This is a genomic window from Thalassolituus sp. ST750PaO-4 (assembly GCF_020320405.1).
In the GTDB taxonomy this organism is placed as follows: domain Bacteria; phylum Pseudomonadota; class Gammaproteobacteria; order Pseudomonadales; family Oceanobacteraceae; genus Venatoribacter; species Venatoribacter alkanivorans.
Genome location: NZ_JABVCB010000013.1, coordinates 676,461 through 734,131 on the forward strand (window position 1 = coordinate 676,461; position 57,671 = coordinate 734,131).

The 57,671-nt window shown below is 51.9% G+C and carries 55 protein-coding genes (2 of these 55 cut by a window edge); 26 read left to right on the forward strand and 29 right to left on the reverse strand.

Going from position 1 to position 57,671, the window contains the following annotated elements; genetic code table 11:
• On the reverse strand, positions 1-609 hold the 5' portion of the coding sequence (locus HUF18_RS18530; RefSeq protein WP_225693350.1) for an ATP-binding protein. Its footprint begins 1,473 nt before the window's first position; only the first 609 of its 2,082 coding nucleotides appear in the window; it begins with the start codon at positions 607-609; its stop codon lies off the left edge, out of view.
• Between the two features lie 407 nt (positions 610-1,016).
• Here HUF18_RS18530 and HUF18_RS18535 point away from each other — a divergent pair, with 407 nt between their 5' ends.
• Complete coding sequence (locus HUF18_RS18535) at positions 1,017-2,903, forward strand: DEAD/DEAH box helicase (RefSeq protein WP_145465983.1); 1,887 nt, start codon at positions 1,017-1,019, stop codon at positions 2,901-2,903.
• A gap of 2 nt (positions 2,904-2,905) precedes the next feature.
• Here the strand turns inward: HUF18_RS18535 and HUF18_RS18540 are convergent, their stop codons facing one another.
• The 8 genes from HUF18_RS18540 to urtA all read right to left on the reverse strand — a co-directional run bounded on the left by HUF18_RS18540 (position 2,906) and on the right by urtA (position 9,731).
• Entirely contained in the window at positions 2,906-3,112 is a 207-nt protein-coding gene (locus tag HUF18_RS18540) for a hypothetical protein (RefSeq protein WP_225693352.1), read from the reverse strand.
• Positions 3,094-3,468 (reverse strand): zinc ribbon domain-containing protein, encoded by a 375-nt coding sequence (locus tag HUF18_RS18545; protein ID WP_145465981.1) that lies wholly within the window; start codon positions 3,466-3,468, stop codon positions 3,094-3,096. Before HUF18_RS18545 ends, HUF18_RS18540 begins: the two co-directional genes overlap by 19 nt.
• A gap of 14 nt (positions 3,469-3,482) precedes the next feature.
• Positions 3,483-4,715: a formamidase gene (gene fmdA / locus HUF18_RS18550; RefSeq protein ID WP_145465980.1), complete on the reverse strand. Its 1,233-nt coding sequence runs from the start codon at positions 4,713-4,715 to the stop codon at positions 3,483-3,485.
• 122 nt (positions 4,716-4,837) lie between these two features.
• A complete protein-coding gene (gene urtE, locus HUF18_RS18555; protein ID WP_145465979.1) occupies positions 4,838-5,527 on the reverse strand; it encodes an urea ABC transporter ATP-binding subunit UrtE in 690 nt (229 codons plus the stop codon).
• A 21-nt stretch (positions 5,528-5,548) separates the two neighbouring features.
• On the reverse strand, positions 5,549-6,313 hold the full coding sequence (gene urtD / locus HUF18_RS18560; protein ID WP_225693354.1) for an urea ABC transporter ATP-binding protein UrtD: 765 nt from the start codon (positions 6,311-6,313) through the stop codon (positions 5,549-5,551).
• Positions 6,297-7,484 carry an urea ABC transporter permease subunit UrtC gene (urtC, locus tag HUF18_RS18565; RefSeq protein ID WP_145465977.1) on the reverse strand — a complete coding sequence of 396 codons (1,188 nt, stop codon included), beginning with the start codon at positions 7,482-7,484 and terminating at the stop codon, positions 6,297-6,299. The genes urtD and urtC overlap by 17 nt, the downstream gene beginning before the upstream one ends.
• Positions 7,485-7,493: 9 nt before the next feature.
• Positions 7,494-8,420 carry an urea ABC transporter permease subunit UrtB gene (gene urtB, locus HUF18_RS18570; RefSeq protein WP_145465976.1) on the reverse strand — a complete coding sequence of 309 codons (927 nt, stop codon included), beginning with the start codon at positions 8,418-8,420 and terminating at the stop codon, positions 7,494-7,496.
• Positions 8,421-8,477: 57 nt separating this feature from the next.
• The gene (gene urtA, locus HUF18_RS18575) at positions 8,478-9,731 is read right to left on the reverse strand and encodes an urea ABC transporter substrate-binding protein (protein ID WP_145465975.1); all 1,254 of its coding nucleotides are present in this window, start codon (positions 9,729-9,731) and stop codon (positions 8,478-8,480) included.
• 303 nt (positions 9,732-10,034) lie between these two features.
• Between urtA and HUF18_RS18580 the strand changes: the two genes are divergently transcribed.
• Together HUF18_RS18580 and HUF18_RS18585 are read left to right on the forward strand one after the other, a co-directional pair.
• Positions 10,035-13,493, forward strand: coding sequence for an ATP-binding protein (locus HUF18_RS18580; protein ID WP_225693356.1), 3,459 nt, complete (start codon positions 10,035-10,037; stop codon positions 13,491-13,493).
• The gene (locus HUF18_RS18585; RefSeq protein ID WP_145465973.1) at positions 13,480-14,391 is read left to right on the forward strand and encodes a response regulator transcription factor; all 912 of its coding nucleotides are present in this window, start codon (positions 13,480-13,482) and stop codon (positions 14,389-14,391) included. The genes HUF18_RS18580 and HUF18_RS18585 overlap by 14 nt, the downstream gene beginning before the upstream one ends.
• Before the next feature lie 28 nt (positions 14,392-14,419).
• Here the strand turns inward: HUF18_RS18585 and HUF18_RS18590 are convergent, their stop codons facing one another.
• Positions 14,420-15,001, reverse strand: coding sequence for a TetR/AcrR family transcriptional regulator (locus tag HUF18_RS18590; RefSeq protein ID WP_225693358.1), 582 nt, complete (start codon positions 14,999-15,001; stop codon positions 14,420-14,422).
• Positions 15,002-15,157: 156 nt separating this feature from the next.
• Here HUF18_RS18590 and HUF18_RS18595 point away from each other — a divergent pair, with 156 nt between their 5' ends.
• Entirely contained in the window at positions 15,158-15,769 is a 612-nt protein-coding gene (locus HUF18_RS18595; RefSeq protein WP_225693360.1) for a glutathione S-transferase family protein, read from the forward strand.
• Positions 15,770-15,827: 58 nt separating this feature from the next.
• Complete coding sequence (locus HUF18_RS18600; RefSeq protein ID WP_225693362.1) at positions 15,828-16,436, forward strand: NADPH-dependent FMN reductase; 609 nt, start codon at positions 15,828-15,830, stop codon at positions 16,434-16,436.
• 50 nt (positions 16,437-16,486) lie between these two features.
• On the opposite strand, the gene HUF18_RS18605 is transcribed toward HUF18_RS18600, so the two are convergent.
• The 8 genes from HUF18_RS18605 to HUF18_RS18640 all read right to left on the reverse strand — a co-directional run bounded on the left by HUF18_RS18605 (position 16,487) and on the right by HUF18_RS18640 (position 21,773).
• Complete coding sequence (locus tag HUF18_RS18605; RefSeq protein WP_225693363.1) at positions 16,487-16,798, reverse strand: DUF3601 domain-containing protein; 312 nt, start codon at positions 16,796-16,798, stop codon at positions 16,487-16,489.
• Positions 16,799-16,845: 47 nt separating this feature from the next.
• Positions 16,846-17,193 (reverse strand): hypothetical protein, encoded by a 348-nt coding sequence (locus tag HUF18_RS18610; protein ID WP_186435737.1) that lies wholly within the window; start codon positions 17,191-17,193, stop codon positions 16,846-16,848.
• Positions 17,194-17,275: 82 nt separating this feature from the next.
• Positions 17,276-17,641 carry a hypothetical protein gene (locus HUF18_RS18615; RefSeq protein ID WP_225693365.1) on the reverse strand — a complete coding sequence of 122 codons (366 nt, stop codon included), beginning with the start codon at positions 17,639-17,641 and terminating at the stop codon, positions 17,276-17,278.
• An 88-nt stretch (positions 17,642-17,729) separates the two neighbouring features.
• Positions 17,730-17,936: a hypothetical protein gene (locus HUF18_RS18620; protein ID WP_145465967.1), complete on the reverse strand. Its 207-nt coding sequence runs from the start codon at positions 17,934-17,936 to the stop codon at positions 17,730-17,732.
• A gap of 106 nt (positions 17,937-18,042) precedes the next feature.
• Complete coding sequence (locus tag HUF18_RS18625; RefSeq protein ID WP_145465965.1) at positions 18,043-18,885, reverse strand: hypothetical protein; 843 nt, start codon at positions 18,883-18,885, stop codon at positions 18,043-18,045.
• 759 nt (positions 18,886-19,644) lie between these two features.
• Complete coding sequence (locus HUF18_RS18630) at positions 19,645-20,193, reverse strand: NADAR family protein (protein WP_225693367.1); 549 nt, start codon at positions 20,191-20,193, stop codon at positions 19,645-19,647.
• A 24-nt stretch (positions 20,194-20,217) separates the two neighbouring features.
• Positions 20,218-21,168 carry an alpha/beta hydrolase family protein gene (locus tag HUF18_RS18635; protein ID WP_225693368.1) on the reverse strand — a complete coding sequence of 317 codons (951 nt, stop codon included), beginning with the start codon at positions 21,166-21,168 and terminating at the stop codon, positions 20,218-20,220.
• Positions 21,165-21,773, reverse strand: coding sequence for a DUF998 domain-containing protein (locus HUF18_RS18640; RefSeq protein ID WP_225693369.1), 609 nt, complete (start codon positions 21,771-21,773; stop codon positions 21,165-21,167). The genes HUF18_RS18635 and HUF18_RS18640 overlap by 4 nt, the downstream gene beginning before the upstream one ends.
• A gap of 386 nt (positions 21,774-22,159) precedes the next feature.
• Between HUF18_RS18640 and HUF18_RS18645 the strand changes: the two genes are divergently transcribed.
• The 3 genes from HUF18_RS18645 (at position 22,160) to HUF18_RS18655 (ending at position 26,503) form a co-directional block, all read left to right on the forward strand.
• Positions 22,160-24,538 carry an ATP-dependent helicase gene (locus HUF18_RS18645; RefSeq protein WP_225693370.1) on the forward strand — a complete coding sequence of 793 codons (2,379 nt, stop codon included), beginning with the start codon at positions 22,160-22,162 and terminating at the stop codon, positions 24,536-24,538.
• Between the two features lie 59 nt (positions 24,539-24,597).
• Positions 24,598-25,833 (forward strand): DUF4124 domain-containing protein, encoded by a 1,236-nt coding sequence (locus tag HUF18_RS18650; protein ID WP_225693371.1) that lies wholly within the window; start codon positions 24,598-24,600, stop codon positions 25,831-25,833.
• 184 nt (positions 25,834-26,017) lie between these two features.
• Positions 26,018-26,503 (forward strand): FKBP-type peptidyl-prolyl cis-trans isomerase, encoded by a 486-nt coding sequence (locus tag HUF18_RS18655; RefSeq protein ID WP_145465959.1) that lies wholly within the window; start codon positions 26,018-26,020, stop codon positions 26,501-26,503.
• Between the two features lie 114 nt (positions 26,504-26,617).
• On the opposite strand, the gene HUF18_RS18660 is transcribed toward HUF18_RS18655, so the two are convergent.
• Both HUF18_RS18660 and leuA read right to left on the reverse strand, forming a co-directional pair.
• Entirely contained in the window at positions 26,618-27,022 is a 405-nt protein-coding gene (locus HUF18_RS18660; RefSeq protein ID WP_145465958.1) for a cyclophilin-like fold protein, read from the reverse strand.
• Between the two features lie 139 nt (positions 27,023-27,161).
• On the reverse strand, positions 27,162-28,847 hold the full coding sequence (gene leuA / locus HUF18_RS18665; RefSeq protein ID WP_225693372.1) for a 2-isopropylmalate synthase: 1,686 nt from the start codon (positions 28,845-28,847) through the stop codon (positions 27,162-27,164).
• Positions 28,848-29,238: 391 nt separating this feature from the next.
• Between leuA and HUF18_RS18670 the strand changes: the two genes are divergently transcribed.
• From HUF18_RS18670 to HUF18_RS18680, 3 genes are all read left to right on the forward strand, one after another.
• Positions 29,239-29,736: an Lrp/AsnC family transcriptional regulator gene (locus tag HUF18_RS18670; protein ID WP_225693373.1), complete on the forward strand. Its 498-nt coding sequence runs from the start codon at positions 29,239-29,241 to the stop codon at positions 29,734-29,736.
• Between the two features lie 28 nt (positions 29,737-29,764).
• A complete protein-coding gene (locus HUF18_RS18675; RefSeq protein WP_225693375.1) occupies positions 29,765-30,649 on the forward strand; it encodes a bile acid:sodium symporter family protein in 885 nt (294 codons plus the stop codon).
• Between the two features lie 61 nt (positions 30,650-30,710).
• Positions 30,711-32,333: a sensor histidine kinase gene (locus HUF18_RS18680; protein WP_145465955.1), complete on the forward strand. Its 1,623-nt coding sequence runs from the start codon at positions 30,711-30,713 to the stop codon at positions 32,331-32,333.
• Between the two features lie 76 nt (positions 32,334-32,409).
• Here HUF18_RS18680 and HUF18_RS18685 read toward each other — a convergent pair whose 3' ends face one another.
• On the reverse strand, positions 32,410-33,321 hold the full coding sequence (locus tag HUF18_RS18685; protein WP_225693377.1) for a LysR substrate-binding domain-containing protein: 912 nt from the start codon (positions 33,319-33,321) through the stop codon (positions 32,410-32,412).
• Positions 33,322-33,453: 132 nt separating this feature from the next.
• On the opposite strand from HUF18_RS18685, the gene HUF18_RS18690 reads away from it, so the two are divergent.
• From HUF18_RS18690 to HUF18_RS18710, 5 genes are all read left to right on the forward strand, one after another.
• The gene (locus tag HUF18_RS18690) at positions 33,454-34,143 is read left to right on the forward strand and encodes a sterol desaturase family protein (RefSeq protein ID WP_225693379.1); all 690 of its coding nucleotides are present in this window, start codon (positions 33,454-33,456) and stop codon (positions 34,141-34,143) included.
• Positions 34,140-34,838 carry a lysoplasmalogenase gene (locus HUF18_RS18695; protein WP_225693381.1) on the forward strand — a complete coding sequence of 233 codons (699 nt, stop codon included), beginning with the start codon at positions 34,140-34,142 and terminating at the stop codon, positions 34,836-34,838. Before HUF18_RS18690 ends, HUF18_RS18695 begins: the two co-directional genes overlap by 4 nt.
• Before the next feature lie 96 nt (positions 34,839-34,934).
• Complete coding sequence (locus HUF18_RS18700) at positions 34,935-35,294, forward strand: translation initiation factor Sui1 (RefSeq protein ID WP_225693383.1); 360 nt, start codon at positions 34,935-34,937, stop codon at positions 35,292-35,294.
• A 1-nt stretch (position 35,295) separates the two neighbouring features.
• Positions 35,296-35,922, forward strand: coding sequence for an NAD(P)H-dependent oxidoreductase (locus tag HUF18_RS18705; protein WP_225693385.1), 627 nt, complete (start codon positions 35,296-35,298; stop codon positions 35,920-35,922).
• Positions 35,915-37,750, forward strand: coding sequence for a monovalent cation:proton antiporter-2 (CPA2) family protein (locus HUF18_RS18710; protein WP_225693387.1), 1,836 nt, complete (start codon positions 35,915-35,917; stop codon positions 37,748-37,750). The genes HUF18_RS18705 and HUF18_RS18710 overlap by 8 nt, the downstream gene beginning before the upstream one ends.
• A 44-nt stretch (positions 37,751-37,794) precedes the next feature.
• On the opposite strand, the gene HUF18_RS18715 is transcribed toward HUF18_RS18710, so the two are convergent.
• The gene (locus HUF18_RS18715; protein ID WP_225693389.1) at positions 37,795-38,190 is read right to left on the reverse strand and encodes an acyl-CoA thioesterase; all 396 of its coding nucleotides are present in this window, start codon (positions 38,188-38,190) and stop codon (positions 37,795-37,797) included.
• A gap of 149 nt (positions 38,191-38,339) precedes the next feature.
• On the opposite strand from HUF18_RS18715, the gene tadA reads away from it, so the two are divergent.
• Together tadA and HUF18_RS18725 are read left to right on the forward strand one after the other, a co-directional pair.
• Positions 38,340-38,855 (forward strand): tRNA adenosine(34) deaminase TadA, encoded by a 516-nt coding sequence (gene tadA / locus HUF18_RS18720; protein ID WP_225693390.1) that lies wholly within the window; start codon positions 38,340-38,342, stop codon positions 38,853-38,855.
• 148 nt (positions 38,856-39,003) lie between these two features.
• Positions 39,004-39,999, forward strand: a complete 996-nt coding sequence (locus HUF18_RS18725; RefSeq protein WP_225693392.1) for an alpha/beta fold hydrolase — start codon at positions 39,004-39,006, stop codon at positions 39,997-39,999.
• A gap of 39 nt (positions 40,000-40,038) precedes the next feature.
• Here the strand turns inward: HUF18_RS18725 and mltF are convergent, their stop codons facing one another.
• A complete protein-coding gene (gene mltF, locus HUF18_RS18730; RefSeq protein ID WP_230330479.1) occupies positions 40,039-41,478 on the reverse strand; it encodes a membrane-bound lytic murein transglycosylase MltF in 1,440 nt (479 codons plus the stop codon).
• 406 nt (positions 41,479-41,884) lie between these two features.
• On the opposite strand from mltF, the gene purL reads away from it, so the two are divergent.
• The 4 genes from purL (at position 41,885) to HUF18_RS18750 (ending at position 49,308) form a co-directional block, all read left to right on the forward strand.
• Complete coding sequence (gene purL, locus HUF18_RS18735) at positions 41,885-45,802, forward strand: phosphoribosylformylglycinamidine synthase (protein WP_225693396.1); 3,918 nt, start codon at positions 41,885-41,887, stop codon at positions 45,800-45,802.
• Positions 45,803-45,928: 126 nt separating this feature from the next.
• A complete protein-coding gene (locus HUF18_RS18740) occupies positions 45,929-46,960 on the forward strand; it encodes a nucleoid-associated protein (RefSeq protein ID WP_225693398.1) in 1,032 nt (343 codons plus the stop codon).
• A 47-nt stretch (positions 46,961-47,007) separates the two neighbouring features.
• Entirely contained in the window at positions 47,008-48,162 is a 1,155-nt protein-coding gene (locus HUF18_RS18745) for a hypothetical protein (protein WP_225693400.1), read from the forward strand.
• A gap of 369 nt (positions 48,163-48,531) precedes the next feature.
• On the forward strand, positions 48,532-49,308 hold the full coding sequence (locus tag HUF18_RS18750) for an SMI1/KNR4 family protein (RefSeq protein WP_225693402.1): 777 nt from the start codon (positions 48,532-48,534) through the stop codon (positions 49,306-49,308).
• Between the two features lie 223 nt (positions 49,309-49,531).
• Here HUF18_RS18750 and HUF18_RS18755 read toward each other — a convergent pair whose 3' ends face one another.
• Positions 49,532-50,443 (reverse strand): LysR family transcriptional regulator, encoded by a 912-nt coding sequence (locus tag HUF18_RS18755; protein WP_225693404.1) that lies wholly within the window; start codon positions 50,441-50,443, stop codon positions 49,532-49,534.
• A gap of 125 nt (positions 50,444-50,568) precedes the next feature.
• Between HUF18_RS18755 and HUF18_RS18760 the strand changes: the two genes are divergently transcribed.
• Entirely contained in the window at positions 50,569-51,114 is a 546-nt protein-coding gene (locus HUF18_RS18760; protein WP_225693406.1) for a carboxymuconolactone decarboxylase family protein, read from the forward strand.
• 201 nt (positions 51,115-51,315) lie between these two features.
• Here HUF18_RS18760 and HUF18_RS18765 read toward each other — a convergent pair whose 3' ends face one another.
• The 3 genes from HUF18_RS18765 to HUF18_RS18775 form a co-directional block, all read right to left on the reverse strand.
• Positions 51,316-51,711 (reverse strand): glutaredoxin family protein, encoded by a 396-nt coding sequence (locus tag HUF18_RS18765; RefSeq protein WP_225693408.1) that lies wholly within the window; start codon positions 51,709-51,711, stop codon positions 51,316-51,318.
• Between the two features lie 156 nt (positions 51,712-51,867).
• Positions 51,868-53,043, reverse strand: coding sequence for a PilT/PilU family type 4a pilus ATPase (locus HUF18_RS18770; RefSeq protein WP_225693410.1), 1,176 nt, complete (start codon positions 53,041-53,043; stop codon positions 51,868-51,870).
• Positions 53,044-53,453: 410 nt separating this feature from the next.
• Positions 53,454-54,266, reverse strand: a complete 813-nt coding sequence (locus tag HUF18_RS18775) for a hypothetical protein (protein WP_225693412.1) — start codon at positions 54,264-54,266, stop codon at positions 53,454-53,456.
• Between the two features lie 270 nt (positions 54,267-54,536).
• Here HUF18_RS18775 and HUF18_RS18780 point away from each other — a divergent pair, with 270 nt between their 5' ends.
• From HUF18_RS18780 to HUF18_RS18790, 3 genes are all read left to right on the forward strand, one after another.
• Positions 54,537-55,520 carry a hypothetical protein gene (locus HUF18_RS18780; RefSeq protein ID WP_225693414.1) on the forward strand — a complete coding sequence of 328 codons (984 nt, stop codon included), beginning with the start codon at positions 54,537-54,539 and terminating at the stop codon, positions 55,518-55,520.
• A 131-nt stretch (positions 55,521-55,651) separates the two neighbouring features.
• Complete coding sequence (locus HUF18_RS18785; protein WP_225693416.1) at positions 55,652-56,128, forward strand: hypothetical protein; 477 nt, start codon at positions 55,652-55,654, stop codon at positions 56,126-56,128.
• Positions 56,129-56,252: 124 nt separating this feature from the next.
• Positions 56,253-57,263: a hypothetical protein gene (locus HUF18_RS18790; RefSeq protein WP_225693418.1), complete on the forward strand. Its 1,011-nt coding sequence runs from the start codon at positions 56,253-56,255 to the stop codon at positions 57,261-57,263.
• Between the two features lie 11 nt (positions 57,264-57,274).
• Here HUF18_RS18790 and HUF18_RS18795 read toward each other — a convergent pair whose 3' ends face one another.
• Positions 57,275-57,586, reverse strand: coding sequence for a hypothetical protein (locus tag HUF18_RS18795; RefSeq protein ID WP_225693420.1), 312 nt, complete (start codon positions 57,584-57,586; stop codon positions 57,275-57,277).
• Positions 57,583-57,671, reverse strand: partial view of an EndoU domain-containing protein gene (locus HUF18_RS18800; protein ID WP_225693422.1) — the 3' portion only. Its footprint extends 475 nt past the window's final position; 89 of the gene's 564 nt are visible here — the last part of the coding sequence; the start codon falls outside the window, past its right edge; the stop codon is at positions 57,583-57,585. The genes HUF18_RS18795 and HUF18_RS18800 overlap by 4 nt, the downstream gene beginning before the upstream one ends.

Here is a 57,671-nt window from a genome sequence, read left to right on the forward strand (position 1 = left end):
GCCGATCAGCTGTTGCTGGTTGTCGTACATCAGCGCATCCACGGTCATGATCAGAGCTTCGGTGCCGGCGTTATCTACGTAAGGCGGGCTCCAGAAAAGATCGGCATTACGTGGCTGATCGCGCGGCCAGTCGGCAGGAATCGCCAGTCTGTACCAGGGTTGGTTAAGGTAATCGTAACGCTCGCTGCTCAGATCCCAGGTGGCCATAACATCCTGGCCGTTATGGTAGGCGTAAGGGCCAAAGTAGCGGGCATCCGGATCAATGGTGTAAGGCTCAAACCAGATACCGCCACCCAGTGCCTGATCGAATGACTGAAAGGTGCGCACCAGTAATTTTTGCAGGACAGCGCGAACCTCTGCCGGATGTGTACGGTGATGCTGCTGTTGGTGATGCTCGCCGCTGCGTGCCAGCCCGAGAGCGGTGCGCTCCATTTGTGCAGCGGTTGCATCCAGATGGTGAACACTGGCCACAACGGCTGACATTATCTGCTGACGGTTGAACTCCAGAACGGAGTTGCTGGCGCGGCTGTTGTAATGCAGCAGGAGGGCAGTAAAGCCTGCAATCTGCAGAATGATGACACACAGAAGAATACGGTTTTTGATATTCATGTTTTACATCTTGATACCAATCTTGGGCCTGCTGACACCTGAGCCTGTTGAATCAGCGCTAAAGCCAGACTAGCAGTAACTGTGCGGCTTGCGTAGCGTCAATTCTGACACTATTCACAATAAGATGCCCGCCCGTCAGCACTGAAAGGGCTTTAAATTCAGCCGCATGCAGATAACTGGCACGTGTGGCCACATCTGAACCTGTGTCCGGCTGCTGCAGAAGAGGAACAATTGCTCCCTTTACAACCAGACAATTGTTACACCGGGACAAAATAATTAAGGCGAGCGGGCAGGGTTTCCTATATAGTACGCCCCCCTTAAGAAAACCGACGAGTCGGGCCTAGCCGTGTGAGCAGTAGAGTGCGAACCAGAACGGCCAAGCCCTTCCTCTACTACACAGGTACAATATGACCGATTCTACTCCTACAGGCTTTGCGAGCCTGGGTTTACCTTTTTCTATTCTTCGTACTCTGGAAGAGCTGGGCTACGAAGCTCCGTCTCCGATTCAGGCCGAAAGTATTCCCCCACTGCTGGAAGGCAAAGACGTTCTGGGCATGGCTCAGACCGGTACCGGTAAAACCGCTGCCTTCGCTCTGCCGCTGCTGAGCCGCACCCAGGCTGATTTTAATTCGCCACAGGTTCTGTGTCTGGCGCCTACCCGTGAGCTGGCACAACAGGTGGCTGAAGCCATCAAAACCTACAGCAAATACATTCCGGGTATTGGTGTTACTGCTATTTATGGTGGTTCCGATTACGGCAGCCAGCTGCGTGAACTGAAGCGTGGTCCGCAGTGGGTTGTGGGTACTCCGGGTCGTGTAATGGATCACCTGCGTCGCGGCACCCTGAACCTGGCCGATATTAAAGCCGTGGTTCTGGACGAAGCCGACGAAATGCTGCGCATGGGCTTTATCGACGACGTGAACTGGATTCTGGAACACACGCCGCGTACCCGTCAGGTGGCTCTGTTCTCCGCGACTATGCCGCGTGAAATTCAGCGCGTTGCTGAAACTCACCTGAAAGATCCGGTTGAAGTAAAAATTCAGACCAAAACCACCACCAACGATAAAATTCGTCAGCGTTACTGGTTTGTTGCCGGTGCTCATAAAAATGATGCACTGCTGCGTATTGCCGAAACCGAAGAATTTGACGCCATGATGGTGTTTGTCCGCACCAAACAGGCAACTGAAGAAGTCGCTGATTTTATGCAGGCTAACGGCTTTAAATGTTCACCATTAAACGGTGACATTCCACAGGCGCTGCGTGAAAAAGCGGTAGAAAAACTGAAAGCCGGTCAGCTCGATATTATTGTTGCGACCGACGTTGCTGCCCGTGGTCTGGACGTTGAACGTATCAGTCACGTAATCAACTACGATATTCCGCAGGATACCGAATCCTACGTTCACCGTATTGGCCGTACCGGTCGTGCGGGCCGTAATGGTGAAGCCATTGTGTTTGTTCGTGGCCGTGAAAAACGCATGCTGCGCGATATCGAAAAAGCGACCCGTCAGAGCATTGAAGAAATGCCACTGCCGACCGCCAAAATGGTTAACGAAAAACGCCGTGAACGCTTCCAGGCTCAGATTCTGGATGCCATTCATCCTGAGCGTAATAACCAGTACCGCGAAATGATTGAGACCATTCTCAGTCAGAACCCGGTCGATGCACTGGACGTTGCTGCCGCACTGGCCGCTCTGCTGCAGGGTGAAAAATCACTGTTTATTAATGAACAGACTGATGCCCGTATGGCCGACGCCCGTGAGCGTGAACTGCGTAACGAAAGCCGCAGTGAGCGTCCGTCCCGTGACCGTGATTCCCGTGGTGATTCACGCGAGCGTGGTCCGCGCAGCAAGGCACTGCCGGAAGAGCGTCCGAAGCCATTAAAAGGTCACCCGGAAGTGGAAATGACCCGTTATATGGTTGGCATTGGTTATGACGATGGTCTGAAGCCGGGTAACCTGGTTGGCGCGGTTGCTAACGAAGCGGACCTCGACAGTGATTACATCGGCCATATCGAAATTTTTGATAATTTCGCCGTGATCGATTTACCGGAAGGTATGCCGGCCCCGACCATGGGCAAACTGCGTAAAGCACGCGTTTGTGGTCGTCCGCTGGAAATTAAAGTCTACAAAGAGTCTGAAGTACCGCAGGGTGGCGCTGGTGCTCCACGCCGTGCTCCGCGTCGTACCGAAGGCCAGAAAGACGGTTTCGCCAAGAAGCCACACCGTGGCAAGCCACGCGATAACGGCGCTCCGGCACCGGGTACCCGTGCTCCACGTAAGCGTCGCGAAGCTTAATATTACTTAAGACTACGCAACGTTAATAAAAAAAAACCGGCCACTGGCCGGTTTTTTTTATTTCTGCCAATATTTCCTGCGCCAATATTTTTCCCCACGCCAATATTTTTCCCCACGCTAATATTTTTCCTGTAGAAATAAAAAGCCCCGGCAAAGCCGGGGAAAAGGACAGACGAAAGTGTGCGGATGATCAGTGGCTGATCATCCATGGCCGCATGCCGGGGAACATCTTATTGCCGTCAGCGGTATACATCAGATTACTGCGGCGTTTAGGCTCGCAGCCGCAACCATTGCGATGTTTATGCTGATGGCGCGCCAGCTTTTCCTGTTCACGTTCGTGATACTGGCTGCTGGTCATAACCTCCGGTGCATGCTGCGCTTTTTCGTTACGCTCCATGGCTTCTTTGGTTTCTTTCAGCATTCTGGCCAGCTGTGGCGGCAGCATAATAATGCGCGCCGACAGCGTCTGGCAGTGTGGACAGGCGGCTGGCTGATCATGCTTTTCCATGCTCGCCAGTTCCTGAAACACACCATGCTGCGGACATTTGTAGTCATACAGTGGCATATGCGGCTTCCTCCTTATTTAAGATCCGGAGCTTTCGGAATATCAACCGAACCATCCAGATGTTTAACCGGTCCGTTGGCATTCGGCTGGATATCAAATTCAAAAATATCCGTCGGCAACCACAGGGTGGCGCAGGAGTTCGGAATATCCACCACGCCACTGATATGGCCCTGAATCGGCGCGCAGCCAATAATCGCGTAACCCTGTGCTTCGCTGTAGCCAAACTGGGTGAGGTATTTAATCGCATTCAGGCAGGCCTGGCGGTAAGCAATACTGGTATCCAGATAATGCTGTTTGCCATTTTCATCCACCGAAATACCTTCAAAGATCAGGTAGTCATCGTATTTCGGTACCATCGGGCTCGGTTTGAAAATCGGATTCTTAATCTGATATTTGGCCATACCGTCTTTAATCAGATTAACCCGCATATGAATCCAGCCGGCCATTTCGATGGCACCACAGAAAGTGATTTCACCATCACCCTGGCTGAAGTGCAGATCGCCAACGGATAAACCGGCACCGTCAACATACACCGGGAAGTACACTTTGGCTCCGCGGGTTAAATCTTTAATGTCGCAGTTACCACCGTGTTCACGCGGTGGTACGGTACGGGCACCTTCTGCCGCAGCGGAATTACGCTCGTCGCCTTTCATACGGCCCATATGTGCAGTTTCTGCATACGGCAGGCAGGCGAGTTGCGGTGTTCTTTCCGGGTCGGTATCAAACAGTTCTTTTTCCCGTGTGTTCCACATATCCAGCATGTCACGGGATGGCAGGCAACCGATCAGGCCGGGATGCAGAATACCGGCGAACTCGACACCGGGAACATGACGGGACTTGGTATAAATACCGTTAAAATCCCAGATGGATTTCTGCGCTTCCGGAAAATGATTATCCAGAAAACCGCCGCCGTTCTGTTTGGAGAAGAAGCCGTTAAAGCCCCATTGCTGTTCAGCAAAGGCGCCAATATCGAGAATGTCGACTTCCAGCAGATCGCCGGGTTCGGCGCCTTCTACGGCAATCGGACCCGAAAGGAAATGCACCTTGGTCAGGTCAACGTCACGGACATCGGAGGCGTCATCGTTATTTTCAATTTGTCCGCCGGTCCAGTCAAAACACTCAACAATAAAATCATCGCCCGGTTTTACCGTAGCAACCATCGGAATATCCGGGTGCCAGCGGTTGTGCACATTGTCGTGCTCATAAGCGGATTTATTCAGATCAATCTTGATGATGGTATCAGTCATGGTTTGCTCCTTGAGTGGCCTTAACGGCCTCTTGGTTCAGCGTATTACCGCAAATTGGAAAACGCCGGTTAAAGTTTTTATGCCTGTCGGCGATGTGCTGAACAGGCGTCATGCACATTCTTTTAAACGGATAAATAACGGCTGATGGTTGCCTGGTCGGCCTCGGCTACAGGAACGTCGAGCACAATGGCGCCTTTTTCAATCACCAGAATGCGGTCGGCAATATCAAGGGCGAAGCTCAGCACCTGCTCGGATACCAGAATGGATAAATTGCGCTGAGTGCGGATCTGTTTCAGCGTGCGTGCCATTTCTTTAATAATGGATGGCTGGATACCTTCAGTTGGTTCGTCGAGCAGTAACACGCTGGGATTGCTTGCCAGAGCGCGGGCAATGGCCAACTGCTGTTGTTGGCCGCCGGATAAATTACCGCCACGACGGTTTTTCATTTCGTCCAGAACGGGAAATAAACTGTACAAATCGGAAGGAATCTTGCGTTCACCTGTGCTGGTCAATCCGGTTTCGATATTTTCTGATACCGTCATGGTGGAGAAAATCATCCGCCCCTGCGGTACAAAACCAATACCGGCACCAACGCGCTCGTGACTTTTCAGGCCGGATAATTCTTTGCCCGCCAGTGTCAGGCTGCCTTCTTTACTGGGAATCATGCCGATTAATGATTTCATCAGCGTGGTTTTACCCATGCCGTTACGGCCAAGAATGGCAACAATTTCTTTCGGTTTAATACTCAGGTTCAGATTGCGGATAACATCACTCTGACCATAGGCAACGCTGTAATCGGATACTTGAAACATAAAATAACTCCGCTTTTAAGATCAGTGACCGAGGTAAACTTCGATGACTTTAGGATCGGATTGCACCCGCTCCATGGAACCTTCTGACAGAACCTGGCCCTGATGCAGTACCGTTACCCGGTCGGCGATATCGGCGACAAACTGCATGTCGTGTTCAATAACCAGCACCGAGCGGTTTTTGGTAATACGCTGCAATAATTCGGCGGTCTGTTTGCGTTCCGATACCGACATACCGGCTACAGGTTCATCCAGCATTAGCAGCTCCGGGTCCTGAATCAGCAGCATGCCGATTTCCAGCCATTGCTTCTGGCCGTGGCTGAGCAGGTCGGCGCTCATATCGAGCTTGTCACCCAGGAAAATCATGTCGGCAATTTCTTTAACCTTGGCGACTACTTCAGTGTCGCGGCGAAAGGTCAGTGCACCCCAGACATTACGGCCACGGGGAAAAGACAGTTCGAGGTTTTCGAATACCGTAAGGTCTTCATAAATAGACGGGTTCTGGAATTTACGCCCGACACCGGCATGCACGATCTGGTGTTCATTCAGACGGGTCAGCTCCGTGCCCTTGAATTTAATTGAGCCTTCAGTGGCTTTTGTACGTCCGCAGATTAGGTCCAGTACCGTGGTTTTACCGGCCCCGTTTGGGCCGATAATGACGCGGATTTCCTGTTCTTCGACATACAGCGATAAATCGTTTACTGCTTTAAAACCGTCGAAAGAAACTGTCAGACCTTCAATGCTCAGCACAAATTCTTTTTGCGGAATGGATTTATTGGTTTCCAGCATGGCTGTACTCCTTGTCTGCAGAATTGGTTGTGGTTGCGGTTTTGCCGGCTTCAAGACTGACGACCTGAGACTGGCTGGCAGCCGGTGCGGGTTTTCTGAAACGCTGCAGGCGTGGTTCAACGTAGGTCTGATACAGACCTGCCAGGCCATTAGGGAAAGCCATTACTACGCCGATAAACAGAGCACCCATGGCAAACAGCCATAACTCGGGGAAAGATTCTGAAAAGCTGGTTTTGGCCCAGTTCACCAGTAAGGTTCCGTAAACCGCACCCAGAATCGACAGACGGCCACCAACGGCACAGAAAATAACCATTTCAATGGAAGGCACGATGCCGACAAACGAAGGTGACATAAAGCCAACCTGCAGGGTAAACATGGCTCCGCCAATGGCAGAAAACACAGCGGCAACGCAGTAGATAAAAATCTTAAAGCTGGACACGTCGTAACCGGAAAAACGCACGCGGTCTTCACGTTCACGCATGGCAACCAGTAACCGGCCAAGTTTGCTTTTGATAATGTAGCGTGCAGCAATCAGGCAGCCGATCAGCAGGAACGCATTAATAAAATACAGAATGTATTTGGCGCTGTCGGTGCGGATATCCCAGCCGTGCAGTGTGCGTAAATCGGTAATGCCGTTAACGCCGCCGGTATAGCCCTGCTGACCGATAATTAAAATTGTCAGAATAGCGGCAATGGCCTGAGTAATAATGGCAAAGTACACACCGCTGACCCGGCGCTTAAACATTGCCACGCCAATGATAAATGCGAACAGGGCTGGCACCAGAACAACGGCCAGTAAAGTAAAACCAAAGCTGTGGAAAGGTTCCCAGAACCATGGCAAAGCAGTCAGCTGATTCCAGTCCATAAAATCAGGAATTCCCGGTGTTGACTGAATGGCCGTATGCTCAGGTGAAGATGCTTCCAGCTTCAGAAACATCGCCATGCAATAACCGCCGAGGCCGAAAAATACTCCCTGACCCAGGCTGAGAATGCCGCCATAACCCCAGCATAAAACCAGACCCAGTGCGACAAAGGCGTAGGTTAAATATTTACCTACCAGATTCAGGCGGAAAATATCCATCGCCAGTGGCATAACGACTAACAATATAACGGCGAGAATCAGTAAATGACTGAGCTGATAACGCCCGATAAAATCTTTGATTTTTGTCATAACAAACTCCTAGCGGCGGATTTTCAGAGAGAACAGACCCTGTGGACGCAGCATCAGAATGCCAACCACGGTCAGAAGAGTAAGAACTTTGGCTGTCGAGCCGCTGAGGAAAAATTCCATCGTCGACTGCGCCTGTGAAATGGTAAATGCGGAGGCGACAGTACCAATCAGGCTGGATGCACCACCGAACACAACGACCAGGAATGTATCGACAATATAAAGCTGGCCGGAGGTCGGACCGGTCGAACCGATCATGGTGAAGGCAGAACCGGCGATACCGGCAATACCGCAACCGAGAGCGAAGGTCATGCGATCGACTTTTTCGGTATTAATACCGACTGCGGCGGCCATCGGACGATTCTGTACGACTGCGCGGGTTTGTTTGCCGAGGCGGGATTTCTGCATCATTAAGGCAACACCAACGGTGATGACAATGGTCAGGCCCATAACGAATAAACCGTTAATCGGAATTTCAATGCTGTCGTTCAGTGCGTAAGAACCCATCAGCCAGTCAGGCAGGGTGACTCCGACCTCACGGGCACCAAATACGCTGCGATACAATTGCTGCAAGATCAGGCTCAGACCCCAGGTAGCCAGCAGGGTATCCAGCGGACGCTTATACAGGTGGCGGATAATCGCCCATTCGACCAGGGCGCCGAGGGCCGCGGTGACGATAAAGGCAAATATCATTGCGATAAAAAAGTAACTGCCATAAATGGATGGCAGATATTCGGCAAACAGGGTTGAGGTAAGGTAGGTAACGTAGGCACCGAGAATCATAAATTCGCCGTGCGCCATATTAATAACGCCCATCTGGCCGAAAATAATGGCAAGACCCAGCGCCATCAGTACAAATACAGAAAATAAAATCAGCCCGGCAAACCCCTGCATGGCAAAGATCGAGGTCAGCTCGGTCATGGTGTAATCAGCAAACATAATGAATTCTCCGGTGAATAAAGCGGGTAAGCAGCGGCCCGCAGGCCGCTTAATGTCTTACTTGTAACCGGCTGGGAATGGGTCTGGTTCGATCAGGTCTTTGGTTTCGTACACAATTTTGTACTGACCATCAGCCTGGGCATTACCAATGCGGGTTTTTGACCATAAGTGATGGTTTTCATGAACCCGTACATAACCTTCCGGAGCGGTTTTCAGTTCAATGCCCGGAGAGGCCGCACGAACTTTGTCGATATCAAAGGAACCGGCTTTTTCAACGGCTGCTTTCCACAGCCATGGGCCAAGGTAGGCTGCCTGGGTTACGTCACCAATAACGATGTCTTTTCCCCAGCGTTCTTTAAAGGCTTTAACAAAGTTTTTGTTATTGTCGTTGGTCAGGCTCTGGAAGTATTTCATCGAGGCGTAAGCACCTTCGATGTTTTCACCACCAATACCCAGAATCTCGTCTTCAGTAACAGAAATAGTCAGTACCAGTGGTTTTTCTTTGGTCATATCAATACCGGCGGCTTTCAGCTGCTTATAAAACGCAACGTTGGAACCACCCACGACTGAGGCAAAGATCACATCCGGTTTTTTCAGCTTGATCTTGTTGATGACCGAGTTGAACTGGGTGTGACCCAGCGGGTAATACTCTTCGCCACTGACTTTCAGGCCGAGTTTGTCGATATGCTTACGCGCGATTTTGTTGGAGGTACGTGGCCAGATGTAATCTGAGCCGAGCAGGAAGAAAGATTTAGCCCCTTTTTCTTTTACTACCCAGTCGATACCGGCAAGAATCTGCTGGGTTGCTTCCTGACCGGTATAAATAACGTTAGGGGATTGTTCCAGACCTTCATAAAAGGTCGGGTAATACAGCATGCCGTTATACTGTTCGAAAATCGGCAGTACGGCTTTACGTGATGCTGAGGTCCAGCAGCCAAATACTGCCGCGACTTTATCGTTAATCAGCAGTTTCTTTGATTTCTCAGCAAAGGTTGGCCAGTCACTGGCGCCATCTTCCTGAATAAATTCGATTTTACGGCCCAGCACACCGCCCATGGCGTTGATTTGTTCGATGGCCAGCTTTTCTGCCTGCACCGAACCGGTCTCACTGATGGCCATGGTGCCGGTTACTGAGTGCAGAATACCGACCTTTACAGTTTTATCGGTAACGGCCAGACCTGTGCTGTTAGCACTGTCGGCATAAGCTGGCAGGCTGGCATTGGCGAGCATAACGGCTGCAGGTATTGCCAGCAGGTTCTGTAAAAAACGACGGCGGACACTGCCGTTAAAAGGTTTGGATTTGGAGTGCATAGTCAGGCCTCTTGATGACTGATTGAGTACGTTTTTGAGTTGAACTTAAGCCTGCTCAGAATGCGTCAGTGGGCTTCCTGCAAGAATTCGCCGATTGCTCCAGTCACCTACGTCATTTGACGCATAGCAGTTGGCATGGGATGTGATTAGAGTCCTGAGGCCTGAGAGGAAGAGCCTGTGGGCCGGCACAAAGATGGATTTTTCTGCGCTTAAGCAGGTGTTGTGGACAGGATGTCTTTCTATCGGCGTCACCGCGGTGGCGACAGGTCAGCTGACAATAAGCTGAGAGAGGCAGAACAGACTATGTCTGAGCAAGTGGTGTACAAAACCCGGCGCAGTTACAACCGCTGGGTAGCAAACCAGACACTGGAAGATTACGCCCTGCGCTTTACCGCCAAAAAGGCGCGGCGCTGGTCGGCCGCGCGTGTTTCCAATACGGCGCTGGGAGCCATTTCTTTTTTAGCGCTCGAAGCCATCGGTGCGGCAATTACGCTGATGTACGGTTTTAACAGCGCCGTCAGCGCCATTATGGTGGTGTCAGCCATCATTTTTCTGACCGCCATTCCCATTAGTTACTACGCTGCACGCTATGGTGTTGATATTGATCTGCTCAGTCGCGGTGCCGGCTTCGGCTATATCGGCTCAACCATTACCTCGCTGATTTATGCCTCGTTTACCTTTATCTTTTTTGCCCTTGAATCAGCCATTATGGCCTCGGCGATGGAGATATTATTCGGCCTGCCACTGGCTGCAGGTTATCTGCTCAGCGCACTGATCGTGATTCCGCTGGTGACCCATGGCATTACCTTTATCAGCCGCTTTCAGCTCTGGAGTCAGCCGTTGTGGCTGATTCTGCAGTTGCTGCCGTTTATCTTTATTCTCTGGCACGAGTGGTCCGCTGCAGAGCAGTGGGTTGCGTTTCCCGGTATTGGCAACCGCACAGAAGATGCACCGGAAAGTGGCGGAAAATTTAATCTGATCTACTTTGGTGCAGCCTCGGCGGTGGTTTTTTCACTGATTGCGCAAATCGGTGAGCAGGTCGACTTTTTACGCTTTCTGCCGGAGCCCGAACCCCGGCATAAACTGCGTTGGTGGCTGGCCCTGATTGGTGGCGGTCCGGGCTGGATTCTGGTGGGAGCACTGAAAATTCTCGCGGGTTCTTTTCTGGCGGTGCTGGCGGTGCAGCATGGTTTATCTGTGCTTGATGCCGCAGACCCAACCCAGATGTACCGCGTAGCTTTTGGCTATATCAGCGATTCGCCTATGGCTGTTCTGGCATTGACCGGTATTTTCGTCATTCTCTGTCAGGTAAAAATTAACGTAACCAATGCTTATGCCGGTTCTATTGCCTGGTCGAATTTCTTTTCGCGCCTAACGCACAGCCATCCGGGCCGGGTGGTCTGGCTGGTGTTTAACGTGATGATTGCACTGCTGTTAATGGTGCTGGGGGTTTATCAGTCGCTGGAACATATTCTGGGTATTTACTCCAATGTTGCCGTGGCCTGGGTGGGGGCTCTGGTCGCCGATCTGATCATTAATAAACCTCTGGGTTTAAGCCCTAAGCATATTGAGTTTAAACGAGCCTATTTATACGACATTAATCCGGTCGGCTTCGGCGCTATGTTGCTGGCGTCGCTGATTGGTATCGTCTGTTATGTCGGCGTTTTAGGTGAACTGCCGCAGGCTTTGTCACCTTATCTGGCATTGGCGACAGCTTTTATCACATCGCCTTTATTGGCCATTATTACCCGTGGCCGCTTTTATCTGGCGCGCGATATTATTCCTCTGACAGAAGAAACAGCAGAGGAAAATGCAGAGACACCGGCATCTTCTGTAGCTGCCACACCGCTGCAATGCGTGGTGTGTGATAACCATTTTGACAGTGAAGATATTGCCAGCTGTCCGGCCTATAAAGGCCATATCTGCTCTTTGTGCTGTACGCTGGAATCCCGCTGCCATGATCAGTGTAAAGACAGGTCGCGCTTAAGCGAGCAGATGCAGACCCTGCTGGAAACCCTGTTGCCGGTCTGGCTGGTACAGAAAATGAATCCGCGCCTGATGCAGTTCAGCGGTTTATTGTTATTAATTGCCGGTATTGTCGCGATGTTGTTCTGGCTGGTGTATGTGCAGGTACCCGCTGCCGATTCCGGTCAGCATCTGGTCGGGGCAACATTAATACAGGTGTACCTGTTATTACTGATTATTGTCGGCGTTTTAATCTGGCTGTTTGTTCTGGCCAACGAAAGCCGCCAGTTTGCTCTGGACGAGTCGGTGCGGCAGACAGAGTTATTAACCCGTGAGATTGCAGCCCACGAAGCAACCGACCGGGCATTGCAGCAGGCCAAAGAACTGGCTGAGGCTGCGAATCAGGCCAAGAGCCGTTATCTCGGTGGAATCAGTCATGAATTACGCAGCCCGCTGAATTCTATTCTGGGGTATGCACAGCTGCTGGAAAAAGACAGTCAGCTACTGCCGGGTCAGCGTAATAAAATCAGCCTTATCCGTCGCAGTGGTGATCATCTGGCGGATCTGATTGAAGGCTTACTGGATATTTCCAGAATTGAAGCCGGGCGTCTGGAAATCCGCCGCGATGAAGTCGCCATCGGCCATTTATTACAGGAACTGGTGGATATGTTCCGCCTGCAGGCAGAAAGCAAAGGCGTGGAGTTTATTTATCTGCCTTGTGCTCATTTACCGGAAATGGTCGCCACCGATGAAAAACACCTGCGCCAGATTCTGATTAATCTGTTATCCAATGCGGTTAAATTTACTCAGCAGGGCTCGGTGACACTGGCGGTGCGTTATCGCAGTCAGGTTGCCGAATTTACCATCATTGATACCGGTGTCGGGATTGAAGAAGCTGAGTGCCAACGCATATTTCAGCCCTTTGAGCGCATCCGCAAACCCGGCTTGCCGCAAATGCCGGGGACGGGCCTTGGGCTGACCATCAGTCAGTTATTGGCCGATATTATGGGCGGAGAAATTACTCTCAGCAGCGAGCCGGGCAAGGGCAGTGTGTTCCGCCTGTCGATGATGCTTTCCAGCCTTGCCAGATCCTCTAAACGTTCATCACCGGCCCGGCAGATCAGTGGCTTAAAAGGTGCGCAAAAAACAGTCATGGTGGTTGATGATGATGCTTCTCATCGTGGTCTTATCAGCGAGATATTAATGCCGCTCGGTTTTGTGGTGCTGGAAGCGCCGGATGGCTTTTCCTGCCTGCAGTCGTTTGCCGGTGCCGGGGTGGATGTTTTTCTGCTGGATATTTCCATGCCGGGAATGACCGGTTGGGAATTGTTGCGGCAATTGCGCAGCCGTGGTGTTAAAGCGCCGGTTATTATGGTGTCAGCGGATGCCGAAGATCGCCAATCGGCAGCGACTCAGGGCGGTGCCATCCCGGCGTCCGGACAATTAAACGATGCCTACCTGATTAAACCCATCCGTGATCAGGCGCTGCTGGATAAAATTGCCACCGTGCTGGAACTGGAATGGTATTACCACAGTGAAACGACCAGCGGCGAGCGTTTTATAGCCGCCACGAGCGACAGCCTTAACTGGCAGAATATTCCGCCAGCAGAGGCGCGTGAACTTAAGGCAATGGCCGAGATCGGGTATGTCGGCGGAATAGAGCTGGTATTACAGCGTATGGCCAGTGCAGGCGCCGATGAGCGTTGTATTAATCAGTTGCGTGAATATGTGCGTAACTATCAGTTTGCATCCGTTATTTCCATCAGCCAGAAGGTACTTGCCAATGATCCGGGCTGAAAGCAAAGGGCTGGTATTAATCGCCGATGATACCGCCGAATCGTTAACCATGCTGAATGAGGCATTAAGCACTGCCGGTTACACCGTATTGGTGGCGATGGACGGCATACAGGCACTGAATATTGCCGAACGAATGGCGCCGGATTTAATTCTTCTGGATGCCATTATGCCGAATATGGATGGCTTTGAAGCCTGTAAAGCGTTAAAGGACAACGTTGATTTGCAGGATATTCCCGTTATTTTTATGACAGGTCTGAGTGACAGCGAACATGTTATCCGCGGATTGGAATGTGGCGGTGTGGATTACCTGACCAAGCCGGTAAGGCTTAATGAGTTACTCGCCCGTGCGCAGGTGCATATTAATAATGCCCGTAAAACCCAGAGTGCCCGCGGCGCATTAAATGAATTGGCACAGCCGGCATTTTCCTGCTCACTGCATGGCGAAATACTGTGGTCTACCAACCGTGCGCAGGAATTACTGGCGGCACTGAATTACAACGGTGATGCCTTAGCGCAGGCATTGCAGCAGCAGGCAATTGGCTGGCTGAGCCGCGCGCCGCAAAAACACAGCCAGTTTAAACTACAGCTGGGTGAACAGACGCTGACCCTGCGCTTGCTGGGACAGCCTTATCCGGGAGAATTTTTACTGCGCCTGATGGAGGAGGATGACACCTTGCTGTGTCAGGACTTACGTCAGCAGTTTGGCCTTACCGAGCGTGAATCAGAAGTACTTTTGTGGCTGGCGCGGGGAAAAAGCAATCAGGATATTGGCCAGATTCTGACCATGAGCCCGCGTACGGTGAATAAACATCTGGAGCAGGTATTCCGTAAGCTGGGAGTAGAAAACCGCACCTCGGCGGCAGCAGTCAGCCTTGGAGTACTGGCAGTGAATCATTAGTACATAAATAAGAAAACCTGTTGATCTGTTACCAGGCTTCGAGTTCGGCCAGCATAAATTCCAGTACGTCATGCACGCGTTTTTTTCCGGCATTCTGACGTAACAGCACCATGGCATGTACCTGGCTGGCGAGAAAACGTGAGGCGGTCAACGGGTCACGCGGGCGGCTGAACTCGTTATTATCAATGGCCTGCTGCAGGGCTTTCTTCAGGCTTTCTTCCTGGCGGCGCAGGCCGTTTTTAATCAGGTTCAAACTTTCTTCATGTAATTGTCCCGCATTCAGGCTGGCGTTCAGCAGCATACAACCGGCACTGGCCTGATCGTGCTGCAGTTGCTGCTGTATCAGGCGGAAGTAAGCAATGATGGCGGTTTTTCCCTGCTGTTCCTGCAGTGGCCGCAGCATACGGTTAAAAATATTATCGGTATAGAGCACCAGTGCCTGATGGAAAAAATCCTGTTTATTGCCAAAAGTCTGATACAGGCTGTAGCGGTTAACCCCGAGTTTCTGCACCAGGTTTTCCATCGATAGTTGGCGGAATCCTTCGCTCCAGAACAGCAGCATGGCCTGATGCAGTACCTGAGCGGGATCGAATGACTTGGTTCTGGCCATTGAATTACCTGTATGTTCTGAAGATTGCCGGAAAGATCAGGCAGGTAAGTGAATTCTTTCTTGACTGATCATTCTGATATTGGCTAGTGTAATCCAGAATGATCATTCTGAAAATAAAAGAGTCTGATCCGCTAACCCGTCAATCAAGGAATCCGTATGAAACTGTACAGCGCCAATATGGCACCCAATCCGCGTCGCAGCCGTATGGCTCTGGCAGAAAAGGGCATTACCGGTGTCGAGGTGATTAATATTGATCTTGCCGGAGGCGAGAACCTCAAGCCTGAATTCCGCGAGCGTAACAGTCTAGCGAAAGTACCGGTACTGGAGCTTGATGACGGCACCTGTATTGCTGAAACCGCAGCCATATACCGTTATCTGGAAGAAATTCAGCCGGAACCGAATCTGATGGGGCGCGATGCCAAAGAGAAAGCGCTGATTGAGATGTGGGATCGTCGCCTCGACAACGCCTTATTAATGCCGATTGGCCATTGCTTCCAGCATACGACCGGCTTTTTTAAAGACCGTATGACACCGGTTGCCGCCTGGGGCGAAGAAGCCGGTAAGCTGGCGGCTGCGTTCTTACCCATTCTGGAACAACAGCTGCAAAAGCATGAATTTGTGGCGGGTGATCACTTCTCTGTGGCAGACATCACGGCTCTTTGCTCGCTGGAGTTCGGTAAGGTGATTCAGTTGCGTATTACCGAAGATTTTCCGGCTATTCAGCGCTGGCACGCGCAAATGAAAGCGCGTCCGTCCTATACTGCATAACAGTCTCAGTCCGCCGGGCAGCCGCCTGGCGGATTACCATTGCGCAGGGGAGGTTGTTATGAATACCGATCTTAATATTTGTCTGGTGGTGGCCAGCCATCGTGCCAATTCACAAAGTCGCCGTATTGCCGATTATATGAATCAGCATTTTCTGGCCGGTAAGGCGAGTCTGATCGACCTGTATCAGAGTAAACTGCCACTCTGGGATGGCGAGCCACTGGCAGCGGGCAGTACAGAAGAGCAGAACGTCGCCGAGGTAAAAGCCCGTGCCGAAGCCGCTGATGCTTTTGTATTTATCGTGCCGGAATGGCACGGCATGGTGCCGGCCGGGCTGAAAAATTTTCTGCTCTGGTGCGGGATGAAAGAACTGGCGCATAAACCGGTATTACTGGTTGGTGTATCGGCTTCGGCTGGTGGTGCCTTTGTGATTGCCGAGTTACGCCACAGCGGCTACAAAAACTCGCGCCTGTTATATCTGCCTGAGCATCTGCTGCTGCGTGATGTGAATGACCTCTGGATGGGGCAGGAAGGGCGTATGAGTGATGTTTATCTGGAAAAGCGCACCCGTTACGCGCTGGACTTACTGATGACCTACACCGAAGCCCTGAAACCGGTACGCGACAGATTGTGTGCAGGGCTGGCGGACTTTTCTAACGGGATGTCGTAAACAATCGCGGCCAGCTGCCCGGTGACAACGTGCGGACCAGAGCACAGGGGTTAGAGCGCGCGGATATACTGCTCTAAGTTGTCCAGCAGCTGGCCCTGTTCCTCCGGCCGCCATTGCAGGCGGATATGCCACTCTTGTTCGCCGTCGAACGACACGAAAAATGACATACCGTCGTCGTACGGCAGAAAGGAATAACCCAGAAATATCCAGCTTTCCCCAACGGCGTGCAGATGCTGATCGTAATCGGCAAAGGCCTGAATAACCTCATAACGCTCACCGGCGCGCAGAAATTTATGATTGTCACCGCAGTTCGCAGCTTTATGGCCAGTCCAGGTACCGGCAGGTTTCGGGCCGAAGGTCATGGGTAAAAAGACTCGTGTTGAGGCTCTATGATGGCCTTGTTAACTTTTTATCCGGTAAATCGTTCATTAGTCTGTGGATCATACAATCGACACCCGAACTCTTTACCTATGTCTATGAATACATTCATCCACTCTCCGGGCTGACCATAACAATCAATTCTGACATGTTGCGCGCTTGAAGAAGCTTGAAAAGAATTCTCTTCACCTTCCCAATTTAGAACCCCGTTAGCTTCTTCAGTACCTGGAAATTCTTGAATGATTCTCTTATAGAAGCCAGTAACATCAATCTGGGATAGGCCATCAAAAGGAACTCCCTCTGACAGGCTGCGATAAACATCCACAGGTGCGGCTTTAAAACCTGCCGGTTCATTCCAGAAATTTAAGTCGTAGCTCATCATTTTCTCGTAAATTTAACGTTTCAATAACCGGCGCAGCTTTGCTGCATCCGGTGCCGTAGGCGCGAAGTTGATTGACTTGTTAAAAGGTAGAGTCAACGGCCTGCTCCTTATACTTTACTACAAACTCTTTTGCCTCCTTGAGCGACGCTGGGTATGCGACATGATAAAAGCCACCATCTTCCCTTTGTTCGTAGACTGATTGGAACAGGAAACCATGCTCCACTAAAAATCTAACTTTCTCCCACTGAGCCTTATCAGTGGCTTTGGGCGCAGAAAATTTTCGACCCACCTCAATTAGAACCCCACCGCACTCAGGACACTTTCTTAATTCCGGCGCTTGCGGTTTTTTAAAGCTCTTGCAGCATTCAAAGCACAAGTTTGGAAAGAGGTAGCTTTGTATATGTTTCTCCTTTGGAAAGTTACTATGATGCTTGAACTTACTCATTTCCGTGGGTGCCTTTTAACGCCCAAAGCAGCGGCGCGCGTTAGCGCGTCCAGCCCGCAGGGCGATGCTGCCTTTGCTTGTTATGTGTTTACTCACAGTTCTCTAGCCCACATATTGGTGTGCCATTATCATTGTGTTTGCCGACCAGACTAATACACTTAAATGTTTCACCACCGTCAGTAGACACTTTAACTTCGAGATCTTGGTTTTCGAATGTTTGCAGCTCTTTAATTAGCTGCTTGATTGTCTTTCCACGAGTAACCCACTCAGGGTTTTCATTTACTTTATCGTTCACTGTACTCACTTATTAGACTGACACATAACGCCTCAATAACCGGCGCAGCTTTGCTGCGTCCGGCGCCGTAGGCGCGAAGTTGATTGATTTGTTAGGCTTTTCACTGCTACAAAGGCCATACTTTTCTCGTCTTTAGAAAACTATCGTCGACAGTGTAACTATAAAAATATTCATTCAGGCCAAAAAAACCATCTATGCCATGTGTATAGCAAGCGACATGAGAAAGTTCAGACAGAACAGTTGAAAGCCACCTAGAGATAGCCAAAGAATGATACCTACCCCACTTTTGCACGATTTCATTCTGGCCGGTACGTATAGAGGCAGACTCAACGTCCTGCATGGTATGCCCACTTTCATTCGTATGTATTACCATCGTAAATGGTGAAATCATCGAATCTATTAATTTTGCTCTACTTTCAACTCGCCTTTGCGCAGCCTTTCCGTAATAGTGCTTTTCTAATATGCACTCAGCTACCTCGCCCCACCACTTATTTATTGGTTCATCTGCAGTTAAATTAGGATTGTCTAGTGAAGCAAAATTTGCATACCTACCTCGTCTAGCGTCAGCAAATGAATCTAAGCACTCAAGAATTTTTTGTGGAATTTCTTGTGTAGGACGAGAATAGCGAAGCGATAGCTGCATCCTTTCGGAAATACTCTCAACCTCATTGGCTAGGTCAATTAACTTATGACCAAATTTCCTAACCACTTTCTCATCAGGCATCTTCCCGCTATTTTCGATAGCATAATGCGCAACCAGTATTAGCTTTGAAAGTCTTTCTAACCCAACCGATAGGCCAAAAAAAGCCGTGTAATATTCGCCCATCTTATCTGCATAATTTGCCCTGCCTATAGCCGTTGCACCAGAGCCAATTAAATGCCTAACTAATGACGCTTCTCGGCCAAGAGCGTGCCATTCAGGTACATCCCATGGATTTTTTCTACTCACTTTTTAGCTTCCCTTTAACCATGAGTTGTGAATTTAATGGAGCCTAACAGTTTCTTAGTAGGCATGCTCATTAACACACCTAAGCCTTTATTCAGATTTCCAGCCTAACCTATTGTCCGGGCTGTAAAAATCATCGTTATTTTCTTTCTTGTCAGGATATAAACGCGCATGCGCGCTTTTACCCTGAAGTGTTCTTTACATTTTGCGCGTTATCACTTTTTGTAGAATCCTAAGTGATTGATTTTCTTACATTCTTCCTAGGCCGAAAGTGTCAATCCGCGCATGCGTGTTTTGCTACCGGAGCGTAAACGCGCATCAGATTCTGTAAACAGTAAAATATACTGGTTGTTTGTGGCATTATTTTCTCTGGTCATTTTCAGTGCTTTTCCGGCCGTGAAAATCACTCAAGTCTGCTTGTATTCCAGACACGCTGCCGCCCATCCTTATATACGCAGGGCAGGAATCGCGTGGCTTTATCATTCGGGATTGTTAGCGGGGAGGGCGGTTGTTTGGACGGTGTGTTCGTACGATATGGCGGCATCCCTGCTGTGGTTTGAGAGTACTGAAGTTTTAGGATGGGTTCAATAATTGATAGAAATAGTCACAACTGGCTTCCGCTATCCGGAACGGTCTGGCCGGGGGCAGGGTATAGGTATAGGTGAGGGATGCCGGAGGGATAAGATGGCAACGGTTAGCAAGGCTTTTTAGTGTCTGGAATTGTAGTGGCCTGGCATTGTAATAGGCTGGAATGGTAGTGGTTTAGCATTTCAGCTGGTCACGTACCCGCATCAGGGCAAAACCCAGCAAATTCTGGCCCTGCCAGTTATGTGGCTCAGAGGCTGCCGGATCGTCGGCCGTCAGGCCAATTCCCCATATCGAATCCACAGGGCTGGCCTCTACCAGAATACTGTCCCCGGTATTGAGCAGAAATTCCTTCAGCTCCGGGTTTTGCGAAAATTTAGCAAAGTTAGCTGATACCACGATTTCAAAGCGGTGTTGTAGCCATTTATCCTCGTCGAAGCCAGGTATGCCACGTCCCGCTTTTTTTGCTTCGTTCGGTGTCTTGCTGGCAAGCACTACTTTCAGCGCACTGTTATCGCTGAAAAGCTCAGCCTTTTTGGCCATCATATAGTGTTCTGCCGTCAGGTATGTCTGCTGTTCATCGACAAATGGTGACTCGTACCACTGACTGAAACAGGATTTTGAGACACCTGTTTTGGGCTTTTGGTGGCCCCAAAAGAAAACATAGGTCACAGGGTTACCGTGACTGATATGGTCAATGAGTTCTTCCCTGCTCTGAATCGTCAATTTGGTACCACACTTCAGTTTTTATTAAGAATCGCTGTTAAGCTGTTTATGAGAATCATCCAGCCATGACCTTATATCCTGTATAACGTCGTCAACCCTGCTGCTTCCGTCGGGCATATTAAATGAATGATCAAGGTTGTTATACATTTTAAATTCAATATTGGGCTGGTCTTTAGAGAGTTCTGCCGCTTGCTCCTGAGCCAGGCGTACGGAAACATTTTTATCCAGCCCCGATTGAATGAGTAACAGTGGGGTTTCTACTCTGGAAAGTATTGCCCTTTGGTCAATTTCAAACATGTTTCGCCACCACCGGTAACCATGCCCGTTCATACTAAGCTCAAAGGGTTCGCTGTTGAGGATCTGTTTATAAAAGCCGGTGAAGCCATTCGCGGCTTCCTGGTATGCCTCAGCGGATGGTGACTGGGATTTTATATTGTGCAGAACATCGTCTATAAATCTTGGGGCACCACCGTTGAGTGATACGGTGGCATTAATGTAACTCAATTCTGACGCGAGCAGGTTGGCAACGACAGCGCCTTCACTCCCTCCGAGCAGGACGATTCTTTTATATTTTCTTTCTTTGCGTAAGGTGCTTAACACCTGGGTGTAGTCTTTCACCCTCTGCTTTGGTGAGTCGTTTTCGATATAGGCAGCAGGGCAATCATTCCTTTCAGAAGTGTTGCTCCAGGGTAATTCGGCGGTAATGCCATATTTCTCAACCGTTAAAATACTGGCTTGCGGCATTACATCCGGGAACTCGCTGTTAATCCGCCTATTGTGGCGGACGCTGTTGCAATCGGAACCCTGAATTAATACCAGCAGTGTCTTCTCCGGATTATCCTGAGCAAGCAGATAGTAGGTGATGTTTGTACCATCGCTTCTGGCTATTTTAGATGATTCTGCAGCAGGTAAGCCTCGGGAGCAGACCGCCTGAGAGATGAGCAGTACGAACAGCGTTAAGGCTTTAATGTTCATGCGATCATGAAGACAGAATAACCAAACAGCCAGAGAATCTGGAAGCCGTAACTCAGCCGCTGGTGAGTGCCCGGGTTGGTTCTTTCTTTAAAGGATACGCTCAGCCGGTATGTAAAATAAAAACAGCCAAGCAGGCAGATTAATGAAAATACCCGGATGGCTGTCGGGTTAGTAATCGGGTTTGTATCCGAAAATACTGCAATTGCCGGGGCAACAATAAACGACAGCAATAGAACCACTCCTGACCAGGAATGAATCTGGCAAGGTATGGTCGGTGTCGTGGTATATGGGTCTGCATCCATAGGGAAAAAGCCACAAACCCAGGTACTTAACCCATGAATGACAACCATAATACCGATTGCAACGGTTGCTGTGCTCTCTGCATAGATGCTGATCAGGTAGTATCCAAACAGGATAAATAAGAGGCCTAAAGGATAATTGTTGATAAGTGGAGAGAGTTTCTGGGTTGGACTGCCAGCAGCACCCAGCTCGCTGCAAAATTGCCTGGAATGGCTGTAGTTCGGATAGAACAATGAGGCAATAATAACGCCTGCTACGATCCAGATGGAAGCAATGATTCCCGTGTAAGAAATAACGCTAAGCACGTTTAAATTCCCTCTGACAGTTGGTCATTTAATGCCGGGCCGGTTTCGCCGCACAAACAGTTGGTCGCCCCCTTTTACACCATTATCAGGCGTGTTTATCGCTGCCCATATTGTCTGTTGTTGAGTGGGTAGTCAATGCGTGGGAGGAGAGGCTGGGTGGGATGGAACCTGCGGGATGCTTGCAGGTATGCTGGTTCTGCGTTTCTTTATCCGGATTATGGATAGGTTCCGTTGCCAGGGAACCGTGTCTGGCCGAAGTACGGCACTCTCTGCATCAATCTGTGTCGCCAATCTGTTAGAATCCGGCGACTGAACTCCAGAGGCCCGTGCCCGCTTTGACCAACAGTAACTTACCCCCCAATACGCCCCCCGGCCATGTGCTTGCTGTGTCTTCTGCACAGGTACAGCAAGCGGCGCAGGTAAGCCGGGCACCGCAGCAGGCGCAGCTGACACCGCAGCAGGCGCAGGTGATTGCGCATCAGCAGGGTCACGCCAAGGTGGTGGCGGTGGCGGGTGCCGGTAAAACCACGACGCTGACGCACTTTATTGCTGCCCGTCTGAGCGAGGGCGTAAGCCCGCGGCGTCTGCTGGTGCTGATGTATAACCGCGCCGCACGGGAGGATTTTGAGGCCAAATTAGGTCGCTTATTGCCTCGTCAGGCGTTGCCGGAAGTACGCACCTTTCATTCGTTGGGGCTGCGTATTTATCAGCGCTTAATTGCTCAGGGTGTCTTGCCGCCGTTTCAGGGTAAACCGTTATCCGATAGCGAAATGGAGCCCATTGTCTGGCGTTTACTGCAGCAGCTGGCGGATGACGATACCCGTCAGGAAATTCTGTCGCAGCGGAAAAAATGGGTCGAACCGGCACTGGCCTTTATTGATCTGGTGAAGTCTGGCCTGCAGCCGCCGGCTGAGGTGTTTGCCGCGCTGGAACTGCCCGACAGCTGCAAAATTTTTATCGACCTGTTTGATCTGTTTGAAGACTGGCGCCGTCAGCAACGGCGTATCAGTTATGCGGATATGCTTTACGATCCGGTAATGGCCTTTATTTATCAGCCGGAAATCGCCGCACAGTTTGGCGGTCATATGCAGTGGATTCTGGTCGATGAGTATCAGGATATTAATGCCATTCAGCAGCATCTGCTGGAAGTGCTGTACGGTGGCCGCGGTTCGGTGATGGTAATCGGTGATCCGGATCAGACGATTTATGAATTCCGTGGATCAAAGCCGGAATTTATTGTGCAGAAATTTGATCAGCAGATGCAGCAGGTCAGCACTTACCAATTGCCGCACACCTTTCGCTATGGTCATGCGCTGTCGCTGCTGGCCAATCATCTGATTACTCATAATAAAGAGCGTGAGCCGGTGCTGTGCCTGTCGCATCCGTCCACGCCACAGACGAAAGCCCGACTGCATTTTGCCCGCTATGAACCGGCGCTGATTTTAACCCTGATTAAAAGCGAGGCAGAAAAGCAGCCGCTGGAAAATATCGCCGTTATTAACCGCTTATGGGCGCTATGTGCGCCGATTGAGCTGGGGCTTCTGCAGGCCGGTATTCCTTATCAGCTGCATAATTCACAGTCGGTATTGGATCGCTGGGAATTGCAGATTTTCTGGATATTACTGGAAATATCGGCCGGGCGTTTTGCTGCGCGTAATACCGAGCAGCGTACCGATGCCTGGCTGCAGTTGCTGACCACGCCATACCCGAAGATTAAACGCTCAACGCTGGAGCAGATTGCCCGCACTATGGCGCAGGCCGATGCCGACTTTGGTGAGGCGCTGCAGGCTGCGGTGCCGGACGATATGAGTAAATGGCAGCGCCAGCAGCTGGATGCCCGGGCCGAAGTATTGGCCAGTGCTGAGCATGTGGCGATGCCGGCGCACCGGTTATTACAGCAGTATATTGATCAATCGGGTCTGGAAGACGGCATAGCCGACAGTGCTTTCTCGGCGCAGCAGATTGAAGACCGGCTGCAAACGATTAAGGCCTTTGTGCATTTTATGCGTGAGTCGGAACAGAACAGCCGCAACGCGCTGGATTATCTGCAGCAGTTAAAGGCGCAACGTCTGCAACAAAGCCGCGAGAAAAAAGGCGGTGTGCATTTAACCTCGATACATAAGAGCAAAGGTCTGGAGTGGCCGGTGGTGATTATTCCCGGTTTAAATGCCCACTATTATCCTTATACCCCGGAAGGTGAATTCACCACGCCAGCCAGTGAAGAAAGTGAGCGGCGTTTGCTTTATGTGGCGATGACCCGCGCCAAACAGCAACTGCATTTAATTGCGCCAGATCCGCTTAAAGATCAGAAGCGCGGTGGCGGGCAAACTTCCGCCCGCGACTGGAGCAGCCGCTTTCAGCAGGAGCTGATGGTTGAACGCAGCGTTGATATTGCCCGCGCTATTGAAACGAAATCGGACTCTGTTGCCTTAAAAATACCTCATGGCAGCCCCGCATCCTGGTTGCAGGATTATTGCCGCCAGCTGGATATTCATCTGAATTTTACCCTGGATACTTCTGCGCCTGCATCGGCAGAACGTACACCGCGGCGGGCGGCACCGGGTTATCCCAAGGCGCCGGCAGATTATATTATCGAACGTAAATATTCGGCCGCAGAAGAACAGCGCCGTATCCGCCATGACACCCTCGGGGCAGGTGTCGTGCTGGCGGAAGATGAGCGCTATATTAAAATCCGTTTCGATGGCGAAGCTCAGGCGCGTACGCTGGATAAAAAAACTGCCAGTGCTTTTATGGAAAATGAATAACCGGCCTGATCTGTTTATAGCCCTTGAAACAGGCCGACAAGCTGCAGGAGAAAAGAGACATGAAGTCATTGCTGCGCATTATGCTGACCACGCTGTTTGTTACCTTTATAGCAGCGCTGGCGCTGGAACTGTTCTGGCTGAACAGCACGCCTGAGCAGCGTCAGCACTGGCTGAGCTTAAGTCCGCAGCCACTGGGCATTAAACCCAACGGCTGGCTGTTACCGCAATTATTCAATGCACATACAACGGCTTCTGTGACGACGGCGCCGGGTGTCGCTTCTGAGCGTGCTCCGGGCCGTTATGAGTCTTGGTCTGATACTGCCCCTGCGGCTTCCTCATCCAGCGCCGCGCCGGCCAAAAGTCTGGCGGACAGCATGCCCACAGGTTACCGCAATCATGGTGGCGCGGAATGTGTGCGTCCGCCGACACAGGATATCCGTGATGTTGAACGCGGTGCGGTCTATCGCTGGACCGATAGCGAAGGCAAGGTGCACTTCGGCGACCGGCCGCAGCAGAGCGGGGCGGAAGACCTCAGTAAAAAATACGCAGCAGCGACTCAGGGCGTACGTCTGGTGATGGAATACCCGGGCTGGGCCGGTGATGCCCAGCTCGAATTTCAGCTGCGGCGTGAAGCCGATTTACTCTACCGGGTATTAACGCGCTTTATTCCGCAGAAAGCCTGGCGTCAGATCAACCTGAATCTGGTGCTGTTTGCCAGTCAGGGCGCCTTTGATGAATTCCGCCAGCAGCAGGGGGCAAACAGTGGCTGGATGGCGTATTACAGTGGCGGCCATAATCAGGCATATCTTGCCCGCCAGCAGCGTGACGAATGGACACTGCGTATTGCCCGCCATGAAATGACCCACGCGATGATGACCGGCATGCTGGGCACAACACCGATCTGGCTCAGCGAAGGGATGGCACAATATCTTGAAGGTCTGCAGTGGCAGATGAATGCCGGTCAGATAAAAGCCGATGCCGCAGGTTTTAACCGGCTGAGCGCCCAGGGACTGACCGGTTTCAGCGAGCTGGCCGGGCGCAGCCATGCTGAGTTTAACGGCATGGCGCAGGATGAGAATTACGCCCGTGCGGCAGCGATGGTGTTTTTTCTGATTGACCATGACGATGGTAAGCGCTGGTTGCGGCAGACTCTGGGCCATTATGCGCAGCATCCCTGTGCACCTTTTATACCGTCACAATTCTTTAATCAGGCTTACCCCGGCGGGCTGGCGGCGGTAAACGGGCGCTACGCCCGCTGGTTACAGGACGGGCATTTCACCACGCACTATTACTGATGACAGGATTGGGTGCGCGGCAGGGGGTGGTACTCAGATAGCCAGTTGTTATACTGAGCGCTTTCGTAGAGATCGGTCGTACAGGTTTATCCGGGTCGCCTTTGCGTAACGCCACAACGCCTTGTTCAGACAGGGCGGTTATATTTCAGTCCGGTGATGCCGGGCCCAACAAGGACAACACCTTATGACCATTGCACAACACAAAATCGTAACCATTCACTACAAAGTTGTTGATGTTGCCAGCGGCGAAGTTATCGATTCATCTGAAGGTGGTCAGCCAATGACTTACCTGCATGGCGCACAGAATATTATTCCGGGTCTGGAACAGGCTCTGGAAGGCAAGCAGGTTGGTGATGAATTTGAAGTCACTGTTGCTCCTGCCGATGCGTACGGCGAGTACAGCGAAGAGCGCGTACAGCAGGTACCAATGGAAGCGTTCGAAGGCGTCGAAAAAGTTGAGCCTGGTATGGCTTTTACCGCTCAGACTGAACATGGCCCGATCAACCTGATCGTGACCGAAGTTGATGAAGCCATCGTTACTGTTGATGCCAACCACCCTCTGGCCGGTAAGTCTCTGAGCTTCAGCGTTAAAGTTGAATCTATCCGTGACGCCAGCGAAGAAGAACTGGCTCATGGCCATGTTCACGGTGAAGGCGGTCATCACCACTGAGTATTTGCCCAAGGGTAAAATACTTAATAAAAAGCCGGCTTATCGCCGGCTTTTTTTATGCATTTTTAATTTATTTTTGCGGATATTTATTTCTGCTTAAAAAATAACGGCTGGTTATTGCCCGCTGGCTTTTTTCAGATCCAGTGGTTCGGCAATATCCACTTCAACGACGGTACCGGCTTTTACATCGGCCAGTGCGCTGACTTCATCAAGGGCATCGCCCCAGATATTACAGGCATTGGACAGGCGGATTTCACCGTGGCGGGAAATAGGTGTTGGCCCGAAACCAATGACAATGCTGCTGCCATCGGCCCAGAAGGCAATATCGCCGGGTTGCACGATATTCACCGCATTATCTTCATAGCTTACCCGTACCGGGCAGTCGAAAATAACTTCCTGCCCCCAGGTTTGTACCGTGGCGGTAAAAGGCACCGCCTTAAGAATGGCCTGAGCAGTTGGGGTGCGGCGCAGTGCAATACGGATTTCGTGGTTTTCAAAACGCATAGCCAGTAACGTCATAAGAAATTCCCCCGTCGTGTCAGTAAAGACAACGGCATAAATGCATCCGCCGGCATCGTGCCGGCGGTGCAATTCCGTTGCATTGGATTACCTTCAGACTAGCAGAGCGGTTTTTTTGCCGCGCTGCTTTTCTTGGTTCTCAGGCGACGGCCCGGCTGTCAATGATTGCCTTGTTAATAGTAAACAGGATGGCATTAAGGCTGGCCGAGAGGGTGTCACCATCCTGAGCGACCGCGGTATAACGGCTGCCGCGGATGCTGGCCTGCACAAAGGCCATGGCGGTGGCATCGGAACCTTCACTGATGGCCTGCTCGTCAAACTGGACAATCTGCACGTCCACGCCGGTGGCTTTGTGCATGGCGTCAGCAAAGGCGCTGATGGCACCGTTGCCATGACCATGAATCAGCATTAATTGGCTGCCGTCATTAATAGACGCCTGCACATGATACTGGCTGCCCTGTTTGTCGATCTGGTAACCGGCCAGCGAGTAGCGACCATCGCTGTTCATAAACTCTGTGCGGAATACGCTCAGAATCTGCTCCGGGCTGAGTTCGCCTTCCTGCATTTCGGCGCGGCGCTGAATCGGCTGTGCGAGTTCGATCTGCATCCAGCGTGGCAATGTGGCGCCGATCTGCTGTTCGAGCAGATAAGCAGCACCGCCTTTACCCGACTGGCTGTTGACGCGGATCACCGACTGGTAATTGCGGCCAAGGTCGCGCGGGTCGATTGGCAGATAAGCCACATCCCATGGCTCGTCGTCCTGTTGCTTGCTCAGACACTTGCGGATGGCATCCTGATGGCTGCCGGAGAAGGCGGTATACACCAGCTCGCCGAGCCACGGATGGCGCGGATGAGTCTTGATGTTGGTACAGGCTTCTACGGTGGCGATGATGTCATCGGCCATGCTGATATCCAGCTCAGGATCAACGCCCTGGCTGTACAGGTTCATGGCCATGGTGACGATGTCCATATTGCCGGTGCGCTCGCCATTGCCGAGCAGAGTGCCTTCGATACGGTCGGCACCGGCGAGCATCGCCAGCTCGGCGGCGGCTACTCCACAACCACGGTCATTGTGGGTATGAATGCTGATGATCAGGCTGTCGCGCTTGTTCAGATGGTCGCAGAACCATTCAATCTGGTCGGCGAACACGTTGGGCATGCTGCTTTCGACGGTGGCCGGTAAATTGATGATGGCTTTTTTCTCTGCGGTCGGTTGCCATACATCGATCACGGCGTTACAGACTTCAACGGCAAAATCGACTTCGGTGGTTGAGAAGCTTTCCGGTGAATACTGGAATACCCACTCGGTCTGCGGATGGCGTTTGGCTTCGCTGGCAACTTTACGCGCACCGTTCACGGCGATGTCGATAATGCCCTGTTTGTCGAGATTAAAGACACGCTGACGCTGTACCGGTGAGGTGGAGTTATACACATGCACCACCGCGCGGCGTACGCCGGCAAGGGCTTCGTAGGTGCGTTCGATTAATTCATCACGCGCCTGCACCAATACCTGAATGGTAACGTCTTCCGGAATCTGGTTGGCTTCGATCAGCCAGCGTACAAAGTCGAAATCCGGCTGTGAGGCGGCAGGAAAACCAACTTCAATCTCTTTGAAGCCCATGTTGACCAACAACGCCCACATCTGCTGTTTCTGCGCAACGGACATGGGCTCGATCAGCGCCTGGTTACCATCACGCAGATCAACTGAACACCACAGCGGCGCGGTGGTCAGAGTCTGGTCCGGCCAGCGGCGATCGGTTTTGGCGATAACGGTTGCAGGGCGGTACTTACGATGGTTAAAGCGGGCGGTGGTCGGGGTATTCATATCCGGTCCTTGCTCAGATTTTATAAAAACTGGTCATTGATTGCGTGTTTTAAGCCTTTTGAGCTTGTTCGTGTTTCCTTTCTGACTGTCTTTGCTCAGACCTTGTGAGTCCTCTCTGGCCCTGGCCACTTTTGGTGGCTGGGCGGACGCGGTGTCTTGTGAACAGCGCGTTCAGATGCCTTCCGGTAAGGAAGAGATCTGGTTAACAGTATGTGCACAGTATATGCGGCATGCTGGCGTTTATGATTGCAAAGTTGCTATTGATAACCCTTAATTTTGATACAATATTGCGCGATGTTTATTGTCTTTGGCGATTTGTGCCAATGTCTGTTCGTGGCACGGATTGCCCTGACCGGCAACGACTTGTATCAGCTCAACAGAAGGTCGTTTTATGAACTCAGATATGCCCGATGGTATGGCCCGGCTGGATCGTATTGACCAGCGCATTCTCGAATTACTGCAGCAGGATGGCAGTCTCAGCAATCTGGAGCTGGCCGATAAAGTCGGCCTGTCGCCCTCGCCGTGCTCGCGCCGGGTAAAAGCGCTGGAAGAAAGCGGTATGATTCAGGGCTACCGTGCCCATCTGGATGCCCGGCGTCTGGGGCTGGATCTGCTGGCGCTGATTTCGATCAGCATGGATCGCCATACGCCGGAGCGTTTTGATAACTTCGAATCGCAGGTCGCGGCCTGTCCGGAAGTACTGGAGTGCTACCTGATTACCGGCCAGTCGGCCGACTATGTATTAAAAGTGATCGTGCGTGATATGAATGCCTACCAGCAGTTTCTGCTTGGCACCCTGACCCGTATTGAGGGCGTCAGCGGAGTGCATTCCAGCTTTGTAATGCGTAAAGTCATCGACCGCACGGCGCTGCCATTAGCAACGCGCTGATGGGATGATTTTTCTGTAAGGAGACGATGTGTTAACCCAGGTTGCTTTACCACTGGCTCTGGCCATGATGATGCTGGTGATGGGGCTGAGCCTGCGCCCGATGCACTTTATCGCAGTGGCGCGTGAGCCGAAGCTGATTCTGCTTGGTCTGGCGCTGCAATTATTATTGTTACCGGCGCTGGCGCTGATGCTGGTTATGATGCTTTCTCTGCCAGCCACGCTGGCCATCGGCCTGATTATTCTGGCGGCCTGTCCCGGTGGTGCCACCTCAAATATTATCAGCCATTTAAGTGGTGGCGATGCGTCGCTGTCGGTCACCCTGACGGCTCTTATTACCTTGCTGGCACCTTTGACGTTACCGTTGTGGGTGAATACCCAGCTGCACTGGCTGAGCCTCGATCAGCTTGAACTGTATCTGCCCTGGCTGCCGACATTAATGCCTTTATTACTGGTGACGGTAGTACCGCTGTTGCTGGGAATGGTGCTGGCAGCGCGTTATCCGCAGCCGGTATTACGGGCGTTACCCTGGTTTAACCGTTTGTCATTGTTGCTGTTTATTATTCTGGTGATCGCCATGGCTGTGGCCAACAGCGAGCGCCTGCCGCAATTATGGTCGCAGGCGACACTGGTGTGTCTGGGGCTGTGTGTGCTGGCGATGGCGGCGACCGCTTTGATCAGTCGTTTGCTGCGCCTGAGCGAGCGGCATACGCTGACGTTGATGATTGAAGTGGGTATCCAGAATGCCGGTACCGCCATGCTGATCAGCGCGACCATCCTGCAGCGGCCGGACCTGGCGCTGGTGGCGTTGTTTTATGGCATCCTGATGAATATACCGGCACTGCTGCTGATTGGCCGCCGGGTTTTGCGTCAACCGGCCAGTGTTGTCATGCCGGCAGGAGGATCTTCGCTATAATGATCAGAGCCTATCTCCATCGCAGCCGGACCGCTGCGTTGCCAACCAACAGGGGCCAACTTTGACCAGTCGTCTGTCATCGATAGAAAGTAAGCTGACCTTTTATGTGCTGAGCTTCAGTATTTTTCTGGGGGTGCTGTTCAGTGCCGCGCAGATTGGTTTTGACTATACCGCCGAGAGTCGCCGTTATCATGAGCTTACTGCGCAACTGCTGGAGCGACAGAGTGGCCCGGCGGCGCTGACACTCTATAACTACGATGGCAGTTCGATGCAGAGTATTCTCGACAGTCTGCTGATGAACCCGGCGGTGGTGGCCAGTGTGATTGTGGAAAACGAGACCGGCTTCGAGAAACGTGCCGGTCTGAGCAAGCGCGAGCTGAGCGATACCGCTAATTCCTTTTATTACCGTGCCCACGATGTCGAACTGCTGGAACCGGCGATCTATTCCAAAAATCCACGGGTGATTGGCCACCTGACAGTATGGTCGGATGAGCGGCTGACCCGCCAGGGCTTTGAACGCCGCGCCGGTATTACGTTATTGCTGGATGTGCTGCGCAATATCACGCTGGCGGTGGTGCTGATTCTGGTGTTCCGTGCGCGTCTGACCAGCCCGCTGAAACGTCTGATGGAACGCCTGATGGCCATTGACCCGCGCCAGCCAATAACCGCACCGCTGGTGGTGGAAGGCTCGCTGCGCAACAGTGAACTGGACGATCTGGCGCACAAAATGAACGATGTTTTACGCGCAATGGAAGGCGAAATCAGCCAGCGCCAGCAGGCCGAAAACCGTATCCGTCAGCTGAATGAACAACTTGAAGAAAAGGTAAAAGCCCGTACTCAGGCATTGCATGACAGCAACAGCCAGCTGCAGAGCAGCCTGAACGAATTACAGCGCACGCAGGATCTGTTACTGCAGGCGCAGCGTATGGCGTCGCTGGGTCATCTGGCGGCGGGTATGGCCCATGAAATCAACAATCCCATCGCGGTGGTGTATTCCAATATCGCCACGCTGAGTGAGTATCTGACCGAGCTGATTGGCCTGGCCGATCAGTATCAGGCCGCCGAACATGGTATTGCCGATAAAGCCCTGACACAGGCACTGGTGCAGATGCGTACCGCCATTGATCTGGATTTTGTGCGCGACGACGCCCCGGATCTGGTGCGTACCTCCAAGCAGAGTCTGGAGCGCGTACGTAATATTGTCAGTGAGCTGCGTACCTTTGCCGATACCGAGCATCAGCATAAAGAAATCACCGCACTGGATGAGCTGATGCAGCAGGCGCTGGCCGAGCAGAACATCAGTGCGCGTAACGATTTACGGGTTTACAGCTATTTGCAGCAATTGCCGCAGGTGTCGTGCATTCCGGAACAGGTGCGGCTGGTGTTTAACAATATTCTGCACAACGCCGCCGATGCGATGCCCGATGGTGGCACCATCGAAATTGCCGGCGATCTGCAGGATGACTGGGTAGCGGTCATGGTCAAAGATTCCGGCACCGGTATGAGCGAAGAAGACCTGAGCTGTGCCGTTAATCCATTCTTTACCCGCAAGGAAATCGGTCAGGGTACCGGCCTTGGCCTGACCGTGGCGTACAACGTGATGGTCAATCATGGCGGTGAGCTGCTGATCGACAGCTCTCCGGGTAAAGGCACCGTGGTTACCCTGCGTTTTCCACGCAGCTGACAGAGCCTGTCGCCAGTGCCTGTTAACAGGCACTGAGCAGGCTCTGAATATCCTCCCGTTCTTTCTTTGCGGGGCTTTATGCTCCCGTCAGATTCACCAATTCCTTCAATAATTCCCGTAACCAGCGGTGTGCCTGATCGCGCTCACGGCTCTGATGCCAGATCAGCTGCAGTTCAACCGGTGGGCAGGCAAAGGGCAGGGGGGCGGTCTGCAATAACTGCTGCCAGAGACTGTGGCTGACCAGCTGTTGCGGTACCACGGCAATCAGGTCGGTACTGGCGACCACCGGCGGAATCGATACAAAACTGCTGACCCAGAGCTGCACCTGGCGTGGCAGATCTTTATGTCCCAGCAACTGCTCAATCGGTGTGCCCTGACGGTTACGTGGCGACAGGCTGACATGTTGCAGGCGGATAAACTCGTCGTAGCTGAGATCGGAGCGGAACTGCGGATGGTTACGCGCGGCAATCACCACCAACGATTCCTGCAGCAGCGGAGCATGGCACAGCCCCGGTTGCGGCTGGTCGACATAATCGATGGCCAGGTCGAGGCGGCCATCCTGCAGACGCTGCACAATATCCGGGCTTTGGTCGGTTTCTATCTGCAGGGCGACACCCGGCGCGCGCTGGCGCAGCTGCTGCATCAGCCAGGGCGCAGCCAGATATTCCACTGCGCCATTGGCACACAGACGGAAATGGCGGCGGCTGGTGGCGGCATCGAAGCTTTGCTGATCGGCCCAGCCCTGTTCAATCAGTTCCAGCCCGTCACGGACTTTGGCGTACAGCTGCAGTGCCCGCGGGGTCGGTTTCAGGCCGCTGGCGGTGCGCACAAACAGATCATCACCCAGCTGCAGGCGCAGACGTTTCAGGGCGTTACTGACCGCCGGCTGACTGAGATGCAGACGTGTGGCGGCACGGGTCAGGTGCTGTTCTTCCATTAAGGCGGCAAACAGCGGCAGCAGGTTCAGATCGAGGGAACGCAGGCTCATGGCTTTCTCACGCATTATTCATAATGGTGATAATACATTTTTTAATTATTGATTGGCCTTTATTTAGCCGCCGGCGATAGAGTGGAGACAACTTAAAAATAATAACAACTGTAATAACGACAGGAGATGCTTATGGCCTTTGATCATCTGGCCTTCCGCGCCCGTTACCGTGCCTCCATTGCGCGCTTTTATTCCGGTGGCCTGCACGCGCTGGTGGTCGCGGCAACCGGGCTGGGGGTGATCCTGTACAGCTTCAGTCAGGTGGCGCAGGGCAGTGTTACCGAATGGCTGGTATTGCCGCTGACCATGGTGCTGGTGAATTTCGGCGAATACGCCACCCATCGCTGGCTCGGGCACCGTAAAACCCGTATTGGCCGGCTGTTTTATTCGCGCCATACCGGCGACCACCACAGTTTTTTTATTGAATCGGCGATGCCCTTTGAAAGCGTGCGCGACTGGCGTGTGGTGCTGTTTCCGGCCTGGCTGATTTATGTGTTTTTAGTATTTCTGATTATTCCCGGTACCTTGCTGCTGCAATGGCTGTGGTCGGATAACGCCGGCTGGATTTATGCCGCTGCGGCGCTGTGTGGTTATCTGTTTTATGAGGTGATGCACTTCAGTTACCACCTGCCGGCAGGCAGTTTTGTTGAGCGCACGCCGATCTGGTGGCGCTTGCGGCATCTGCATCAGTTGCATCATGAACGCGAGCGTATGGCGCAGTGCAATTTCAATATCACCCTGCCGTTATTTGACTGGTTACTGGGCACACTGTACTGGCGCGCACCGGGCACTCGGGCGACATCCGGGGAGAAAAACCGATGAAACACACACTGTTTGGCCTGGCCGTGATTCTCGGCGCGCTCTATATCCTGCTGTGGCCGCTGCATCCGTACCCGCTCAGCTATGCCCTGAAAGCCAGCCCGGTATTGCTGCTGGCGGTTGTTGCCTGGCTGCAGTACAGGAACGCTGAAATCAGTTTACGGGCAGCATGGTTGTACGCGCTGGCGATGCTGACCTCAGCCGCCGGGGATGTGTTTCTCGACTTCGACCGCAGCCTGTATTTAAAGCAGGCGCTGGCGGCGTTTTTACTGGCGCAGCTGAGTTATATCGCGCTGCTGTGGCCACTGCGGCAGAGCCGCCGTGGGGATGCGCTGAGGGCCGGCTTGCCGGCGCTGTTTGCGGCCTTTCTGCTGTGTCAGTTTTACCCCAATACCGGCGCGCTGTGGTGGCCGGTGCTGATCTATGTGCTGTGTTTATGGGGCATGGCGGTGCTGGCGTTACGCAGTGGCAACCGCTGGATTGCCGGCGGCGGTGTGCTCTTTATGCTGGCTGACAGTCTGATCGGCGTAAACCGCTTCTGGCTGCCGTTTGAGCACTCCACACCGGTGATCGTCAGCATCTATATCAGCGCTCAGTTACTGCTGGGGTATGGCCTGTTGCTGGCGGCGGATTCACCTTTGCTGAAGGCAGTAAACGCTCACCAGAAAGGCACGGCGGAATCCGCTCCGGCGAGCTGAAATCCGTGATTGCGTCAGGGCTGTGGATGGTTTAGTTTGCCGCTTCTTTACGGTCATTATTGGCCAGTTCTGTCGCATAGCAGTGTGAGTGTTCCCATGGCAAAAAAATCTTCTTCCGGTGGTCTGGTGTATTCAACCGAGTTTGGCCGTGCCTGTCCTGAGTGTCGCGAACCCCAGGATCAGTGCCGTTGCGGCGAACCAGAAGTACCCGCCGGAGACGGTATTGTGCGCGTCAGCCGCGAGAGCAAAGGCCGTGGCGGCAAAGTGGTGACCATTGTCAGCGGTGTGCCTCTGGCAGGCGCCGAGCTGAAGACGCTGGCGAAAGAACTGAAGCAGAAATGCGGCGTCGGCGGTGCGTTAAAAGACGGTCTGATTGAGATTCAGGGTGATCAGCGTGATCTGCTGGTCAGTGAGCTGAGTAAGCGCGGTTTCACCGTTAAAAAAGCAGGTGGCTGAGATGCAGGCCACTTCTGCTGGCGCTCAGACAGACTCCGCAGCACCGCGTGCGCTGATCGTTTACGCCCATCCCCAGCATCAGCATTCCTACGGCAACCGCGAATTACTGGCGGCCGTGCAGGGGCTGGAGCAGGTCACCGTGCATGACCTGTATGAAGAGTATCCCGATTTTCATATCGACGTGGCGCGCGAGCAGGAGCTGCTGCTGTCCCACGACCTGATTATTTTTCAGTTTCCGCTGTACTGGTACAGCGCCCCGGCCTTACTGAAAGAATGGCAGGACCGGGTGTTCGACTTTGGCTTTGCCTATGGCCAGAACGTGCAGCAGGAACAGCAATCCCAGGCGCTGGCGGGTAAGGCGCTTTGGCTGGCGGTTACCGCCGGTGGGCCGGTGAACTCCTTCCGCGAAGAAGGCATCAGCCGCCGTCCGCTGAGCGACTATCTGCTGCCCTTTGAGCAGAGTGCCGCACTGTGCGATATGCGTTATCTGGAGCCGTTTGCGGTGTACCGCATCCGTAAGCTGACCAAACCTTATCTGCAGGAACGCGCCGAAGAATACCGCGCGGCGCTGTTGCAGCATCTGCGCGACCTCAGCAACCGCCCGTCACAGGAGAACGCCGATGCATGACAGTGGCTTAATGCAGCAGGCTTTTGTTTTTCTGCTGTCGGCAGTGGTGGCGGTGCCCGTGGCCAAGCGTCTCGGGCTGGGCTCGGTACTGGGTTATCTCTGTGCCGGTGCGGTAATCGGCCCCTTTGCGCTGGGCTTGATCGGTAACGACGTTGAAGGCGTGATGGCCTTTGCCGAATTCGGCGTGGTAATGATGCTGTTTCTGGTCGGCCTCGAACTCGACCCGTCGCTGTTGTGGCGTATGCGCGTGCCTATTTTAGGGCTCGGCGGCCTGCAGGTGGTGGTCACCAGTGTACTGATTCTGCTGGTCGGTGTGCAGCTGGGCTTTCCCTGGCAGCAGAGTCTGGCGGTGGGCATGATTCTGGCGATGTCGTCGACCGCCATCGTGCTGCAGACCCTGAATGAAAAATCACTGCTGAAAACCGAAGCCGGGCAATCGGCCTTTGCCGTGCTGCTGTTTCAGGATATTGCCGTGATTCCGATGCTGGCCATTCTGCCGCTGCTGGCAATGGACAGCTCGCTGGTGGCTGCGGCTTCGCACACCGGTTTGTCCGGCTGGCAGAAAACCCTGCTGGTACTGGCGGTGGTGGCCTCTATTGTGATTGTTGGCCGCTGGGTCAGCCGCCATCTGTTCCGCATTATTGCCAACACCCGTATGCGCGAAACCTTTACTGCCACCGCCCTGGCGCTGGTGGTCGGTATTGCGCTGCTGATGGAGCTGGTCGGCCTGTCACCGGCACTGGGCACCTTCGTTGCCGGCGTGGTATTGGCCAACAGTGAATACCGCCACGAGCTGGAAGCGGAGATTGAGCCCTTCAAAGGTCTGTTGCTGGCGCTGTTCTTTATTTCCGTTGGTGCCAGCATCGACTTCGCCTTGCTGGCGGCCAAACCCTGGCTGGTGCTGGAACTGGTGCTGGGGCTGATCATCATCAAAATGCTGGTGCTGATTGTGCTGGCGCGGCTGTTTGGTCTGTCGGCGCAGAGCAACGGTATCTTTACCTTTGCCCTAGCTCAGGGCGGTGAGTTTGCCTTTGTACTCTTCACCTTTGCCGGTAATAACCAGATTCTGCCAGCGACGATGATTGAGCCGCTGGTGCTGGTTGTCGCGCTGAGCATGGCGGCGACACCGCTGCTGATTATCCTTAACGAGCGCCTGATTCTGCCGCGGCTGTCGGGCAATAACAGCAAGCGTCCGCACGATCAGATCGAATCGGAAGAAGCGCGGGCTATCGTTGTCGGCTTTGGTCGTTTCGGCCAGATTGTTGGCCGTCTGCTGCGTATGAACGGCTTTGCCATTACGGTTCTGGAGCACGACGCGACTCAGGTCGATACCGTGCGCCGTTTTGGCCATAAGGTATTTTACGGTGATGCCGCGCGCCTCGATCTGCTCGAAGCCGCCGGACTGGCCGACGCCGAGCTGCTGGTCGTCGCCATCGACGATCACGAGCGCTGCCTGCAGATCGTCGAAGTGGTGCGCCGCCATTATCCGCAGCTGCGCATTATTGCCCGTGCCCGAGGTCGTCGTCAGGCGGCGGAACTGCTGCGTGCCGGGGCTGATCATGTGGAGCGTGAAACCTTTAACTCAGCGCTGGCGCTGGGACGCGAAGCACTGCGTTCACTTGGCTTCCGCGCTTATCAGGCGCAGCGTGCGGCGGAACTGTTCCGTCATCATGACGAGCTGAATGTACGCTCGCTGGGTGAAGTGCTGGACGACGAATCGGCCTTTATTAACCGCGCGCGCCAGCATGCAGTCGATCTGGAACAGGTGCTGAAAAACGACCAGAAGGTCGATGCCGAAAGTGGCGATCAGGCCTGGGATAGGGACTAGCCTGTATTTCAGGCTGTATCTGAATGACGTGATAAAACAGGCGCTTACAGCGCCCGTAAGTGCTCGCTCAGCTGGGCACGGATAGGCTCCGGAATCGTCACCGACTGCTTGGCGTCGTGATCAAAATGCACCATAACCGCCGAGCCGCGGGCACCCATACGGCCTTCCTGCCAGGCTTCGTGGGCAATCACCATCGAGCTGTTGCCCAGCTTGGTGAGGTAAGTGCGGATCTCCACATCTTTGCCGTAAAACAGTTCACCGACAAATTCGACTTCGATTTTGGCGATGATCAGATGCCAGTTGTTGATATCCAGATCCGGAGTAAACAGACGGAACAGCGGCGTGCGGGCATCTTCAAACCAGACCGGTAAAACGGTGTTGTTGATATGACCCAGGGCATCGGTTTCAACAAAGCGCGGGCTCAGGTGGTGCGTCCACATAATATTATTCCTGTTATTAGTAGGTCACTGATTGTACCTGCTGAGTCTGTCAGCGGTACTGGCAAAGAGTATAAAATGGCAAAGAGTACAAGATGCCCGGCGCCCTGAGCCATCCATTCACGATTTCAGTCAGATAATATGAGGCCACTTTGCCAGATTCAGCCATACAGATTGTTAACGACGAGCAGGGCATGCAGCTGGCGCTGGCCGAAGCGCAGCGCGCCTACGATGCCAGTGAAGTGCCGGTGGGTGCAGTGGTGGTGCTGGATGGCGAGGTGATAGGGCGTGGGTTTAATCAGCCCATTACCAGCCTTGATCCGAGTGCTCATGCTGAGATGGTTGCCGTGCGTGATGCCGCCAGAAATATCGGTAATTACCGTCTGCCGGGGGCCACGCTGTATGTCACCGTGGAGCCCTGTACCATGTGTACCGGTTTATTAATTCACAGCCGCATTGCACGGCTGGTTTATGGCGCGACCGAACCGAAAGCCGGTGCTGTTGAAAGCGCGCTGCAGTTACCGGCACAGCCTTTTTATAATCATGTGATGGAAATTGAGGGTGGGGTGCTTGCCGAGCAATGCTCCGCTATGATGTCATCCTTCTTTGCCATGCGCCGCGAAGCGAAAAAGCGTCTGAAGCAGGCGGTGCCTCCGGCGGCAGACTGATCGTCTGGGCAAAAAAAATAATAAAAAGTAAGAACAAAAATAATAAAAAAACGACCAACCATTCCTACTCACGACGACCCGTACCAATAATAAGAAACAACAATAAGAAACAAAAAGAACAATTAAAACGCTTACCGGGAATACGTTTATGCCTGTTTTACGTTCAGTGCTTCTGGCACTGCTGTCACTGCAATTACTCGCCTGCGCCAAAATGCAGGACACCATCTTTGAAACCGGCCTGAAAGCCGAGCGCGCGATGTCGGCGCTTAACCGCCATGAGCTGGATGTGGCGGGTCATCACTGGGTGTATCTCGATTCAGAAACCGCCGATGCGCCGGTGCTGCTGATGCTGCATGGCTTTGCCGTCGATAAAGATAACTGGCTGCGTTTTGCCCGCCATTTTAAAGATTACCGGGTGATCGCGCCGGATTTACCCGGCCATGGTGAAAGCTCCTATAACCCGCAGCTGACCTATGATTTCGCTGCTCAGGCCGGCTGGCTGGCGGAGTTTGTCGACGCGCTCAGGCTCACTCAGCCCGTACATGTACTGGGGAATTCTATGGGCGGTGGCATTGCCCTGCTGTACAGCGCTGCGCATCCGCAGCAGGTGGCTTCCATTACGCTGATTGATGCCGCTGGTGTGTACCCGCCGCATCTGAGTGAATTCCAGCAGATTATTGATAATGGCGGGCGCAATCCGCTGGTGGTCGAAAACATGGATGACTACGATGCGCTGCGTAACTTTGCCATGGTGCAGCAGCCGTTCCTGCCGTGGCCGGCGCCGGATGTTCTGGCGCGCCGGGCGATGGCACGCAATGCGATTAACACCGATATCTTTGCCGATATTCATGCGGTGGCCGAAGCCGCACGCCACAGTGACGATAACCTGCGTTTACTGCAGCAGATTCAGCAACCGGTACTGATTCTCTGGGGTGAGCAGGACCGCGTGCTGGATGTCAGTTCGGTGGGCGTGTTTGAGCAACATCTGGCGCACAGCCAGAGCCATATTTTTGCCAATGTTGGCCATGCGCCGATGCTGGAAGTGCCGGATGACAGTGCACAGGTGGTGCGCACATTCCTGCAGGAATTGCCGCCTCAGCAGCAACTCCTGCAACCGTCGCAGACGGCTCAGAACGGGGAATAAAAAAAGCGGATAAAAACTTATCCGCGAAACTCACTATTGCTATAGGAGTGGAGGAATAACGGTGATCAGTGATGACGATAACTGCATAGCATTTTCGTCGTCGCTGAAGGTTGGGCTCTGCTCTTCATTCCAGACCAGAACGTCGTAGTAACGGCGGATATTCTGTACGTAATCAACCGGCTCCTGACCACGGGCAAAACCGTGGCGGGTGTGACGGTAGTAGCGTTTCTGGCTCAGCAGTGGCAGGGCTTCTTTAACGTCCAGCCATAAATTCGGGTTACCGCCCATCTGTTCGGTAATTTTACGCGCATCGGTCAGGTGACCAAAACCGACGTTATAAGCAGCCAGTGCCAGCCAGGTGCGGTCTGGCTCCTGCACATCACTGCCCAGACGCTCACGCAGTTTAGCCAGATAGCGGCTGCCGCCAAAAATACTCTGCTTAGGATCGAGGCGGTTTTTTACACCCAGTTCGCGTGCGGTGTTACGGGTCAGCATCATCAGGCCACGTACGCCGGTAAAGCTCTTGGCGGTTGGGTTCCAGTGGCTTTCCTGATAACCGACGGCAGCCAGCAGGCGCCAGTCGAAACCGTGATCGGCACCGGCTTTTTCAAAATGCGGCTTGTAGGTATCGAGTTTATTGCTGGTCTGACGCAGGAAGCGCTTGGCGCCAACATAGTCGAGCTTATCCAGATGGCCGTAGTAGCGTTCTTCAAGACCGGCCAGCAGTGCGGCATTTTCTTTATTGCCGAAAAATTCATTCGCGGCCTGATGCAGGCTGTCATCACGGCTGTGGCTGAAAGCCCAGGCAATGTTTTGCTGTTCGCTTAAATCGAAGGCAATGGCCAGATTGGGGAAATAAGCCTGCAGCACATCAAATTCGTTGGAATCGACCACGGTAAAATCGATATTGCCGCTGGCCACCATCTGCAGCATATCGGCGACTTCCAGATCGGGCGTTTCACTCCAGGTGAGTTCCGGAATCTGGCTGTGCTGCAGAGTGCGCAGGCGTTCTGCGTGACTTGAACCGGAAGCGACCACTAACTGACCACTGGCCAGGTCGTTAATCTGCTGCGGGCGCAGGGCGCCACGGCGGTAGATAACCTGTTCGGTCACCTGCATATAAGGCTGTGAGAAGCGGAACCAGCGTTCACGCTCGGCGGTATGAGTGAGACCGGCGGCCGCGAAGGCCGCCTTTCCTGTCTCTAGGGTGCTGAAAATATCATTCAGATTATCGGCCACTACAACGTTAAGGGTAACGCCAAGGTGGTCGGCAAAGGCGCGGGCCAGTTCAAATTCGTAGCCGGCCGGGCCACTGCGGTCTTCATAAAAGCTGGTCGGGCTGTTACGCGTTACCATCACAATCTCACCATGCATCCGCACCTGCTCCAGGTTGTTCGGACGCACGCTGCCGGTCAGTGCGGTTAAGCACAGGGCCGCCATCGCGGTTGTTGATAGTAGACGAGTTATGCCAGATCGCATGCAAATTTTCCGTAAATGCGCACCAATATGGTGCATTTTCTGAAATCTGGGGTCATTGTAGCGTGCTGATCGCTTAAAAAACAACCGAAAGGCGGGCTATGTTTGCAAAATGATGACTATTTCGTGTCGTTATAGTGACCTAACCTGTTGAAACGCTTCTGTTTTTTCTGTAGGCCTCAGGAATCCGGGCTGGTCAGCAACGCACTGTTGCTGATTTTGCAACGATAAGCGCTTTTTCGTGGCCGCTGATATGTTTACAGCAACCCGTTTGCCCGGCAGCCGCGTGGTGCCTTTGCCCGGCGTGCCACTCTGGCCTGTCGGCCGCACAAATCTGGTGTGAACAGGCACTCTCCGGTATCATTCGCGCTCATTTTGACCCACCTCCTTACGTTGGAGTTTTCCCCCGATGCTCGAGCTGCGTGGCGCACCGGCGCTTTCCGAATTCCGTCAGAACAAAGTCCTGAACAAACTGCAGCAAGTGCTGCCACAGGTCAGCGGCGTGTATGCCGAATTTATGCACTTTGCCGAGCTGCACGAAGCTCTGGCCGATAACGAGCTGGCGGTACTGCAACGTATCCTGCGCTACGGCCCTAAAGCCGAGGTTAAAGAAGGTAAGGGCGAACTCTTTCTGGTGGTGCCGCGTTTCGGCACCATCTCGCCGTGGTCTTCCAAGGCCACCGACATCGCGCATAACTGCGGCCTGAACAAGGTACAGCGTCTGGAGCGTGGTATTGCTTACTATGTAGAGGGCATCAGTGCCGCTGAGCGTGCAGCGGCTGCGGCCGTGCTGCATGACCGCATGGTCGAAGTGGTGCTGGATAACAGCTCGGCTGCGGCTGACCTGTTCTCCCACGCAGAACCTGCGCCGCTGAGCACCGTCGATATTCTGGGCGGTGGTCGTGATGCGCTGATCGAAGCCGATAAGAATCTGGGTCTGGCACTGGCTGACGACGAAGTGGATTATCTGGTTGAGAACTACAACATTCTGGGCCGTAACCCGACCGACGTAGAGCTGATGATGTTCGCCCAGGCGAACTCCGAGCATTGCCGCCACAAAATCTTTAACGCCACCTGGACCCTGGATGGCGAGGATCAGGACAAGTCCCTGTTCCAGATGATCAAAAACACCTACGAGTGTTACAACGAAAATATTCTGTCGGCTTATAAAGACAACGCCTCGGTGATTGTTGGCCATAAAGCCGGTCGTTTCTTCCCGAATCCTGACAGCCGTGCCTACACCTACCATCAGGAAGATATGCACATCCTGATGAAGGTCGAAACCCACAACCACCCAACCGCGATTGCTCCACACTCCGGTGCGGCGACCGGTTCCGGTGGTGAGATCCGTGACGAAGGCGCAACCGGCCGTGGTTCCAAGCCAAAAGCCGGCTTAACCGGTTTTACCGTATCCGACCTGAAAATTCCGGGCTTCGAACAGCCATGGGAAAGCCAGTACGGCAAGCCAGACCGCATTGTGTCGGCCCTCGATATCATGATCGACGGCCCGCTGGGCGGCGCTGCCTTTAATAACGAATTCGGCCGTCCGAACCTGTGCGGTTACTTCCGTACTTTCGAACTGCAGCACGATGGTGAAGTCCGCGGTTACCACAAGCCAATCATGATTGCCGGTGGTTATGGCAACATCCGTGGCGAACACGTACAGAAGGGCGAAATCCCGGTAGGCGCCAGCCTGATCGTTCTGGGTGGCCCGGCCATGCAGATTGGTCTGGGTGGTGGTGCGGCATCTTCTATGGCCTCTGGCCAGTCGAATGCCGACCTCGACTTTGCTTCTGTACAGCGTGAAAACCCGGAAATGGAACGCCGCTGTCAGGAAGTGATCGACCGCTGCTGGCAGCTGGGCGATAAAAACCCGATTGCCTTTATTCACGACGTCGGCGCGGGCGGTATTTCCAACGCCTTCCCGGAGCTGGTGAACGACGGTGGCCGTGGCGGTAAGTTTGAACTGCGCAACGTACCGAACGACGAGCCGGGCATGAGCCCGCTGGCGATCTGGTCAAACGAATCCCAGGAGCGTTATGTACTGGCGGTGGCGCAGGAAGATATGGCGGCCTTTGATGCCATCTGTGCCCGCGAGCGCGCACCTTATGCGGTAGTGGGTTACGCCACCGAAGAGCCGCATTTAACCGTCACCGACAGCCACTTCGACAATAAGCCGGTTGATCTGCCGTTGCAGGTTCTGCTCGGCAAGCCACCGCGTATGCACCGTGAAGCCAGCCGCCGCAACGCCGCCGGCGATGCCTTTAATGGTGCCGGTGTCGATCTGGCCGATGCCGCCGCACGCGTACTCAAGCTGCCAACCGTGGCGAGCAAATCTTTCCTGATCACCATCGGCGACCGTTCTATTACCGGTACCGTGGCGCGTGATCAGTTTGTTGGCCCATGGCAGGTGCCGGTGGCTGACGTTGCTGTAACCACCTCTTCTTATGACACCTATGCCGGCGAAGCCATGGCGATGGGTGAGCGTACGCCGGTCGCCTTGCTGGATGCTCCGGCTTCCGGTCGTCTGGCGGTGGCCGAAGCCATTACCAACCTGGCGGCGGCGCCGATTGCCAAACTGGCTGACATTAAACTGTCGGCTAACTGGATGTGTGCGGCAGGCCACGACGGTGAAGACGAAAAACTCTACGCCACGGTAAAAGCCGTGGGTATGGAACTCTGCCCTGAGCTGCAGGTGACCATTCCGGTGGGTAAAGACTCAATGTCGATGAAAACCCGCTGGAACGATGTTGATGAAAACGGGAATGGCACCGATAAAGCCGTTACCTCGCCGATGTCGCTGATTATTACCGGCTTTGCTCCGGTAACCGATGCCCGTGGTGTACTGACACCGCAGCTGAAACTGGATAGTGGTGAAACAGACCTGATTCTGGTTGACCTTGGCCGTGGCCAGAACCGTATTGGTGCTTCCTGTTTTGCTCAGGTATTCGGCAAAGTGGCTGATGTACCGGCCGACCTCGACGACGCCGAAGATCTGAAAGCCTTCTTCGCCGTGGTGCAGGGCTTAAACAGCGACAATAAACTGCTGGCCTACCACGACCGTGCCGACGGTGGTCTGTTCGCCACCCTGACCGAAATGGCCTTTGCTGCGCATTGCGGTGTGGATATCTCCATGGATCTGCTGGCCGATGACGAAGCCGGTCTGGCCGCTGCACTGTTCGCCGAAGAACTGGGTGCGGTGCTGCAGGTTCGCCGCGACGATCTGGAAGAAGTGCTGACCCAGTTTGAAGCCGCCGGTCTGGGCGATTGCACCGCCGTGATCGGTAAGCCGAACTTCGACGACCAGATTACCTTCAGCTTCCAGGACGAAGAATTCCTCAGCGAAAGCCGTGTGAACTGGCAGCGCCTGTGGAGCCAGACCAGCTACGAAATGCAGGCGCTGCGTGACAACGCCGACTGCGCCAAGCAGGAATTCGACACCCTGCTGGACGCTGAAAACCCGGGCCTGCACGCTGAGCTGACCTTCGATATTAACGACGATATCACTGCCGATTTACCGGCTTCCGGTTCTGAAAACAGCCCGAAAGTCGCGATTCTGCGTGAGCAGGGTGTGAACGGTCAGATCGAAATGGCCGCCGCCTTTGACCGCGCCGGTTTCACCTCGGTTGACGTGCACATGAGCGACATTCTGTCGGGCAGCGTAACCCTGGAAGGCTTCCGCGGTTTAGTCGCCTGTGGTGGCTTCTCCTACGGTGACGTACTGGGCGCCGGTGAAGGCTGGGCCAAGTCCATCCTGTTTAACGACCAGGCGCGCAGCCAGTTTGAAGCCTTCTTCAAACGTGAAGACACCTTCGCCCTCGGCGTGTGTAACGGTTGTCAGATGCTGTCCAACCTGCATGAACTGATTCCGGGTGCCGAACACTGGCCGCACTTTGTGCGTAACATGAGCGAGCAGTTTGAAGCCCGTGTTGCCATGGTCGAAGTGCAGGAATCCGACTCGGTATTCCTCGCCGGTATGGCCGGATCACGTATGCCGATTGCCATCGCCCACGGCGAAGGCCGCGCCGAATTTGCCGACGACAGCGCCATTGACGAACTGGCTGGCCAGATCGCCCTGCGTTACGTCGACAACTACGGCAACGTTACCGAACAATACCCGGCGAACCCGAACGGTTCACCACAGGGTATCACCGGCCTGACCGCCAACGATGGTCGTGTGACCATTATGATGCCGCACCCTGAGCGGGTATTCCGTGCGATTCAGAACTCCTACGTGCCAGCTGGTCCTGAAGGGGAGAGCTGGGATGAGGATGGCGCGTGGATGCGGATGTTCCGCAATGCCAGAGTTTGGTGTGAAGAGAACTGAGGTTCGCTGAACGCTGTGTTTGACTGAAAAGGCCGCTTATGCGGCCTTTTTTGTTTTGACTGATTACCTACGGTTTATTTTGATGATATAAATGTCAGATATTGGATGCTATATAGAGAGGGATGTATGGGAATTAAAAATATTATTGTCCATGAGGTTTATAAGGACGAGAAAACGAATAAGGCTGTTGTCAGGGATCGAAAAAGTGAAAATACTATCGATGCTCATGCTGAAGAACTTAGTTCGCAATTGGCATCCTTGTTCAAGAAAACTGGTCTCAACACAGGTGGATTTTCAAGTACCGAAGATGAAAATGAACCTCCACACTTTCAGACACTCCTCACTAGATTCTATTTAGGGGGAGAATTTAAAGATTTCCTTACTTTTTCTACGGCAGCAACTAAATATTTTGCTCGAAAGTGGGACGCTTCGAGTTCTACGAAAGGTGGTTACTTACTGTTTAATCATTATAGTCATGGCGGTGATTATTTCTTGTCGGTTGTTCTATTAAGAAAGAAATTCGGACTATCGTTATCTGATGATTTAACCTTGGATGAGATTGAGCAGCTGGATTTAGATAAATTGCATATGGCTGCAAGGATAAATCTATCGGTTTGGCTGGCTGGCGGGGCAAGTAAGTATATATCTTTTAGAATTGGTAAGTCAGCTTCTGATGTTACAGATTATTTCTCTGAATTTATTGGCTGCGAAGAATATACAAGGGCTCGAGTCGACACTCAAAACTTAGTTGCAGTTACAAAAATGTTTTGTTCCGAGTTAGGGTTTGATGATGTAACGTCCGAAAACGTTCGGTCATTTGTATTTGATCAATGTATTAAATGGATGGAGGATGAGGTCCCGGTCGAGCTTGATAAGTTATCTTCCATGTTGGATTCGCGTTATTCACCGAAAGAAAAAGGTGTTTTTCTGGTAATTGCTCAGAATGAACCATTTCAATTGACAAACGAGTTGCCAATTGAAAGGTCTGCGCTAAGAGGGCTGACCCGTTTCAAGGGAAGCGATAAAAAAATATCAATTAGTTTCGATACGGACTTGCTAAATGTTAGCGTTTTTTATAATGGGAAAGGAGAGCTTCTTATTAAAGATGTTCCTGCTGAGCTGAAGCGGCAGTTGGAAGAAACTTTGAAGGCTAAATGATGCTAAATATTCTACATTGCCTAAGGGAATTTCACCGAAAGTATCATTTGTGTGAAGGAGATGATGAATTCTTCTCTGATTCCGTTACTACAGATTCAATGGTCGAAGATGCTAAGAATTTAATTGCCTTAGGTCTAGATGAGGTCTATTGGGTTGAATGTGGTGTCTATTATGAAGTATCACAGTGGAAATCTTTAGGGGAAAATGTACGTTTAGTTCTGAAAAAGGAATGTCTTGAGCGTTTGTCTGTTAATTTGTACTCCAGTTGGAGTGAATTTATTTCATATAAGCCAAACTTGAACCGAATTCCCGATAACTTTTATGTTTTGGAAGATGATTCGTTTTACCCATCTTCTCCACTGTCTAAAAAGGTTGATAATTATATCAAAATGGTATCGTTTATCTCCTTGCTTGTTTCTTCCTCTGACTATTCCGAGTATGTGGGAGTTGGGGTGATTGGAAAGGTCGTTTTCTTAAATCGATATAAACTTGAATTGCCAGTGGTTGTTGGTGGTAGCGATATTGAATTTGGTTTGGATGGTGTTTCAATTATAGATTCTATGCTATCTGATGGCTCCCATAAGGAGCAAAAGGAAAGCATTCTGAAGGAGGCTTTGTGTGGTTTGTTGATAAACGTTACTCCTGATGAGAGATTTTCCTATTTGATGAAAAATTTCGGAGAGTTTTCCAAGCGTTTTAATGAAAACTATCAGCTTTTTGTAAGTGAGTTTTCTTTTGATAAGGTTAGAGTCGAGTACGAAGAGAGTAAACGAGAATATTTTACGAAGCTAAATGAGGTCTTTTCCAATATTCAGATGAAGATGTTAGGTGTGCCGGTTGCTTTGGCTGTTTCAGGTGTGAATATTTCTAAAATAGTCGACGGTGCTACTTTTTGGGCGAATACCTTTCTTCTCATTTCTGTAGTTGTTTATGGGGTGATGATGGTTTATTTGCTAGAAAGTCAAAAGCATACCTTGGACTCTATTAAATCTGAGTATGACAGTCAGATGTTTCGGATGAAAAATCAATATTTCGATCAATACGAGAGTATATCTAGTCTTTATCGTGATCTTGATGAGCGATATGGTTATCAAAAGAAATGTATAGTCGGGTTTTATGTAATTCTATCAGTTCTTTTTATTGTTGTTAGTCTGTTCTTTATTTGGAGTTTACCTTGGAAGTTTATGCTTCTTGGGTATTAGACTAATAGGGATGAACTAATAGGACACCCACTCTAAGAGTCTTGGATTTAAAGCCTGAAATTGCCGGTATATCACTAGTAGGACACCCATGATAAGAATTTAGTATCGCAATGGGTGTCTGGTTTTTACTGATAGCACTTCCACTCTGATTTTCCCTGCTTTCTTCTCTCATCCTGCTGCTTTTCAGCGACCGTGACGACTGACTGATAATCAGGCCTTCGACTGTTTTATTACCTGACGGCACTTCTATGTCAGCGGTACGTTTGCCATCGGCGGTGGCTGTGATAAGGTGGATTTCCGAATAGATGCTGTTTGTCTGTGGCAATAAGATGAGCAGCAGTTTTTAGAGTCTGGATCGCGAATCAGAAGATGGAATTTCATAAGACGTTGACAGCCGACGAAGCACAGTCCCTTTATAAAACTGACAAAAGATTTCGGAGAAAGGCTTACTTTAAATGGTGGGTTAAGCATATTGCAGCCATCGTTATACTTGTTTCTCTCTTTTTGGCAGGTTTGTTTATTGGTCAAATACTGAGCGATCACTATAATCACATTATTTGGGTTGCTATCCCGCCGCTATCACTCTGCATCGCCTTATATGCAAGCTACAAAATTGCAAATCCTTTTATATGCAGTGCATGCGGTAGTGATTGGGTTCAGATTGGGCAGTTTACAATTTATTGCCGTCATTGCGGCATGTCATATCTTTTCTCATGTCTGGCTAAGAAAATGTATAAAAAGGAAGAGGAAAGAAAGAATGCCTGGAAAAAACTTGAAGAAAGGAAAAAGCCAGCAACTCAATCAGCAATAACTGAATGGGAGTCTTTCTTTAGTGTTGCAATGCCAGAAGAGCTGAAAGACATTCTGCTTCAGGAGAATGGGATTGCAGCACCTAATATCAATAGCTCTGATATCATAATGTTATTCAGTGCAGAGATGGCCTTGGATATGTATCACGCACATAAATTTCGAGAGTATTGCTCAAACGCAATTCCTGTAGCAATGCACCCCAGTGGAGATTTAATTGTATACAAGGCTCTTGGCGGGAAGGTGGAGAATACTTACCTGATGAAGTCAGCTAACCCAGGCTGGAGTAGCTCGACCCGAATTAATATCGACTTTTCGCTGTTAAATTTACGGGCATAATATGACATGTATAGAGACCCCGCCGGTGTCATAGGCTAGCTATGCCTTGATTCCGGGGGACTAATAGGACACCCACTCCCGGAGTCTCTGATAATGCTCCTGCCTGATCAGCGGCTTAACATTTTGTGATGTTCTGCATCGCTGCCGCTGCTGCGTTTACCTTTGGAATAATTCTGTTACAGCATGCCTGTTCTGCTTAGCGCCGACGGGAAGTGCTGCGCATTCAGCGGCGCTTAAACTGCAGTAACTGGCGTAGCTGGGGGACGGCATAATCCAGGAAATAGCGGACTTTAACCGGTAAGTGGCGGCGCGAGGTGTAAAGGATACTGACCGGCACAGGTTCAGGTTCAGCGCCGGCCAGCAGGATGTTCAGCTGGCCGGCGGCGACAGCATCGGCCACCTGATAATGCAGCAGACGTACGACACCGGTCCCCAGACAGGCCGCCGCCAGTGCCGCCTCGGTTGTGCTGACCCTGAGTCTTGGGGATGGTTGGATTTCGCGGTAACTGCCATCGCCAGCGATAAATACCGGCCAGGAAGGAGACTGAAACGGGGATTCGACCAGTATTGCCGGCAGCTTTTCCAATGCTTCTGCTGTCTGCGGAATACCGGTCTGTTGCAGTAATGCCGGACTGGCGCAGATGACCGTGCGCATAACCCCGACCTGAGTAGCAATCATGGAGCTGTCCGGCAGTTTGCCGATGCGGATAGCGAGATCGGCATGTTCATCCACCAGATCAATGTTGCGGTCAGACAGCAGCAGGCGGACGGTGATGGCCGGATGTTGCTGCAGAAATGCAGACACCAGAGGGGTGATATGGCGGCTGCCAAACATCACCGGTGCAGCAATCACCAGTTCACCACGTGGTTCAGCATTTTCACCGGCTGCCAGGCGCTCGGCACTGTCGACCTGTTCCAGAATCCGACAGGCGGAATCCAGATACGTCTGCCCGCTGTCGGTCAGCGTCAGCTTACGGGTGGTACGTACCAGCAGACGCGTACCCAGGTGATTCTCAAGATCGGATACCTTACGGCTGACTGTGGCCAGCGGTACCTTAAGTGCACGGCTGGCAGCCGAAAAGCTGCCGCATTCGGCCACTTTGATAAACAGGGCCATGGCTTCCAGGCGATCCATATACTCTTCCAGTTTCTGAGAGGGTGTTGGTCAATATTGTCTGGTTATTGTCGGTATTGGAAGACCTTAGACTGGTTCTGGTCCGTATCCCAACGGGCCCGATGAACTTAACTGAGGAAAATGCTATGTCCCTTATTGATATTCCCACTCTGGAAAATTCCGCTGCCGATTCCCGCCCTGTGCTGGAGGCTGTTAACCGGCAACTGGGTTCGGTGCCTAACCTGTTCCGTCTGATTGGTGTCAGCCCCGCAGCACTGCAGGCTTACAGCGGTTTTAACGCGGCACTGTCCGGCACTCTGGACGTGAAAACCCGTGAACGTATTGCCCTGGCGGTTGCTCAGGTTAACCGCTGTGATTACTGCCTGTCGGCGCACGCTTATCTGGGGCTGAATCTGGCGAAGCTGAGTCAGGAAGAGATTTCCCGTAATCGCCTGGGCACGTCAGATGACAGCAAGGCCGCGGCTGCTGTGTCTTTTGCGGCACTGGTGGCCGGGGAGCGCGGGCACGTGAATCCGTCTCATCTGGAGGCTGTCTGGGCGGCTGGTTTCAGCGATGCACAGATTATCGAAATCGTGGCGCTGGTTGCCGAAAATACCTTTACCAATTATCTGAATGAGGTAGCCAGAACCGATATCGATTTTCCGGTAGTACGCGCCGCTGATGTGTTCTGATGGACTCCCGGAACAGGGCTGGCCCTGTTCCGGGGGCTCTAATAGCCGGCTCTAATAGGACACCCACCTCAGTGATCCTGTAAATGAGTCAAACGGCTGCGTCGCTTGGCTTCGAACCATAAGAGTCAGGCAACTGAACCAGCCTGGATGATTAAATCGAGAGAGTTTTAGCGGCCTTTTCTGCCATAGCTTGCCGCGCGCTTATTTTGGCGCAGCGGCAGCGATTTGCAGAAATTTAATAAAACGTGCTTCGCTGTAACCTTTTTTGGTGTGACCGTTGGCAACAAAAAAGGGAACGTTGGCTTTGCTCGGGTTGTATTTTTCACCCAGTAAAGCCTTTTGCCGTTGCAGTGCTGCCGCATCCTGCTCGACGTTGTACTCAATATACGAGATGCCTTCTTTATCCATAAAGGCCCGCGCTTGCTTGCAGTAAGGGCACCAGTCGGTGGCATACAGCTCAACCTGAACATTACGGTAGGCACCGGGCTCGATATACACCCTGCCGGACGCTGCTGATGGCGTTGTTGCGGAAGATGAAGGGTTGAACACGTAGTAAGCAGCGCCAGCGGCGATCAGAAGAATCAGAATCCTTTGCATAGTAAACTCCTGTAAATGTGCGGGAGTCGAGAATATCGTATTTTTCTTTTTTTGGCTGCAATGTTTGCGGGAGCCTGGCTGATTCTTCAGTCTGAATAACGAACAATAAAAACGGCCCTTAAGGCCCGTTTTTATTGTCTGGGTGTATGCCGTTAATCAGGCATAAGCCTCTTCTTTACTATTGTCATCCATCAGGCTGAGTTCCAGCCCGGATGATGCAGGAGTAGCGGCTTTTGGGGCTGTTTGTTTTATTGCTGCTGGCTTGGATTCTGGTTTGTTGTCTCCCAGTTTAATACGCAGGCGCAGGTTGTTTTCTGAGTCGGCGTTTTTCAGTGCCTGTTCAAGGGTAATCTTGCCCTGTTTATACAGATGGTAGAGTGCGCCATCAAAGGTTTGCATACCGAGGTTTTCGGACTTGTTCATAATCTCTTTGATGGATGGGAAATCGCCTTTAATAATCAGATCTTCTACGGTTTTATTACCCAGCAGCACTTCCACAGCGGCAGCGCGTTTACCATCAACAGTGGGAATAAGACGCTGGGAAATAATCGCGCGTACATTCTGGCCAAGGCCCAATAAAATCTGATTGCGACGCTCTTCCGGAAACATATTCACAATACGCTCAAAGGCCTGGTTGGCATTGTTAGCATGCAGAGTGGAAATGGCCAGATGACCGGTTTCGGCAAAGGCAAGGGCGTGTTCCATGGTTTCGGCGTCGCGGATTTCACCAATCAGAATGACATCCGGTGCCTGACGCAGGGTATTTTTTAATGCCGCGGCATAGCTCTTGGTGTCGGTGCCCACTTCGCGCTGGTTAATCACGCTCTTTTTGTGCTTGTGCACAAATTCAATCGGATCTTCGATGGTAATAATATGGCCGTAAGTGGTGGCATTGCGGTGATCAATCAGTGCCGCCAGCGAAGTGGATTTACCAGAACCGGTACCGCCAACAAACAGAATTAAACCACGCTTGGCAGTAATGACGTCTTTCAGAACCGGTGGCAGATTCAGCTGGGCAATATCGGGAATTTCGGTATTGATATTACGTGCCACCATCGACACTTCGTGCTGCTGTTTGAATATGTTAATACGGAAGCGGCCGGATGAATTGGACATAGCCATATTCAGTTCCATTTCTTCTTCAAATTCCTGCCGTTGTGCCTCTGACATAATGGAATAGGCAATTTTTTCAATGTCGCCTGGCCCCAGCACGTCACGGCTGATGGGTTTTAACTGTCCCTGAAATTTCGCGCAAGGTGGAGCACCTTTGCTCAGGTAGAGGTCAGAGCCATCGTGTTTTGCCAGAAGGTGAAGCCAGTTTTCGATGCTCATGAGCACTCCTTATTTGCAACGCTTTGTATCTTTTGTTTACGGATTTTTACCCGGGTACGGATCTTCCGGAATTATCCGCTGATGGGAAAATACTAGCAGCTTGGCTGAACTGTCATTCAGCTATTATTGCGGCCTTGCTCACAGAATTACGTTGTAACAATGACAAAGGCTTCACAGAAAGGACCATTATTCCAGTGCAGGGAGGCAGGGGGATGTACGGCTGTGCTGTTTGCTCGTCTTGCCTGGTTTTGTCGTAAGAGAAATCTGACAGTGGATTCTACCTCTGTAGCGCGCTCTGGTGTGTGGCTGCATGCAGCCGCGCAGGTGCTCAGACCTGCTTTTTCAGATGGCCGGGTGTGTTTGCAGTTTGTTTATTTGTTGGCTTCTGGCGATGCGGCAGTGCAGATTCATTATTGCAGCCTGAAATGTTTGAACAGCGCCTGCCGCACTTCCATATAGTTAATATTTCCATTCGGCGCGGGCATACCATAAAAGCGGTGATCACTACCGCGGTATGCCACCAGTACATCACATATTTTTATTGGTGGGCCGCTGGGGGCGCCGCTTTTGCTTTTGGCTCTTACCCATTCGCAGTCGATCACAGAGATATGTTCATGGCTTATTTTTTCATATGAAAGCCCGGCGGTACTTTCAAACCAGATAAACAGGGTTAGCAACACCAGCAGCGGCAAACACAGGTAAGCATGGTGCAATACGGCTTTGCTATAACGAAAAGCCAGCCAGGGAACGGCGACCATATTGCCAACAAGCAGCACAAATAACACCGTATCGCCCAGCATCAAAAATAAGCGTGTGTCGCTGACTGCCATCAATAGCATGGGAGCAATAAGCAGAACTTCCAGAATGACGGCGCAGCTGACACGGGTACCGGGGTTGCGTGCAAAAAGAGCGAGCAGAACAAGGCTGATGCCGAGATACGCCAGTGATAAAAACACCGGTATCGCCAGCGGTGAGATAACGACCAGGAAAATATTCTCGCGGGCAATATCCAGTGCCGGAATATTGACAATAATCAGCGCACAGAGATAAAGGCTGAGCAGAATGATCAGGCTGGCCCACGGAGCATTAAGCATGGTCATAAAAATCCTGCCCAGCACCCGGTTGCAAAAGCCGGTGATATAACTGACCGGTGGGAGCATGCGTAAATCGGTGCCTTTCTGGTCTTGCGGATGATTCTGTGGCTTAGGGACTTTGCTGTTCATTGTTGTGTTCTTGTCTGGATGTTAGTCGTATTGTCCGAACGCCGTTTAAACCGGATCTGGATATACAGGAAACTACGGAAAATCGGGTTTGCTGTCAGGTTGGCTTAATGGGTATTAACAGGCCTGCGTGATTATGCCAGCAGGTGCCGATAGTAAGTGCGACGGCCATCGCAAACTGCATGGTGAGTGCAGCGTTTACCTGATCTTATCTTTACCTTTATCAGTTGCAACCTTTAAACTCCGGGTGAACTTATCAATACGGGATAGCAAATGTTCAGGCTTGCTGAGATTGCATTAATTGCTCTGGTTGTCCTTTTAACCGGCTGTGACAGCGATTTTGCTGAACTTAAATTCGGCAGCCCGGTGGTGGCCGATAAGGTCGATTACAGTAACGGCAGCTGGATCAAACCGGTATACCGCCAGGAGATTGAGAGTATTCTCACCGCAGCCGGCGCCGATCCGGATCTGGTAAAAATACACCACGATAAAGATGATTACCGTGGTCAGACCATATTGCTCAGCACACCGATGTTTGGTGGTATTACAACAGAGCAGAAAACAGCCATTAAAACCGCACTGGATAGCGTAGTCGCGGGCAGAAGCAACAGCCTTAATGCACGCTTTATCCTGCATCCGCAAGCGCCGGACAGTGAGATAGCGGACACAGAAAACGAGAGCTACCGTGAGGCTGTCGCCACGCTTGAGGCAGAATATAATACTGAGCTGACACTGGATGATGTGATCATTGGTATCGCATATAGCCTGAGTGATACCTATATGGCCGCGCTGCAGGGCAACAGAGAAAGCAGCGGTGAGGCATTATGTACCGTCAGTATGACGCTGTCACCATTGCTGCCTTTTCGCGATATTAAGGTTGTGTCGCAGGATGATCAGGTTACCGGATTTGCTTTGGTTAAGCCGATGAATCGTGGCTTTGCCAGCTACGATATTCCGGCGGATATCCATGTGGATTATCCGCTGTTACAGACAAAACTCGATGATAAAGAAGCCCTTATTTCCACTGAACTGACCAATAGTGATCAGTCGCCGTTAAACCGTGGTGAAATTAAAACGCTGGAAATTCAGGTAGGGCCGATAAAAGAAGTGAAACATCAACTTGGCAAAATGAATAATATGTCGATTTTTGCTCTTAAAGACACATGCCGGAAAATGGCTGCAGAGAAGCTGGGGCGGCCCTTTACCTACAGCATGGGAGAGTCGTTTGACCGCCTTGAGTCTGTCCGCTTTTTGTAGCGGACGATAAGCTTTCAGGAAACAAGGTGCCCTGATTTTTTCGCGGTTAAAAACACCTTAACGAAGCCAACAATCTGCCTGTCAATCTGTGGTAGAGTTTTGTCAGTGATTCTCTAACGGTGGAAATAAACATGATCAGACCAGGTGTAATGATGCTGGCTCTGCTGCTGCCTTTAAGTGGTTATGCGGCAGATAAAACCAGAGTTCTGGCAGAGGGGGATGAAGCATCCTGTGAGTTGGTATCCCAGCAGGTGTGTTCAACCACCAGTATGAATCCGGCCGAAGAATGTCTGGCCTGGCATAAAAAGCAGGCGGCTGATGCCGGTGCTGATGCCCTGCTGATTCGTGGGTCAGAAGGCTCACGCCGTAATAAACCTTCACTGACCGGAATGAAGACTGTAGTTACCACCAAAGTGTCGGCAGATTATTACCGTTGTGCTGCAGCGGTCAGTGCTGCGGAAATTGTTGCGGAAACTGTAGTAAAAGACTCTGAGGGCTGGAGCACCGTAGAGAAGCGTTTACTGGTGCTGGAATCACTGAAATCCAAAGGCCTGATTTCGGATACGGAATACCAGTTAAAGCGTCAGGATATTCTTAAGGACCTGTAATTTATATGACTGCAGCACGGCACTGAGGCTTTGGCTGGTCAGTGCTGCAATCATTGATAGTATTCTTTGCAATGGATTGCTTATAGAATGCGCGCCGACTTGAAGGACTAAGGAGCGCACTACATTGAAGGATTTCCGTTCTGCTTTGCGTATTGCCCTGCTGGGCAGCGTTATATTCGCCCATTTTGCCACTGCAGATGGCTTGTCAGAATACCGTGCCCTTATTGGTTTTGATATACGTTCTTCCGACTCAGACAGTATGGAGACCGATAGCCGCAAACTGAGAGGGAAATTATTTTTTTCGCCAGTGAATACCCGTAATGACTACCCTATGGAGCTGCAGGAGTATTTTAACCGCAGCAGTTCGGTGTATCTGAGCCGTACCGCCGCCACTCAGGAATCAGTCATTAATGCCAGCAGTCATCATCTTGGTAAAGGACTGACACTGGCCTCAGCGCAAATCCCCCTTGTATTCAGCTGGTCAAAACTGGAGACGCAGGATGCCGATGTGGATGCGGTGGTAAACTTTTCTGGCCGTCAGGATGCGATGGCGGATCAGGCAGCAGATACTAAGTCTCTGGGAATATATATTGATGAGTTCTTTGTGCGTTTCAGTCGCACTGAGCTGGATTCAATGCTGAAGTACAAATATGGCGAGAGCATACATATTTCTGGATTGTCTCCCATTGCAGGTGATCATTATTACTTACAGGTGGATAGCAGGAAAACATCTGATGAACTGGCAGTGATGTATACCGACCGCATGTTGGATGGAACGTATTTTTCGGCGGGTATGAGCCTGGTTTTTTCTGATCTTAATGAAGAAATATCAGATCTGAATTATTTCGTACCATTAACGCTAGGTAGTGATCCGGATTTCCCGGGTGCTTTAGTCAACAGAGTGTCGGTAAAGCGATCTTCTGATGAAGAGCTCTGGCGTTATTATGCAACCTGGTACCCCAATCGTTATTCCTACATTAAGACTGAGTATTCCCGTGGTCTTAATCAGGGGATTGCTTTACAGGGCGGCACCTATCTTACCTACCGGATGTCTGTGTACGCGTCTTTTGTTCATGGAAGTGGCAGCCATAATCCTGCAAAAGTGACAATGGCTGGCCTGGAGTATCTGTTTTAGCGGGTTAATAGCTATTGGCGGCAATACGCTGCCCATTCCTCCAATGCTGTCAGCACCAGCGGAAAGGGCAGGGTAACCGGGGTCAGGTTGTCACCCGGATATAAGCAATCAAGCAGAAAGCCTTCTGCGTTGCATTCGAATTCATAGCCGTTACCACAGCCGGAAAATTCTTCAATTTTTCCTGTGGTATAGCACTGGATACCAGTAATCAGTTCTTCTGCCTGTGTGGCTGAATGCTGTACGTCCAGAACCAGAAACCCCTGTAATGCCTGATGCGCGGGGCTGGCGTCATAGCTGCTCCAGCGAAAATTTTCTGTACTCACGGATAAGTATTTGTCGTGTAGATCGGGAAGCCCGTGTTGATTTTGCTGCTGTCGTCCGGCAGAACCGCAGTGGCAATTTCAAAGT

Excerpts from the sequence above, each read along its gene's own strand:
- HUF18_RS18740 (WP_225693398.1), top strand. The coding sequence starts at position 45,929 with ATGGGAATTAAAAATATTATTGTCCATGAGGTTTATAAGGACGAGAAA.
- HUF18_RS18610 (WP_186435737.1), bottom strand. The coding sequence starts at position 17,193 with ATGAGCTACGACTTAAATTTCTGGAATGAACCGGCAGGTTTTAAAGCC.
- HUF18_RS18535 (WP_145465983.1), top strand. The coding sequence starts at position 1,017 with ATGACCGATTCTACTCCTACAGGCTTTGCGAGCCTGGGTTTACCTTTT.
- purL (WP_225693396.1), top strand. The coding sequence starts at position 41,885 with ATGCTCGAGCTGCGTGGCGCACCGGCGCTTTCCGAATTCCGTCAGAAC.
- HUF18_RS18685 (WP_225693377.1), bottom strand. The coding sequence starts at position 33,321 with ATGAGCCTGCGTTCCCTCGATCTGAACCTGCTGCCGCTGTTTGCCGCC.
- HUF18_RS18660 (WP_145465958.1), bottom strand. The coding sequence starts at position 27,022 with ATGACGTTACTGGCTATGCGTTTTGAAAACCACGAAATCCGTATTGCA.
- urtC (WP_145465977.1), bottom strand. The coding sequence starts at position 7,484 with ATGACAAAAATCAAAGATTTTATCGGGCGTTATCAGCTCAGTCATTTA.
- leuA (WP_225693372.1), bottom strand. The coding sequence starts at position 28,847 with ATGAATACCCCGACCACCGCCCGCTTTAACCATCGTAAGTACCGCCCT.
- HUF18_RS18655 (WP_145465959.1), top strand. The coding sequence starts at position 26,018 with ATGACCATTGCACAACACAAAATCGTAACCATTCACTACAAAGTTGTT.
- HUF18_RS18760 (WP_225693406.1), top strand. The coding sequence starts at position 50,569 with ATGTCCCTTATTGATATTCCCACTCTGGAAAATTCCGCTGCCGATTCC.
- HUF18_RS18755 (WP_225693404.1), bottom strand. The coding sequence starts at position 50,443 with ATGGATCGCCTGGAAGCCATGGCCCTGTTTATCAAAGTGGCCGAATGC.
- HUF18_RS18540 (WP_225693352.1), bottom strand. The coding sequence starts at position 3,112 with ATGGATGATCAGCCACTGATCATCCGCACACTTTCGTCTGTCCTTTTC.
- HUF18_RS18615 (WP_225693365.1), bottom strand. The coding sequence starts at position 17,641 with ATGAGTAAGTTCAAGCATCATAGTAACTTTCCAAAGGAGAAACATATA.
- urtE (WP_145465979.1), bottom strand. The coding sequence starts at position 5,527 with ATGTTTCAAGTATCCGATTACAGCGTTGCCTATGGTCAGAGTGATGTT.
- HUF18_RS18710 (WP_225693387.1), top strand. The coding sequence starts at position 35,915 with ATGCATGACAGTGGCTTAATGCAGCAGGCTTTTGTTTTTCTGCTGTCG.
- HUF18_RS18700 (WP_225693383.1), top strand. The coding sequence starts at position 34,935 with ATGGCAAAAAAATCTTCTTCCGGTGGTCTGGTGTATTCAACCGAGTTT.
- HUF18_RS18715 (WP_225693389.1), bottom strand. The coding sequence starts at position 38,190 with ATGTGGACGCACCACCTGAGCCCGCGCTTTGTTGAAACCGATGCCCTG.
- HUF18_RS18670 (WP_225693373.1), top strand. The coding sequence starts at position 29,239 with ATGAACTCAGATATGCCCGATGGTATGGCCCGGCTGGATCGTATTGAC.
- HUF18_RS18765 (WP_225693408.1), bottom strand. The coding sequence starts at position 51,711 with ATGCAAAGGATTCTGATTCTTCTGATCGCCGCTGGCGCTGCTTACTAC.
- urtB (WP_145465976.1), bottom strand. The coding sequence starts at position 8,420 with ATGTTTGCTGATTACACCATGACCGAGCTGACCTCGATCTTTGCCATG.
- HUF18_RS18780 (WP_225693414.1), top strand. The coding sequence starts at position 54,537 with ATGTTCAGGCTTGCTGAGATTGCATTAATTGCTCTGGTTGTCCTTTTA.
- HUF18_RS18580 (WP_225693356.1), top strand. The coding sequence starts at position 10,035 with ATGTCTGAGCAAGTGGTGTACAAAACCCGGCGCAGTTACAACCGCTGG.
- HUF18_RS18770 (WP_225693410.1), bottom strand. The coding sequence starts at position 53,043 with ATGAGCATCGAAAACTGGCTTCACCTTCTGGCAAAACACGATGGCTCT.
- HUF18_RS18590 (WP_225693358.1), bottom strand. The coding sequence starts at position 15,001 with ATGGCCAGAACCAAGTCATTCGATCCCGCTCAGGTACTGCATCAGGCC.
- HUF18_RS18750 (WP_225693402.1), top strand. The coding sequence starts at position 48,532 with ATGGAATTTCATAAGACGTTGACAGCCGACGAAGCACAGTCCCTTTAT.
- HUF18_RS18585 (WP_145465973.1), top strand. The coding sequence starts at position 13,480 with ATGATCCGGGCTGAAAGCAAAGGGCTGGTATTAATCGCCGATGATACC.
- HUF18_RS18595 (WP_225693360.1), top strand. The coding sequence starts at position 15,158 with ATGAAACTGTACAGCGCCAATATGGCACCCAATCCGCGTCGCAGCCGT.
- HUF18_RS18650 (WP_225693371.1), top strand. The coding sequence starts at position 24,598 with ATGAAGTCATTGCTGCGCATTATGCTGACCACGCTGTTTGTTACCTTT.
- urtD (WP_225693354.1), bottom strand. The coding sequence starts at position 6,313 with ATGCTGGAAACCAATAAATCCATTCCGCAAAAAGAATTTGTGCTGAGC.
- HUF18_RS18600 (WP_225693362.1), top strand. The coding sequence starts at position 15,828 with ATGAATACCGATCTTAATATTTGTCTGGTGGTGGCCAGCCATCGTGCC.
- HUF18_RS18545 (WP_145465981.1), bottom strand. The coding sequence starts at position 3,468 with ATGCCACTGTATGACTACAAATGTCCGCAGCATGGTGTGTTTCAGGAA.
- HUF18_RS18785 (WP_225693416.1), top strand. The coding sequence starts at position 55,652 with ATGATCAGACCAGGTGTAATGATGCTGGCTCTGCTGCTGCCTTTAAGT.
- urtA (WP_145465975.1), bottom strand. The coding sequence starts at position 9,731 with ATGCACTCCAAATCCAAACCTTTTAACGGCAGTGTCCGCCGTCGTTTT.
- mltF (WP_230330479.1), bottom strand. The coding sequence starts at position 41,478 with ATGCGATCTGGCATAACTCGTCTACTATCAACAACCGCGATGGCGGCC.
- HUF18_RS18635 (WP_225693368.1), bottom strand. The coding sequence starts at position 21,168 with ATGAACATTAAAGCCTTAACGCTGTTCGTACTGCTCATCTCTCAGGCG.
- fmdA (WP_145465980.1), bottom strand. The coding sequence starts at position 4,715 with ATGACTGATACCATCATCAAGATTGATCTGAATAAATCCGCTTATGAG.
- HUF18_RS18725 (WP_225693392.1), top strand. The coding sequence starts at position 39,004 with ATGCCTGTTTTACGTTCAGTGCTTCTGGCACTGCTGTCACTGCAATTA.
- HUF18_RS18690 (WP_225693379.1), top strand. The coding sequence starts at position 33,454 with ATGGCCTTTGATCATCTGGCCTTCCGCGCCCGTTACCGTGCCTCCATT.
- HUF18_RS18605 (WP_225693363.1), bottom strand. The coding sequence starts at position 16,798 with ATGACCTTCGGCCCGAAACCTGCCGGTACCTGGACTGGCCATAAAGCT.
- HUF18_RS18695 (WP_225693381.1), top strand. The coding sequence starts at position 34,140 with ATGAAACACACACTGTTTGGCCTGGCCGTGATTCTCGGCGCGCTCTAT.
- HUF18_RS18775 (WP_225693412.1), bottom strand. The coding sequence starts at position 54,266 with ATGAACAGCAAAGTCCCTAAGCCACAGAATCATCCGCAAGACCAGAAA.
- HUF18_RS18705 (WP_225693385.1), top strand. The coding sequence starts at position 35,296 with ATGCAGGCCACTTCTGCTGGCGCTCAGACAGACTCCGCAGCACCGCGT.